Origin of the sequence: Streptacidiphilus sp. EB103A, from assembly GCF_041261405.1 — a bacterium.
Classification (GTDB): domain Bacteria; phylum Actinomycetota; class Actinomycetes; order Streptomycetales; family Streptomycetaceae; genus Streptacidiphilus.
Window position 1 is genome coordinate 346028 of the sequence record NZ_JBGCAQ010000002.1, and the last position, 55705, is coordinate 401732.

Annotated in this window: 52 protein-coding genes and 1 pseudogene (2 of these 53 cut by a window edge); 32 read left to right on the forward strand and 21 right to left on the reverse strand. The window is 70.6% G+C overall.

Annotated features, from left to right (window positions below; translation table 11 throughout):
* Positions 1–473 carry the 3' portion of a ricin-type beta-trefoil lectin domain protein gene (locus ABH941_RS04475; RefSeq protein ID WP_370127233.1) on the forward strand. It extends 1288 nt beyond the left edge of the window, so 473 of the gene's 1761 nt are visible here — the last part of the coding sequence; its start codon lies off the left edge, out of view; the stop codon is at positions 471–473.
* A 78-nt stretch (positions 474–551) separates the two neighbouring features.
* Here the strand turns inward: ABH941_RS04475 and ABH941_RS04480 are convergent, their stop codons facing one another.
* Positions 552–1517, reverse strand: coding sequence for an alpha/beta hydrolase (locus ABH941_RS04480; RefSeq protein WP_370127234.1), 966 nt, complete (start codon positions 1515–1517; stop codon positions 552–554).
* A gap of 123 nt (positions 1518–1640) precedes the next feature.
* Between ABH941_RS04480 and ABH941_RS04485 the strand changes: the two genes are divergently transcribed.
* The 4 genes from ABH941_RS04485 to ABH941_RS04500 all read left to right on the forward strand — a co-directional run bounded on the left by ABH941_RS04485 (position 1641) and on the right by ABH941_RS04500 (position 5136).
* A complete protein-coding gene (locus ABH941_RS04485) occupies positions 1641–2495 on the forward strand; it encodes a helix-turn-helix transcriptional regulator (protein ID WP_370127235.1) in 855 nt (284 codons plus the stop codon).
* 331 nt (positions 2496–2826) lie between these two features.
* Positions 2827–3030, forward strand: coding sequence for a hypothetical protein (locus ABH941_RS04490; RefSeq protein WP_370127236.1), 204 nt, complete (start codon positions 2827–2829; stop codon positions 3028–3030).
* Between the two features lie 272 nt (positions 3031–3302).
* On the forward strand, positions 3303–4823 hold the full coding sequence (locus tag ABH941_RS04495; RefSeq protein WP_370127237.1) for an MFS transporter: 1521 nt from the start codon (positions 3303–3305) through the stop codon (positions 4821–4823).
* Positions 4780–5136, forward strand: coding sequence for a sugar nucleotide-binding protein (locus ABH941_RS04500; protein WP_370127238.1), 357 nt, complete (start codon positions 4780–4782; stop codon positions 5134–5136). Before ABH941_RS04495 ends, ABH941_RS04500 begins: the two co-directional genes overlap by 44 nt.
* Here ABH941_RS04500 and ABH941_RS04505 read toward each other — a convergent pair.
* Together ABH941_RS04505 and ABH941_RS04510 are read right to left on the reverse strand one after the other, a co-directional pair.
* Positions 5117–5806: a response regulator gene (locus ABH941_RS04505; RefSeq protein ID WP_370127239.1), complete on the reverse strand. Its 690-nt coding sequence runs from the start codon at positions 5804–5806 to the stop codon at positions 5117–5119. The genes ABH941_RS04500 and ABH941_RS04505 overlap by 20 nt on opposite strands.
* Complete coding sequence (locus tag ABH941_RS04510) at positions 5803–7059, reverse strand: sensor histidine kinase (protein WP_370127240.1); 1257 nt, start codon at positions 7057–7059, stop codon at positions 5803–5805. The genes ABH941_RS04505 and ABH941_RS04510 overlap by 4 nt, the downstream gene beginning before the upstream one ends.
* Before the next feature lie 209 nt (positions 7060–7268).
* Between ABH941_RS04510 and ABH941_RS04515 the strand changes: the two genes are divergently transcribed.
* From ABH941_RS04515 to ABH941_RS04525, 3 genes are read left to right on the forward strand one after another with little or no spacing between them, the layout of a single operon-like run.
* Complete coding sequence (locus ABH941_RS04515; RefSeq protein WP_370127241.1) at positions 7269–8012, forward strand: ABC transporter ATP-binding protein; 744 nt, start codon at positions 7269–7271, stop codon at positions 8010–8012.
* Entirely contained in the window at positions 8009–9568 is a 1560-nt protein-coding gene (locus ABH941_RS04520; RefSeq protein WP_370127242.1) for a hypothetical protein, read from the forward strand. Before ABH941_RS04515 ends, ABH941_RS04520 begins: the two co-directional genes overlap by 4 nt.
* Positions 9565–10173 carry a hypothetical protein gene (locus ABH941_RS04525; RefSeq protein ID WP_370127243.1) on the forward strand — a complete coding sequence of 203 codons (609 nt, stop codon included), beginning with the start codon at positions 9565–9567 and terminating at the stop codon, positions 10171–10173. Before ABH941_RS04520 ends, ABH941_RS04525 begins: the two co-directional genes overlap by 4 nt.
* Before the next feature lie 136 nt (positions 10174–10309).
* On the opposite strand, the gene ABH941_RS04530 is transcribed toward ABH941_RS04525, so the two are convergent.
* Positions 10310–10597, reverse strand: a complete 288-nt coding sequence (locus ABH941_RS04530) for a DUF3303 family protein (protein ID WP_370127244.1) — start codon at positions 10595–10597, stop codon at positions 10310–10312.
* Between the two features lie 215 nt (positions 10598–10812).
* Here ABH941_RS04530 and ABH941_RS04535 point away from each other — a divergent pair, with 215 nt between their 5' ends.
* From ABH941_RS04535 to ABH941_RS04550, 4 genes are all read left to right on the forward strand, one after another.
* Positions 10813–11208, forward strand: coding sequence for a nuclear transport factor 2 family protein (locus tag ABH941_RS04535; RefSeq protein WP_370127245.1), 396 nt, complete (start codon positions 10813–10815; stop codon positions 11206–11208).
* A 125-nt stretch (positions 11209–11333) separates the two neighbouring features.
* Complete coding sequence (locus ABH941_RS04540) at positions 11334–12338, forward strand: GNAT family N-acetyltransferase (RefSeq protein WP_370127246.1); 1005 nt, start codon at positions 11334–11336, stop codon at positions 12336–12338.
* Between the two features lie 68 nt (positions 12339–12406).
* On the forward strand, positions 12407–12571 hold the full coding sequence (locus tag ABH941_RS04545; RefSeq protein ID WP_370127247.1) for a hypothetical protein: 165 nt from the start codon (positions 12407–12409) through the stop codon (positions 12569–12571).
* A 340-nt stretch (positions 12572–12911) separates the two neighbouring features.
* Positions 12912–13487 carry a hypothetical protein gene (locus tag ABH941_RS04550; protein ID WP_370127248.1) on the forward strand — a complete coding sequence of 192 codons (576 nt, stop codon included), beginning with the start codon at positions 12912–12914 and terminating at the stop codon, positions 13485–13487.
* Here ABH941_RS04550 and ABH941_RS04555 read toward each other — a convergent pair.
* A complete protein-coding gene (locus tag ABH941_RS04555) occupies positions 13457–14674 on the reverse strand; it encodes a PQQ-binding-like beta-propeller repeat protein (RefSeq protein WP_370127249.1) in 1218 nt (405 codons plus the stop codon). The genes ABH941_RS04550 and ABH941_RS04555 overlap by 31 nt on opposite strands.
* 113 nt (positions 14675–14787) lie before the next feature.
* On the reverse strand, positions 14788–15762 hold the full coding sequence (locus tag ABH941_RS04560; RefSeq protein WP_370127250.1) for a helix-turn-helix domain-containing protein: 975 nt from the start codon (positions 15760–15762) through the stop codon (positions 14788–14790).
* Positions 15763–15908: 146 nt separating this feature from the next.
* Here ABH941_RS04560 and ABH941_RS04565 point away from each other — a divergent pair, with 146 nt between their 5' ends.
* On the forward strand, positions 15909–19889 hold the full coding sequence (locus tag ABH941_RS04565; protein WP_370127251.1) for a S8 family serine peptidase: 3981 nt from the start codon (positions 15909–15911) through the stop codon (positions 19887–19889).
* 61 nt (positions 19890–19950) lie between these two features.
* Here the strand turns inward: ABH941_RS04565 and ABH941_RS04570 are convergent, their stop codons facing one another.
* From ABH941_RS04570 to ABH941_RS04580, 3 genes are read right to left on the reverse strand one after another with little or no spacing between them, the layout of a single operon-like run.
* The gene (locus ABH941_RS04570; protein WP_370127252.1) at positions 19951–20316 is read right to left on the reverse strand and encodes a hypothetical protein; all 366 of its coding nucleotides are present in this window, start codon (positions 20314–20316) and stop codon (positions 19951–19953) included.
* Entirely contained in the window at positions 20313–20567 is a 255-nt protein-coding gene (locus ABH941_RS04575; protein WP_208329474.1) for a hypothetical protein, read from the reverse strand. The genes ABH941_RS04570 and ABH941_RS04575 overlap by 4 nt, the downstream gene beginning before the upstream one ends.
* Positions 20568–20626: 59 nt before the next feature.
* Positions 20627–21415 (reverse strand): helix-turn-helix domain-containing protein, encoded by a 789-nt coding sequence (locus ABH941_RS04580; protein WP_370127253.1) that lies wholly within the window; start codon positions 21413–21415, stop codon positions 20627–20629.
* Positions 21416–21511: 96 nt separating this feature from the next.
* Here ABH941_RS04580 and ABH941_RS04585 point away from each other — a divergent pair, with 96 nt between their 5' ends.
* The gene (locus ABH941_RS04585) at positions 21512–22363 is read left to right on the forward strand and encodes an SDR family oxidoreductase (RefSeq protein ID WP_370127255.1); all 852 of its coding nucleotides are present in this window, start codon (positions 21512–21514) and stop codon (positions 22361–22363) included.
* Between the two features lie 20 nt (positions 22364–22383).
* On the opposite strand, the gene ABH941_RS04590 is transcribed toward ABH941_RS04585, so the two are convergent.
* Together ABH941_RS04590 and ABH941_RS04595 are read right to left on the reverse strand one after the other, a co-directional pair.
* Positions 22384–23613 carry an RNA polymerase sigma factor gene (locus ABH941_RS04590; RefSeq protein ID WP_370127256.1) on the reverse strand — a complete coding sequence of 410 codons (1230 nt, stop codon included), beginning with the start codon at positions 23611–23613 and terminating at the stop codon, positions 22384–22386.
* Entirely contained in the window at positions 23614–23970 is a 357-nt protein-coding gene (locus tag ABH941_RS04595; protein WP_370127257.1) for a YciI family protein, read from the reverse strand.
* Between the two features lie 147 nt (positions 23971–24117).
* Between ABH941_RS04595 and ABH941_RS04600 the strand changes: the two genes are divergently transcribed.
* The 5 genes from ABH941_RS04600 (at position 24118) to ABH941_RS04620 (ending at position 27693) form a co-directional block, all read left to right on the forward strand.
* A complete protein-coding gene (locus ABH941_RS04600; protein ID WP_370127383.1) occupies positions 24118–24714 on the forward strand; it encodes a TetR family transcriptional regulator in 597 nt (198 codons plus the stop codon).
* A gap of 49 nt (positions 24715–24763) precedes the next feature.
* Entirely contained in the window at positions 24764–25516 is a 753-nt protein-coding gene (locus ABH941_RS04605) for an ABC transporter ATP-binding protein (protein WP_370127258.1), read from the forward strand.
* On the forward strand, positions 25513–26250 hold the full coding sequence (locus tag ABH941_RS04610) for an ABC transporter permease (RefSeq protein WP_370127259.1): 738 nt from the start codon (positions 25513–25515) through the stop codon (positions 26248–26250). Before ABH941_RS04605 ends, ABH941_RS04610 begins: the two co-directional genes overlap by 4 nt.
* Before the next feature lie 192 nt (positions 26251–26442).
* The gene (locus tag ABH941_RS04615; protein WP_370127260.1) at positions 26443–27201 is read left to right on the forward strand and encodes an RICIN domain-containing protein; all 759 of its coding nucleotides are present in this window, start codon (positions 26443–26445) and stop codon (positions 27199–27201) included.
* 63 nt (positions 27202–27264) lie between these two features.
* Positions 27265–27693 carry an ester cyclase gene (locus ABH941_RS04620; protein ID WP_370127261.1) on the forward strand — a complete coding sequence of 143 codons (429 nt, stop codon included), beginning with the start codon at positions 27265–27267 and terminating at the stop codon, positions 27691–27693.
* A 235-nt stretch (positions 27694–27928) separates the two neighbouring features.
* On the opposite strand, the gene ABH941_RS04625 is transcribed toward ABH941_RS04620, so the two are convergent.
* A complete protein-coding gene (locus ABH941_RS04625; protein ID WP_370127262.1) occupies positions 27929–28840 on the reverse strand; it encodes a TIGR01777 family oxidoreductase in 912 nt (303 codons plus the stop codon).
* Positions 28841–28946: 106 nt separating this feature from the next.
* Entirely contained in the window at positions 28947–30635 is a 1689-nt protein-coding gene (locus ABH941_RS04630; protein ID WP_370127263.1) for a xylosidase, read from the reverse strand.
* 338 nt (positions 30636–30973) lie between these two features.
* On the opposite strand from ABH941_RS04630, the gene ABH941_RS04635 reads away from it, so the two are divergent.
* Positions 30974–31792: a hypothetical protein gene (locus ABH941_RS04635; RefSeq protein WP_370127264.1), complete on the forward strand. Its 819-nt coding sequence runs from the start codon at positions 30974–30976 to the stop codon at positions 31790–31792.
* Positions 31793–31922: 130 nt separating this feature from the next.
* A complete protein-coding gene (locus ABH941_RS04640) occupies positions 31923–33926 on the forward strand; it encodes a sigma-70 family RNA polymerase sigma factor (RefSeq protein WP_370127265.1) in 2004 nt (667 codons plus the stop codon).
* On the opposite strand, the gene ABH941_RS04645 is transcribed toward ABH941_RS04640, so the two are convergent.
* Entirely contained in the window at positions 33907–34956 is a 1050-nt protein-coding gene (locus tag ABH941_RS04645) for a methyltransferase (RefSeq protein WP_370127266.1), read from the reverse strand. The two genes, ABH941_RS04640 and ABH941_RS04645, sit on opposite strands and share 20 nt — an antisense overlap.
* Positions 34957–35157: 201 nt before the next feature.
* Here ABH941_RS04645 and pip point away from each other — a divergent pair, with 201 nt between their 5' ends.
* Complete coding sequence (gene pip / locus ABH941_RS04650; protein ID WP_370127267.1) at positions 35158–36117, forward strand: prolyl aminopeptidase; 960 nt, start codon at positions 35158–35160, stop codon at positions 36115–36117.
* Between the two features lie 24 nt (positions 36118–36141).
* Here the strand turns inward: pip and ABH941_RS04655 are convergent, their stop codons facing one another.
* On the reverse strand, positions 36142–38529 hold the full coding sequence (locus tag ABH941_RS04655) for a DEAD/DEAH box helicase (RefSeq protein ID WP_370127268.1): 2388 nt from the start codon (positions 38527–38529) through the stop codon (positions 36142–36144).
* Between the two features lie 257 nt (positions 38530–38786).
* On the opposite strand from ABH941_RS04655, the gene ABH941_RS04660 reads away from it, so the two are divergent.
* Positions 38787–40313, forward strand: a complete 1527-nt coding sequence (locus ABH941_RS04660) for an NCS1 family nucleobase:cation symporter-1 (protein WP_370127269.1) — start codon at positions 38787–38789, stop codon at positions 40311–40313.
* Positions 40314–40385: 72 nt separating this feature from the next.
* On the opposite strand, the gene ABH941_RS04665 is transcribed toward ABH941_RS04660, so the two are convergent.
* On the reverse strand, positions 40386–41042 hold the full coding sequence (locus tag ABH941_RS04665; RefSeq protein WP_370127270.1) for a Tat pathway signal sequence domain protein: 657 nt from the start codon (positions 41040–41042) through the stop codon (positions 40386–40388).
* 618 nt (positions 41043–41660) lie between these two features.
* Between ABH941_RS04665 and ABH941_RS04670 the strand changes: the two genes are divergently transcribed.
* From ABH941_RS04670 to ABH941_RS04680, 3 genes are all read left to right on the forward strand, one after another.
* On the forward strand, positions 41661–42407 hold the full coding sequence (locus tag ABH941_RS04670; protein ID WP_370127271.1) for a TetR/AcrR family transcriptional regulator: 747 nt from the start codon (positions 41661–41663) through the stop codon (positions 42405–42407).
* Positions 42408–42655: 248 nt separating this feature from the next.
* Complete coding sequence (locus ABH941_RS04675) at positions 42656–43309, forward strand: DUF6230 family protein (protein WP_370127272.1); 654 nt, start codon at positions 42656–42658, stop codon at positions 43307–43309.
* A complete protein-coding gene (locus tag ABH941_RS04680; RefSeq protein WP_370127273.1) occupies positions 43309–43731 on the forward strand; it encodes a DUF6114 domain-containing protein in 423 nt (140 codons plus the stop codon). Before ABH941_RS04675 ends, ABH941_RS04680 begins: the two co-directional genes overlap by 1 nt.
* Before the next feature lie 252 nt (positions 43732–43983).
* On the opposite strand, the gene ABH941_RS04685 is transcribed toward ABH941_RS04680, so the two are convergent.
* Positions 43984–44865 (reverse strand): SDR family oxidoreductase, encoded by an 882-nt coding sequence (locus ABH941_RS04685; RefSeq protein ID WP_370127274.1) that lies wholly within the window; start codon positions 44863–44865, stop codon positions 43984–43986.
* 173 nt (positions 44866–45038) lie between these two features.
* On the opposite strand from ABH941_RS04685, the pseudogene ABH941_RS04690 reads away from it, so the two are divergent.
* A pseudogene (locus ABH941_RS04690) lies at positions 45039–45176 on the forward strand (MerR family transcriptional regulator); the annotation flags it as partial.
* 17 nt (positions 45177–45193) lie between these two features.
* Here ABH941_RS04690 and ABH941_RS04695 read toward each other — a convergent pair.
* Both ABH941_RS04695 and ABH941_RS04700 read right to left on the reverse strand, forming a co-directional pair.
* Positions 45194–45880, reverse strand: coding sequence for a transposase (locus ABH941_RS04695; RefSeq protein WP_370127275.1), 687 nt, complete (start codon positions 45878–45880; stop codon positions 45194–45196).
* A gap of 111 nt (positions 45881–45991) precedes the next feature.
* On the reverse strand, positions 45992–46528 hold the full coding sequence (locus tag ABH941_RS04700; RefSeq protein ID WP_370127276.1) for a TetR/AcrR family transcriptional regulator: 537 nt from the start codon (positions 46526–46528) through the stop codon (positions 45992–45994).
* Positions 46529–46603: 75 nt separating this feature from the next.
* Here ABH941_RS04700 and ABH941_RS04705 point away from each other — a divergent pair, with 75 nt between their 5' ends.
* Genes ABH941_RS04705 through ABH941_RS04715 form a run of 3 tightly spaced genes read left to right on the forward strand, consistent with a single transcriptional unit; the run spans position 46604 to position 49429 of the window.
* Complete coding sequence (locus ABH941_RS04705) at positions 46604–47653, forward strand: aldo/keto reductase (protein ID WP_370127278.1); 1050 nt, start codon at positions 46604–46606, stop codon at positions 47651–47653.
* Positions 47650–48369, forward strand: coding sequence for a DUF998 domain-containing protein (locus ABH941_RS04710; RefSeq protein WP_370127279.1), 720 nt, complete (start codon positions 47650–47652; stop codon positions 48367–48369). Before ABH941_RS04705 ends, ABH941_RS04710 begins: the two co-directional genes overlap by 4 nt.
* Positions 48370–48379: 10 nt before the next feature.
* A complete protein-coding gene (locus ABH941_RS04715; protein ID WP_370127280.1) occupies positions 48380–49429 on the forward strand; it encodes an SDR family oxidoreductase in 1050 nt (349 codons plus the stop codon).
* A gap of 399 nt (positions 49430–49828) precedes the next feature.
* Here ABH941_RS04715 and ABH941_RS04720 read toward each other — a convergent pair whose 3' ends face one another.
* Positions 49829–50485: a GntR family transcriptional regulator gene (locus tag ABH941_RS04720; protein WP_370127281.1), complete on the reverse strand. Its 657-nt coding sequence runs from the start codon at positions 50483–50485 to the stop codon at positions 49829–49831.
* Positions 50486–50635: 150 nt separating this feature from the next.
* On the opposite strand from ABH941_RS04720, the gene ABH941_RS04725 reads away from it, so the two are divergent.
* Both ABH941_RS04725 and ABH941_RS04730 read left to right on the forward strand, forming a co-directional pair.
* Entirely contained in the window at positions 50636–51724 is a 1089-nt protein-coding gene (locus tag ABH941_RS04725; protein ID WP_370127282.1) for a mandelate racemase/muconate lactonizing enzyme family protein, read from the forward strand.
* A gap of 64 nt (positions 51725–51788) precedes the next feature.
* On the forward strand, positions 51789–55058 hold the full coding sequence (locus ABH941_RS04730; protein ID WP_370127283.1) for a discoidin domain-containing protein: 3270 nt from the start codon (positions 51789–51791) through the stop codon (positions 55056–55058).
* Here the strand turns inward: ABH941_RS04730 and ABH941_RS04735 are convergent.
* A protein-coding gene (locus tag ABH941_RS04735; RefSeq protein WP_370127284.1) for a CocE/NonD family hydrolase crosses the window boundary here: on the reverse strand, positions 55027–55705 show its 3' portion. 965 nt of this gene lie beyond the right edge of the window; the window shows 679 of its 1644 coding nt (coding positions 966–1644); the start codon falls outside the window, past its right edge; its stop codon occupies positions 55027–55029. The two genes, ABH941_RS04730 and ABH941_RS04735, sit on opposite strands and share 32 nt — an antisense overlap.

Consider the following 55705-nt stretch of genomic DNA (forward strand, 5'->3'; position numbering starts at 1 on the left):
GCTCCTCGATCGGCACGATCAGCGGCACCTACAGCGTGAACCTCGGCCCCGGAGCGGTTCAGCTGCTGCGCACCCCGCCCGGCACCAGCACCGCCACCGAGTACGTGAGCACCGCCTCCGGGCGCTGCCTGGACGACCCCAACTCCAACACCACCCCGGGCACCCTCCAGGAGATCTGGGACTGCCACCACGGCCCCAACCAGGAGTGGACCTACTCCGGCGGGACCCTGCGCACGCTCGGCCTGTGCCTGGACGCCTACAACCAGGGCACCACCTCCGGGACCAACGTCGACCTGTACACCTGCAACGGCCAGACCAACCAGCAGTGGAACGTCAACGCCGACGGCACCATCACCGGCGTCCAGTCCGGCCTGTGCCTGGACGTCAAGGGCGGCGGCGCCAGCGCCAACGGCACCGGGGTCGAGCTCTGGACCTGCAACGGCGGCAGCAACCAGAAGTGGACGAAGGCCTGACGTCGACCGGTCGTGGGCGAGCGGACGAGCGTTTGGTCCGCTCGCCCGCCCGGCCGACCGCGCCGACGGGGCCGCCGCTCAGAAGCCAAGTCCTCGGCCCTGGCCGGAAATCACGGGAGCGGACGCGAGCGCGCGCCGCAGGAAGTCGCCCGCGGCGTCCATCGCGGCGTCCGCCTGGTCCAGTCGGCCGGTGCCGGCGAAGCGCTGGAAGACGTGCGGGAGCCCGGGGCCGATCTGGAGGTCGACCGGGACGTCGAAGGCGGCGGCGCGGGCGGCCAGTGCAATCGCGTCGTCGAGGAGTATCTCGTGCGAGCCGACCTGGATGAGCAGCGGGGGCAGGCCGCTGAGGTCGGCCGTGAGGCCGGGGCTGGCCAGGGCGGACCGGGGGTCGGCGGAGCCGAGGTAGTCGGCGGCGGCGTGGACGAGGATGTCCGCGGTGAGGACGAGGTCGTCGTCGGCCCTGCCGGTGACGGAGGCTCCGGCGAGGGTGAGGTCGGTCCAGGGGGAGAAGGCCACCGCAGCCGACGGCAGTGGCAGCCCGGCGTCCCGCGCGGCGATCAGTGCCGCCACCGCGAGCCCGCCGCCCGCCGAGTCGCCCGCGAAGGCGATCCGCGACGGCGACACTCCGTCGTCGAGCAGCGCACGGTAGGCGGCCAGCGCGTCCTCCACCGCCGCAGGGAAGGGGTGCTCGGGCGCCAGCCGGTATCCGACCGAGATGCCGCGCCCTCCCACGCGGGCCGCCAGGCCCACGGCGAGTGCCACCCCGGTCGCGGCGGTGCCGAGCACATAGCCGCCCCCGTGGAAGTACAGGACGACCGGTACCGAGGAGCCGGAGGAATCGAAGGAGCCGGTGTTCGGCCCCTCGACGAGGACGACCGGCACGCCGCCGAGTTCGCCGTCCGTGGTCGTGGTGCCGTCCGGAAGCGGGGTGGACTCCCGCATCGCGTCGAACAGTCGCCGCTGCTCGGTGAGGTCGGTGGCGAGGTCGAGCACGGGCCGGTTGCGCAACATGTGCTGAACGGCTTCGAGCTGTGTCTGAGTCATGCCTTCACGGTGGCGTCACGGCGCCGCCGTGTGAATCGGACGCGGTCCCCTAGGACCAGCCGTCCTAGGCCGAGCCGCCCGGACGCCCCCGAAACGACCGCCTGACATCGCATGATGGGACGCATGGACATGGACCGCCGTCAGCTCGCCGACTTCCTGCGCAAGTCGCGCCACAGGCTGCAGCCCCGCGAGGCCGACCTGCCGCAGGGGCGGCACCGGCGGACGCCGGGGCTGCGCCGGGAGGAGGTCGCGCAGCTCGCCGGGATGTCGGCGGACTACGTGATGCGGCTCGAACAGGCCCGCAGCCCGCAGCCGTCGACGCAGATCCTGGCCGCCCTGGCCCGGGCGCTGCGGCTGACCGAGGACGAGCGGGACCACCTGTACCTGCTGGCGGGATACCCGCCGCCGGTGGGACGGTTGGCCGGGACGCATGTGCGGCCGAGCATGCTGTACCTGCTCGACCACCTGCGGGAGACCCCGGCCCAGCTCGTCGGGGACCTCGGCGACCTGCTGGCGATGAACGCGCTGGCGGAGGCGCTGTTCGGTTGCGTGTGCACGGTCGAGGGGCCGGACCGCAACGTCGTGTGGCGGTGGTTCACCGACCCTGCCGTGCGCGAGGCGTACCCGCCCGAGGAGCACGACCAGCACAGCCGCGAGGCCGTCGCCGATCTGCGCGCGGCCGTCGCCCGCCGGGGCACCGACGAGGTGTCGGCCGCCCTGCTCAGACGGTTGCGCGGAGCGAGCGAGGAGTTCAGCCGGCTCTGGGACGCGCACGAGGTCGGCGTGCGGCGCCGCGGCCGGATGCGGGTACTGCACCCGGAGATCGGGGCGATCGTCTTCGACTCCGAGGTCCTGCTGACCCCGGCCGAGGACCAGCGCCTGTTCGTCTTCACCCCGCCGCCCGGCTCGTCCGGCGTCGACGCGCTGGACCTGCTCGCCCTGCTAGGCCCGGCGACGGCGCACCGCAGCCACAGGTGAGACGGTGTCGGCGACGGCGCGAGCGTGACCAAGCATGGGGCCGGCGATCTGATCTGTGTGCGGAGTGAGGGCTCTCGCGCGGGAACCATAGGTGCCCCCAACAATGCATCAAATCGAACATTGTTGAATATTGACGGATATTAGGGAATTGTCGAACGGCTGCATGTAAACTCTTGCTGATTGTTTCTGGATCTTCTTGCCAAGTACGTACGCCGACTGATTGGCTCTGTTGCCAGCAACTCAAGGTGACGGTGTGTCCGATGAGCGGGGTAGTCGTGGATGCAGTTGCACTAGTTGGCAGCACGACATCAGTAGGGATGTCATCCCGGGCATGCTCGCCGCCGGTGAGCAGATCTGGGGATATCCGGTGCGCGGGCACTGGGAGGACGTCGGCAGGGTCTGGTCGAGCGCTGCGTGGTCTTCCCCGGCGTGCGGGGCGCGGATCAGCTCGGCGGTCGTCCTGGAGAACGGAATGGTCCAAGCAGTGCCGCCCACCCCTCCCGTCGCCGCAGAGGAGGCCGGTCTTGTCCGCTGACCCGCGGAACGATCAGGGGACAGGTCCGCAGCCCAGAACCAGGTGAATCCGCGAGCCGTACGCCGCGCGTTGGAGAAGAGCCGCTGGCACTCGTCCGGCCGGGAGCGGTACATCTCCATGGCTTCGAGCGGTAGTCCAACAGGTCGAACATCGGTCGCGACCAACCGAAACGTTCCAGGGTCCTCCACCGGCCCCGTGCCCTGCGCCACCGGCTGAGTTCCGCCGACTCCCGCCAGTCCCACCCACCCCGTCCCCTTGTTGGAGAGACCGCCATGGACAGCAACTCCGCTCAAGCAGGCACGCGAGGGCGCGGTCTCGTGCTCGCCCTGCTGGCGGCCAGCCACTTCATCCTGATCCTCGACTCGGCGATCGTCGGTGTGGCGCTGCCGTCGATCGGTCGGGACCTCGGCTTCGCCGCGCAGGACCTGTCCTGGATACCCAACGCCTACACGCTCCTCTACGGCGGGTTCCTCGTCCTGGGCGGCCGGTTGGGCGACTACCTGGGTCGGCGTCGGCTGTTCACCGGCGGGCTGGTGCTCTTCGCGGCTGCCTCGCTGACCGGGTCCCTGGCCCCGTCGCCAGGCTGGTTGATCGCGGCCCGTGCGCTGCAGGGATTCGCCGCTGCCGTGATCGCCCCAGCGGCGCTGTCCCTGGTGCTGACGGTGTTTCCGGACACCAGCGAGCACGGTGCCGCCGCCCGTAACCGCGCGCTGGCCGTGATGGGGACCATGGCGGCAGCCGGCGGCTCCGTCGGCCTGTTCGCCGGAGGCGTGCTCACCGACCTGCTGGGCTGGCAGTCCGTGTTCTACGTCAATCTTCCGGTCGCCCTCGCCGGCGCCCTGCTCGGCCTGCGCCTGTTGCCCGCCGACCCGCGCGCCGACAGAAGCGGCCGATTCGACCTGACCGGCGCGATCACCATCACCGCCGGCCTGACGCTGCTCGTCTTCGTCCTGGTCAACGCGGGCACCGCCGGATGGACGGCAGGCCGGACCGCCGCCTGGGGCACGCTCAGCGTTGCGCTGATCGCCGCCTTCCTGCTGGTCCAGGCCCGGAGCAGCAGTCCGCTGATCCCCCTGCGCGTGTTCCGCCGCCGCTCGTTGCGGGGGGCCAACGCCGTGGCGGCGCTGATCAACATGGCGGTCTCGCCCATCTACATCGTCCTGAGCCTGTACCTGCAGCAGGTTCTGCACTTCTCCGCGTTCCGCTCCGGGGTGGCAGTGGTGCCCCTGGCTGTGACCAGCACCCTCGTCTCGACCATGTCTGGGCGGCTGATCAACCGCTTCGGCGTGCGTACCTGCTGCACCACCGGCCTGGTGCTCTTCGGCATCGGCGTGGGCTGGATGTCCCGGATCTCCGGCGGCTCCTACCCCGACGAGATCCTGGGCCCGCTGCTGCTGCTCGGTGCCGGCGGCGTGGTCTTCGTCGCCTTCACCGTCGCCGCGACAGCGGGAGCCGACGAGGACGAGGCGGGGCTCGCTTCCGGCGTCCTGGGCACCTCCACCCAGATCGGCGCGGCCGTCGGCCTCGCGGTCCTCACCAACGTGGCCACCCGGGCAACCCGCTCAGCAGCCGCCCAGCACGCGATCACCACAGGGAACCTCACGACGGGCTACCGGGACGCCCTGCTGGCAGCCACCGGCTTCATGGTGCTGGCCGTCGCGGTCTCCCTCACCATGCTGCCCGGCCGGCGCAGCATCCCGGCCACCGCCGTGACCGAAGCCGACCCGGAAACAGCACGGGATCCTCATCGTGGGCAGCGGCTTCGTGGGTCGGGCCATCGCAGCAAGGGTTGAACAGCACGGAAGAACGGCCGTCCTCGCCCCCCGACGACAGCTCATCGCGGCTCCTGAGAACCCGCAGCGGGCCGGCGACCTGCACTCCGCCGTCGCCGCCAACCTCGCAGCCTGCGGCCGCCGACTGGTACTGATCTCCACCGACAACGTCTTCGACGGCTCGTCGGCGGACAACGACGAAGCGTCGCCCGGTGCCCCCACCAACGCCTACGGCCGGGCCAAGGTGGCGGCCGAGCGCACCATTCAGGCTTGCGCGGCCAGTACCGTGCTGCGGGTGCGCCTCGGAGTGCCGGCTATCGGGAGCCCGGTGTGACGAGCCCGGTTTCGTAGGCGGCCACGACGGCTTGGGCCCGGTCGCGCAGGTCGAGCTTGGCCAGGATCCGGCCGACGTAGGTCTTGGTGGTCTGCTCGGCGATGACCAGCGCGCTGCTGATCTCGGTGTTGGACAGGCCGCGGGCGATCAGTCGCAGCACCTCGGTCTCGCGCCGGGTGAGTACGCCGAGCTCGGGCGCGGGAGGCTGGTCCTGGCGTGGCAGCCGGGCGAAGTCGGCGATCAGACGCCGGGTCACCGACGGGGCGAGCAGCGCCTCACCGCCGGCTATCACCCGGACCGCGTGCACCAGTTCGGCGGCGGTGGCGTCCTTGAGCAGGAATCCGCTGGCCCCGGCCCGCAGCGCCTCGTACACGTAGTCGTCCAGGTCGAAGGTGGTGAGCATCAGCACCCGCGGCCGCTGCTGTTCCGCCGCGCCGTACAGGATCTCCCTGGTTGCCTGGAGTCCGTTCATGACCGGCATCCGCACGTCCATGAGCACGATGTCAGGCGACAGTTGACGCGTCCGGGCGACCGCCTCGGCGCCGTCGGCGGCCTGTCCCACGACCTGCAGGTCCGGTTGGGCGGCGAGGACCGCGGCGAAGCCCTCGCGCACCATGGCCTGATCGTCCGCGACCAGGCAGCGCGTAGCACCAGGACCGGCCGCGCTCATGGGGTCTCGCCGAGTGGGAGCAGCGCGGACACCACGAAGCCGCCGGCCGGTGTCGGCCCGACCGAGAGTGACCCGCCGAGCAGCGCGACCCGCTCGTGCATTCCGCTCAGTCCGTGGCCGCGTCCGCGCTCTCGTCCCGGTCGGGCGGCGGCACTGCCCGGGCCGTTGGCGACCCGAAGCCGGACGGCGCGTGCGTCCTGATCCACCGACACCGAGACCGCTGCGCCCGGGGCGTGCCGGCCCGCGTTGGACAGCGACTCCTGCACGATCCGGTACGCGCACACCCCGACGCCGGCGGGCACCCTGCCGAGCTCCGCGGGCACCGACAGTTCGACCTCCACGCCCGCCCGCCGGGCGGCGTCGATGAGCGTCGGCAGTTCGGTCAGCTGCGGCTGCGGCGCGAGCCCGGCCGGCTGGTCCTGGCGCAGCACGTCGAGCAGCCGGCGCATCTCCGTCAGCGCTTCCCGGGCCACCTCGCTCATCGAGCTGAACTCGGCGCGGGCCGGTTCCGTCAGCTCGCCGAGTCGGTAGGGCGCGGTCTCGGCCTGGACCGCGATCAGCGACAGGTGATGGGCCACCACATCGTGCAGTTCCCTGGCGATCCGGGTGCGCTCTTCGAGCACGGCGCGTCGGGCCTGCTCGGTGTCGGTACGGACGGTCTGCGCGGCCAGCGCGCGCTGGGTGCGCAGTCTGGAGCCGACGCTGTCCACCGCGATCGCCACGGCTGTGAAGACCACCGTGGCGGCGGCCGGGCCGTTCAGGTTCGGAATGTCCTTGGCCAGCCACCCGACCCAGGGGATGAGCGTGAGCGACCACATCCACCACACGGCCGCCCGCCGCTGCCGGACCGCCGCCAGGCAGAAGACCCCGAGCATCGCGAGCACCTGCGGCGGACCCCACGGCCAGCCGCCCCACCAGGCGGCGGGCAGCAGCGGCGACAGCAGCAGGACGAACCATCCGACCCGCCAGGCCGCCATCGGGTACGTCACCGCAAGCGGCAGCGGCAGCACCGCCGCGATAGCGAGCACCACCTGCCAGGCACCGGGCGGCGACTGGGCGCCGCCGGAGGCCGCCTGGTTCACGTGGGTCGCATTGACGAAGCACAGCGCCAGCGTCGCCACGCCCAGCGCGGCGTACTCCGCCCGGCGCTGCTGCTGCGAGGGCCGGCGCCATGCCGGGGCCGGATCGGGTCCGGTCAGCACCTGGATGAGGGCGTGCCGGGCCGCCGACGCGATTGCTGACAGCCGTTTCACGGTCACAGCGTAGGCGGCCGGGGCCGCCCGGCCATCACTCCTGAACGGTCATACCCAGGTATGACTTCGCCCGTGCCCGGGGCGGACCGCCCACCGTGGTAGCACCGCGTATCGCGCTCCCCGGTGTGACGACCCGGCGTGGCCCGGCGGGCAGCCTTGAGCCCATCACCGGTCTAGCAGGGAACCGGATCCGGTAGGGGAGGAGCGCGATGAACATCGAGATGACCGGCCTGACCCGGCGCTTCGGCGCGGTCGCGGCGGTGGCCGGGGTGGATCTGCAGGTGGGCCCGGGAGTGTTCGGGCTGTTGGGGCCGAACGGCGCGGGCAAGACCTCGCTGCTGCGGATGACGGCGACGGCGATGTCGCCGTCCTCGGGCGACCTGCGGCTGCTCGGCCGTGATCCGGGCCGTTACGGTCCGCGTCGCGAGATCAGGCGCAGACTCGGCTACCTGCCGCAGAACCCCGGCTACTACCCGGGGTTCACCGTGGCCGAGTACGTCGAGTACTTCGCGCTGCTCAAGGAGGTGCCGCCGGCCCGCATCCGTGTCGCCGTCGCGACCGCGATCGACAGGGTCGAACTCGGCGGCCGGAGGAAGGCCCGGCTGCGCACCCTGTCCGGCGGCATGCTGCGCCGGGTCGGTATCGCGCAGGCCATCGTCAACGAGCCGGAGCTACTGCTGTTCGACGAGCCGACCGCGGGCCTCGACCCGCAGCAGCGCGTGACGTTCCGTGCGCTGCTGCGGGAACTGGGGCAGCGCGCGACCGTGGTGGTGAGCACTCATCTGGTCGAGGACGTCGCGACCGCCTGCGCCCGGGTGGCGTTGATGGACGGGGGCAGGATCGTCTTCCACGGCACGCCGGACGGGCTCGCCGCCCGAGGCGAGGGACAGGACGCCGGGGACACGCCGATCGAGCGCGGGTACAGCGCCGTCCTCGCGCAGGCGCGGTCATGAGCGCGGCGACGACGGCCCCCGCAGCTGCCCGGCTTCGGCCCGCCGGGGCCCGGAGTCTGGTGGTGCTCCGGCTGCTGCGGCTGCTGCGGCTGGAACTGCGCCACAACGCGATGGCGTGGCTGCTGCCGGTGGCGATCGGGCTGTTCTGGCTCACCACGTACCGCAAGGACATGGCCATGCTGCCGCTGTGGAGCCTGCGCGCGGCCGGACTGCAGAGCGGCGCGGTGCTCGACTTCGCCGTCCCGGTGACCGGAGCCGCGGCCTGGATGGGGTCGCGAGAGGCCCGACGCCGGGTCACCGACCAGGTGACGACCACCGCCAGGCCGAGGTGGGCGCGGCTGCTCGCCCCCTGGGCCGCCACCACGATCTGGGCCATGGCGGCCTACCTGGGCTGCGTGGCCGTCCTGTACGGGGTGACGGAGCATCAGGCCCGATGGGGTGGCCCGCTGTGGTGGCCGGCCGCGGTCGGTGCCGCGAGCCTGCCCGCGTTCTCGGCCCTCGGCTTCGCCATCGGCACCTTCCTGCCCAGCCGCTTCACCGCGCCGCTGGCGGCCATCGCCTCGTTCTTCCTCCTCGCGCTGAGCACCCAGCCGATCCACGGCAGCCAGTCCGCCTGGCAGATCTCTCCCGTCGTCACGGGGCCCTGGGACCTGGGCCCGCAGGCGGGTGGTGCGACCTTCTACCCGTTCGTCCCCGACCTGCCCATCGCGCAGGTGATGTTCCTCGCCGGGGTCACCGCCGCGCTGCTCGGTGGACTCGCGCTGCCCGCAGGCTGGGCGCGCCGGTCGGTGCGGGTAGCCGCGGCCGGCCTCACCGGGGCCGGTCTGCTGGCGGCCGGGACAGCGGTGGTGCTGGCCGGGACCGGCACCATGGACGCGCAGGGCATGATCGACATCCCGGCGCTGCACAACGCCGCGGACGATCAGCCGCTCCGGTTCACGCCGGTGTGCAGCGCCACGACGATCCCGGTCTGCCTCAATCCCGCCTACGCCGGTGACCTGCCGGTCGTGACGAACGCCCTGGCGCCCCTGCTCGACCAACTCGCCGGCCTGCCGGGCGTGCCGTCCCGGATCCTCCAGGTGGCCGTGAGCTACCGGCATGACACCGTCAACGGCATCAGCATCCGGCCAGGCGCACCGCAAGTCAGCGGTATGTCGCACGTGTTCCCTCTGGTACTTCCCGATCAGCTGCCGGGGCCTTCCATGACGGTCGAACAGTTGGCAGACAAGATACAGAGCCAGGCGGCTCAGTCGGACGGCCCGAACCTGGTCGCCCGTCTCGTCGACTACCAGCCCGGCGAATCCCAGGCACAGGATGCGGTGGCCAAAGCGCTGCTGTTGGTGGCGGCACAGCAAGCGGTCCCCGCGACCCAGGCAGCATCCACAGGACCGGGCCAACCGGACGCGAACCCGTGGCCGGACGTGACGCCGGGGACTGCGGTCTACGCGGCGGCCGAACGTTTCGCCGCACTGTCGGCCCCCGCGCGGCACGCCTGGCTCGTGCAGCATCTGGCGGCGCTGCGCGCCGGCCGGATCACCCTGGCGCAGATCCCGTGACCGGCGTCCGGCTGGTGCGGCTGTACGCCGTGGGCCGCAGAGTCCCGCTCGCCGTGCTGTCGATCGCGGCCTGCGCCGTCGGACTTCGGCTCACGCTCCTCGGGCACTGGGACGCGTACGGCGCGCTGCAACTGCCGCTGATCTTCGAGGCCGCCGCCGCGGTGAGCATCGCGGCCACCGCGCCGAGCCCGTTCGGCGAGCCGGAACGTGTGGCCGGCCGGTGGCTCCCGTTCCTGCGGATGGCCGTCACGGTCGTGCTGACCGTGACGGCGATCGCCCTGCTGGCCGCTGCCGGGACCGGCGGGCACCTTGCCGGCGGCACGCTGGACGTGCTGCGCAACGTCGCCGGGATCACCGGCATCGGCCTGCTGTGCGCCACAGTTCTGGACGGCGGCGTGTCCTGGACCGGACCGACGGGATATCTGGTCGCGGCTGTGTACGCGCTCTACACCCAGTGGCACCCGCCCGCGCAGACCACCCCGTGGCTCTGGCCGGCCCGTCCGCCGCACGACCTGGGCGGCGCCCTGTGCGCCGGGCTGGTATTCGTCTGCGGGGTCGCGGCCGTCACGCTGCGCGGAGCCCGTGACCGCTGCGGCGATCCCTGACCGGCCTATGCCGACGCCGCATGCCCTTGAGCGTCGCGGTGAGTCGTCGCGGTCCAGGGAGGGGAGTCGCCGGGCACGGCTGTGGCCTCCTTCCACTCCGGAAGGAGGCCACAGCCGTGGGGCCCGGCGAGCCCGCTCAGGCTCGCTGGAGGCCCGCCTGGACGTCCTCGAAGGTCATCACGGGGGTGAAGGTCACCTTGGCTCCGAGCGCCTGGAAGAACGGCTCGGCCACGGAGGGGATGTCGGACGGGTCCTTCAGGTCGAAGACGATGTATCCGGTGCGCAGGCCGTCCTTCGCCCCGAAGTACGCGGCCTCCGGGTTGAGGCCCCCCAGTGCCGACTTCATGATCGTCGGCAGCGAATGGTCCTTGATCGCCTTGTTTGCCAGCTCGGTGTCCATCTGGACCGTCAAGAGCATCCTCATGGCTTCTTCCTCTCGCTCTCCATCTCCGGCCGGTGCGTGGCGCACCGCGCTCACCGTCGATCGTCGTCGCGGTCAGGGACTCCCGCACCCGGGGGCGGCCGGTCGGGGCGGTGGCCGTGGGCGTTCGAAGCGGCTGAGTGGCCCACCGGCTCGCGCAGTGACAGGCTGAGTACGTCAGCCACATACCTGTTCGATTTGGAAGGTGGCGAATTGCCATGGCTGAACATCCGCACGCGGCACTCGTGCGTAAGGGGTACGAAGCGTTCTCGCGGGGCGACATGGACACCCTCAGGACGATCATGACGGCCGACTGCACCCACCACGTCCCCGGGAACCACCGGCTGTCCGGTGACTTCAAGGGTCTGGACGCGGTCCTCGGCTACTACGGCCAGCTGTTCGCGGCGACGAACGGGACGCTCAGGGCCGAGCTGCGCAACCTCTTCGTCGACGGACGGGGCCATGTGATGGCCGTGCACCAGGTCACTGCCGAGCAGGCCGGCAAGAAGCTCGACATGGCGGGCGGCATCGTGTTCCGCATCGTCGGCGAGAAGGTCACCGACCTCGACGAATGCGTGGAGGACATCGCCGCCGCGGACGAGTTCTGGGCCTGAGGTCCTCGATACTGAACGCCCGCGAGGGCTGCGCGTCGGCGTCGCCGGAAATTCGCTGGACGTGTGGGTCCGGCATCGACATCCTGGCCGACGACCTTTGTCGTCCAGTGGTGAGGCCTGCCGACGTGGAGTTCGCCCCCTTTGATCCGAGCTCCGCGTCCGAGGCGGACTATGAAGCCATCACCGAGTTGCGGGCCCGCATGCACGCCGTCGACCGGCCTGGGACCCCGCCGTTGTCCCTGATGGCGACCGTCGAGTTGATGACCTCGGACGACGGAATGGGTCCGCGGACCTTCTGGACGGCTCGCGAGGCCGACTGCCTCCTCGGGTTCGCGACGGTGATGCTGCCGGACCGCGAGAACACGGACATGGCGATGGTCTTCATCGAGGTCGATCTCGACCGTCGTCGCCAGGGGATCGGCACCGCGTTCCTCCGGGCTCTGCTGCCGTCGTTGCAGGTGTCGGGAAGGCCGCGCGTTCTGGCGGTGAACATCACCGGCGGGTCCGACGGCGAGCAGTTCGCTGAGGCGATGGGGCTCGTCTGCACCTATCGGAACCTGTTGCAGACGTTGGAGGTCGAATCCGTTGATCCGGCGTTGTGGGACGTTTCCGTGCCGGACGGGTACCGCCTGTACGGCTGGACGCATGCCGTACCCGAGGAGTTCATCGTCTCGTACGCCGAGGCCCGCAAAGCCATCGCCGACGCCCCGTCCCAGGATCTGGCCTGGGAGGAGACTGACTGGACGCCGCAACGAGTCCGCGATGAAGAAGCCGTGTTCGCCGCGGCCGGGCAGGACTATCGGATCGTCGTCGCCGTCCACGAGCACAGCGGGGAGGTCGTCGGCATAACAGAACTCTTCATCCGGCCCGGCGACCCCGACCATGCTCGGCAGATGGACACCGCAGTGCGGAAGGAGCATCGCGGTCACGGCCTCGGGCGCGCGATCAAGGCGCAGATGATGCGTCGGCTGATGGCGGATCGGCCCGATCTGGCACGGGTGTCGACGACGACTGCGTCGGACAACGTCTACATGGTCGCCGTGAACCACTCGATCGGGTACGCCGATGTTCGGAGCTTGGCGTACTGGGAGACTGCGACCGACGATTTGGTGGCGCGGCTCGGGAGCTGAGCAGCGCCGCCCCAAACGTCGGCGCCGGGTACCAGGCGCGGCACCCCGGGCAGTCGGACCATGTGGGAGTGCTGGCGTTCACCCCCTGGCTGGGGCTGGTCGCTGCCGTGGTGGTGGTCATCGCCTGGGGCGCGTCCCTGCTCCAGCGGGGTCGGTCGCCGTGGCCCGCGTGTGTGACGGCGGCGGGGCTGTACCTCGTCCCGCTCATGGTGTCGTGCATGCTGCTCCCCTGAGTGCGGGGCGGGGGCGGGGCAACGTCCGTAACCTCGTCAGGAACACCTGGAACGCACTGTCACGCTACGACGTCGGCTCCCCGCGGAGCTGCCGGCAGGAGGACCGTTGTGCGCACGGAAACCGACGGCGCCGGGGCAGTCATGGCCCTGGGCGAGCTGTGGCTGGAGTTGCTTTTCGACGATCCGGTCCGTGGTGCCAGGGGTGACGTGATCTGCTCGCCTGCTGGTCTGTGGCTGGCGCTGGCGGCCCTGGAGGCCCGCGTCGAGGGGGCGACGCGCGAGGAGCTGCGGGGAGTCGTCGGCTGGGGCCGTGCGGCTTCCCTTCACCGATGCGGAGGGTGTGACCGATCACGTGCCCACCATGGTCGCGGAAATACCGGTCGAGGACGCCTGGACCCTCGCACTGCCGCACGGCCGGGTCACGGTGGTCGAACTGCGGGCAAGTGCAGGGGACGGGGGTGCAGCGCCCCCCGCACAGCCGGTCAGGGTCCGTTTCGCCCTTGGTGAGGACCGGCAGGTCCCGCCTGCAGAGGTGATATCGGCCTCCTGGGCCCCGGCCGCTCAAGGAAGGGCGATCCGCGGGAGTCGCGGCAGCAGACACCCCGAAGCAGTGCTGCTGGAGCTGCCGCGTCTCCGGCTCTCGGGCGACATCGAGGTGTCGCCCCAACTGGCAGCGCAGCGGGCTGTCCAGCGCTGCCTCGTACGGTTCGACGAGGAAGGCATGACCTCCGAGTTCTCGGCCGATACCGCAGAGGACCGGCGCTGGGCGGGCCGCGACTACCTTGACGGCCCGGGGCAGCTACTGCGGACGGCCCCGGTGCGCCTCGACCGGCCGTTCGCCGTCTCAGTGCTGGACGGCAGTGGCACGATCCCCCTGCTCGCGGGTTACCAGGCGGGCTGGCCGGGGGCGCGTTGATCCTCCAGGTCGACGGTCTGCCGGGGGCCGGGTTCCCCCTCTATCGCGTACAGGTATCCGTCCTTGCTGCCGACGTAGACCACGCCGTCGGCCACGACCGGGGACTCCACCGGGCCGCCCGTCCTCACCTTCCACCGCACACGGCCGTTCTCCGCGCTGACCGCCCACACGTGGCCGTCGTCGCTGCCAAAGTACACCGTGCCGTCGGCCACCACAGGGGAGGAACTGACAGGCCCATCGGTACTGACGTGCCATCTGGTCGCCCCGGTGGTGGCGTTCAGGGCGTACAGGCGGTGGTCCTCGCAGCCGACGTACAGGGTGTTGCCGTGGATCGCGGGCGTGGTGCGGACGCTGTGGAAGTTCGGCGAGCTGGGCCATGCATGCCAGCGGTGTTCGCCGGTGGCGGCGTCGAGGGCGTACACCTCTGGGCCCAGGCTCTCTGCCAGGTACAGGGTGCCGTCGTGGACCAGCGGGGTGACAGGCCACCGGGCGGAGGTGGACTGCTGCCAGCGGAGCTCACCCGTGGCCGGGTCGAAGGCCCGGACGATTCCGCGGTCGTCGACCGCGTACAGGGTGCCGTCGGCGAGCACAGGGGCCGAATCGTTCCAGTGCTTGCGCCGGTACTTCACCCGCCAGCGGCGGCGCCCGGTCGCTGAGTCCACGGTCCGCAGATACCGGCTGCCGTTGACATAGTGGACCAGCCCGTTCGCGACGACGGGTTGCGTGTGGGAGTTCCAGTTCATGAGCCTGCGCCAGCGGGGCCGGCCGTCGGCGGCGTCGAGGGCGAAGAACCTGCCGGAGCCCGCGACATAGACGGTGTCACCGACCACGGTGGGAGAACTCAGGTGTCCGGCGTCGGGGTTGGTCCAGCGGACGGTTCCGTCGGCCGTGTCCACGGCCCACAGGCCCTGGCCGGTGACGTAGACGGTCCCGTCGGCGACATACGGCGCCGAGTACACCGCGCCTCCGGCGTGTACCCGCCACCGCACGGTTCCGGTGCGTACAGTCTCAGTACGCCCGGTTGTGGCCGGTGGGCTCGGGGTGGGCTGCCGGTTCCCCCCGGATGGGCGGCGGCTTCTCCGTCGGCGCTGGTTTCGCTTGATCACAAGGCCCCCTGTGCAGCGTGCTTTCGGTTCGTCAGAGGTCTTCCGGTTCGCCGGAGTCGGACGTCGCAGGCATCCTGCCACCCAGCTGCGCCGCAGCTCTCATGGTGCGGCACCGGGGCACGCCACGGCAGCTGCTTTTCGAACACCGAACCAGTGGGAAACCCGTTGCGATGGCGAGACCGAGGCGGCCCCCGTCAGAGCCAGCCGCGCTGGGCGGCCAGCGTGGCGGCCTGGAAGCGGGTGGAGGCGCCGAGTTCGGTCATCAGCCGGTGGATCCGGCGTTGCGTGGTGCGCTGGCTCCAGCCCTGGGTGCGGGCGATCGCCGCGTCCGTGTTGCCCACGGTGAGCAGGACCAGCAGCGCACGGGTCTCGGCGTCGGGCTGTCCGGAGCGTTCGGCGAGGGGGCTGGTGTCCCGCAGCGGCACGGCGTGCTCCCACTCGGCCTCGAAGAGTGCCTCCAGGGCGGCGAGCATCGGTGAGTGGTGGATGAGGTAGGCCGCCGAGTGGCCGCCGGGGGCGAGGCTGAAAGGGATGATCGCCGCCTGGCTGTCCTGGATCACCAGCTTGAGCGGCAACTCGGTCCGCACCCGCGCCTGTTCGCCGGTTCGTATGCTCGGCAGGATGTCCGCGGTCAGCCGCCCGGGCCAGGCCACCGCGGCCCGGTCGTAGATCACCCGGTGGGTCACTCCGGTGCGCCGGCGCCGTACCTGGTCCTCCAGGTTGCTGCCCGGGCGGTCGATGTACGGGGGCCGGTCGAACGCGCGGACCTGCTGCTGGGAACCGGTGGTGAGCCGGTGCACTGCCGCGCTGATCTCCTTCCAGTCCGTCAGGAGTTCCACCGCGATGTCCGGCCTGCTGATCCGGTGGGCCTCGCGGTGCGTCTCGACGAGCTGCTGCACCAGTGAACGGGCCGCGTCGAGCCGGTGCTCGCGTTCCTGGATCAGGGCGGTGACGGCGATGTCCGGGGCGGCCGCGGTGAAGTGTGGAGGCCGCCCCGCCGACCTGGTCGCCAGGCCGTCCCTGACCAGGCCGGACAGCAGCCGTCCGGTGGTGCTCACCGACAGCGCGCAGGTCTCGGCGAGTGCCGAGGCGGTGCTGCGGGGCAGCCCGACCAGGGCCGTGTAGACGAGTTGTGTTTCCTTGCTGAGTCCCAGGACGTCAAGTTCCATTTTCACTCCGGTCGTTCCTGGCCACCTCCCGCCACTTGGCGCAAGTAGGCCACTGCCGCAACCTTGTGCCACTTGTGCCGCGGTTGAGATCTTCACGTGGAGACAAGGGAGTTGTCCTGTGTCTGCCCCTCCCCGGAAGGTATCCCATGCCGCGTGTCCACCCATCGGGCAGCAGTCTGGTCCGCGTCGCCGTCGTCCTCGCTCTGGCGGTGGCGTCCACCGCGGCCGCGGAGCCCGCGAGCGGTGCGTCCCCGTCGGCGCGTACGCCCCTGGACGCGACCGCTGCCGGGCAGACGGCGCCCGCGCCGGTGAAGGAACGTCAGGGCGTGGTCCCCGGCCAGGTCCTGGTCACTCTCGACCAGGGGACTTCGGTCACCGGCCAGCCGCTGCCGGGCACCCGGCTGGCGGCCCGCACCCCGCACACCAGCAGTCCCGCCCTGGACGCCAAGCTCCGTACGGTGGGCGCCACTTCACTGCATCCGCTGGTGCAGCAGTCGGTCCCCGGCCTGGAGCGCAGCTACGTCGTGCAGACCACCCAGCGGGACTCCGCGGCGGTGGCCCGGGCCCTGCAGGGCACGCCCGGCATCGCCTACGCCGAGCCCGACCGCTATGTGAACACGATGAACACCGGGGCGGTGCCGCTGCCGTCGACGGCGCAGAGCACGTACCCGAAGGCGACGCCCCGCACGCTCGCGACGGCGCCCGGCGCCGTTCCCGCCAATGACGCCCTCACCAATTCCTCGCAGTCCTTCCTCAACGCGGGCGGCGTGGACGCGGTCGGCGCCTTCTCGCTGCTGCAGGGCCGCTACGGTCAGCAGCCCGGCGCCGGCGAGACCATCACCAATGTGTCGATCGGCGACCTCACCGACCAGTCGATGGCCGACGCCGGCGACACCTATGTGCAGGGCAACGGCCCCACGACTGTGCTCCGGGGCGGACAGCGCTACCTCGACCTGCCGTCGATGCCGCTGATCCCGGCCTATGTGGCGAAGGACTCCGGCGGCCTGGACGGCGCCGCCTCCACCGAGGACCAGGACCCCTCCCTGGGCGAGGTCATGCTGGACTTCGGCGTGATGGCGCCGCTGACCCACGACCGGCAGCGCCCCGGTGCGACCGGCAGCGGCTACACGGACCTGCTCGGCATCGCCCCCGGCGCCGACTACCGCCTGGTCGTGCCGGAGCAGCCGACCACCGACCGGATCGCGGGCGCGCTGCTGGCCGCCGCCCGTCAGTCACCGCGGCCCGACGTGATCACCGCCAGCCTCGGCTTCGGCACCGACAGCGAGGGCTTCCCCGGCCGCTACCTGGAGGACGATCCGGTCATCCGCTCGGTCGTCACGTCCATCGTGCGCGCCGGCATCGTGGTGACGATCTCCTCCAACGACGGCACCCGCCTCTACACCCCGGCGTCGGTGGGCCCCGACGGCGGCAGCACCCCGACCGACCTGGCGTCCGACTCCCGCCGGGCCACCGTCATCGACGACGACGCGGAGTCCACCACGCCCTCCCTGGTACCCGACAGCGGCGCCATAGCCGCGGGCGGCAGCACCCTGGACGACACGCTGGCCGCCGGAACCGGCGGTGACGCCAGCACCGCCGAGACCCGGATCAGCGGATTCGGCAGCTTCTCCTCCGGCTTCGGCAGCCGGGTGGACCTCTCGGCGCCCAGCGACAACATCATCGCCTTCGCCCACACGGGCCAGGGCAGCCCGCAGGACGTGAACGTGTCCCTCAACGGAGGTACCTCCGCCGCCGCTCCCGAGATCGCCGCCGCCGCGGCCGTGGTGCTCCAGGCCGGACGGCTCGGCGGCCACCGGCTGACCCCCGGTCAGGTCCGGGACATCCTGGAGCAGACCGGCCGCAGCGTGTCCACCCCGGCGCAGATCGACCGGACCCTGCACGTCGGCCCGCAGATCGACGTCACGGCCGCCGTACAGAAGATGCTCGGCCGGAACACCGGCGCACCCGCGCTGGTCCGGCTGTCCGTGGCCCACCGCGTCACCATCGGCGACCTGGGCGGCGCGTTCCTGGAGACCACCGACCCGAACCGCATCGACCTCGGCGACCGCGCCTCGGGCGGCACCGGCGAGGGCCTGGTCGGTCCGGTCACCTTCGCCGGCGACGTCACCGGCGTGACCGGCCGCGCCCAGTACACCCTCACCGTCGGCTCCAGGGCGTTCCGATCCGGCACGCCCGCGATCCGGGTGACGCCGACCCAACTCCTCACCGCCGCCGGGCTCCCGGTCACCGCCACCGCGGACCGGAACCTCACCGTCAGCTACCGGGTCGTGGTCGACGGCCGCACCCGCGCCACCGCCACCCGTACCCTGGCGATCGGTCCCAGCGACGGCGGCTATGCCGAGGCCGCCGCGCCCAAGGCGCCGGCGACCGTCAGGGCCGGGCAGCCGGTCACCGTGGACTACGACCTGACCGGGGTGGCGAAGACCTCGTCGCCGCAGCTCGTCCTGTCCACCGTCGGTCACTGGAACCCGGTGCTCGCGCCCATCTTCACCGCGGCCTGGCACCAGCCGCTGACCTCCCTCAAGGGCACGGTCACCATTCCGGCCGATGCCTTCGACGGCGGCGGGATCTACGGAATCGGCATCGCCCAGGCCGGCTTCGGCGGCATCCCCACCCGGGTGGTGTACGGGGAGTTCGCGCCGGTCCGGGTGGCCGGCGGCTCCGCGGCGGACCGCCCGGCCGCACCGACCCTCACCGGGGCGAACGGCGTCGAGGGCCACACGGCCGAGGTCACCCGCGCCACCCCGCAGTTCGAACTGCACTACGACGTACGGTCCGTGGCCGGGGCACGCGCCGCCGAGGTGGAGCTCTCCGCGCCGGCCCCCACCCTCCACGGCTCGCTCAACACGTTCACCAACGCCAACGGCACCGCCCTGGACAACGACACGGTGAACAGCCCCTCGGTCGTCCACCGCGTGCTGACCGGACGATCGGGATCGGTCCGACTGGACCCGGTGGCGCTGGGCCTGACCGGTTCCGACAGCTATGGGGTGCGGGTGCTCGCCCTGGACCGCAACGGGCGCGTCGTGGGCCAGGCTTCACCGCTGTCCACACTGGTCTTCGACGACGGACCCGCCCCTGACGGCTCGACGGTGCTGAGCTTCGCCGCAGCCGGGGGCGACTCCGTGGCGGCCCTCACCACCGCCTCCGGCGGCACCGAGGTCCGGCACTACTCGACCGTCACCGGCCACTACGGAGCCGTCATCACCGCGGACCCGGCCGCCGGTTCCGGCTACACGGTGGTCGGCGTCGCGGCCGGCCGGGTCCTGCTGGTGCACCGCACCGTCCCCGGCACCGCGGTACGGGTGGAGACCTGGAACACCGCCACCGACACACTCCTCGGCGCCACCACGCTGCCCGCCGACAACACCTACCTCACCGGACGGGTGGACCCGGTCCACGAGCGGGGCGCGCTGCTGCTGCACGACGCCGCCAAGGCCGACCTCGTGCTGCCGGTCGATCTCGCCGACGCAAGCACCAGCGCCCCCATCCCCGCCGACTCGACCGGCGTACCGGCCGGGAGCTACGGCCTGCTGAGCGTCGACCCCTCCTCGGGCGACGTCCTGCTGGCCAAGGCCGCCGGACCCTTCAACTGCCTCGGCGGCGTCACCGTGGCCCGAGTCGACCTCGCTGCCCGGACGGTGACGGCAGCCGGCTTCACCTCGCAGTGCAGCCACGGCATCGCCTCGGACGGCGCGGGCAGCCTCTACAACCTCTCGGCCACGGAACCCAGCGTGAACATCGTCCCCACCGGTGTCATCAGCTCGATCGACGAGACCACCGGCGCAGCCGGCGCCGGAATCACGGTACGGCTCGGCAAGCCGGCCGGGTTCGCCGTGGACGGCACCCACAAGATCGCCGTGGTCTCCTACGCGACACCGGCGGGCACCGCGTACTTCGGTGCGGGGATGTGGGTCCCGGACAACAACTCCACCGGCCGACTGCTCGTCGTGGACCTGACGACGGGTACGGTGCTCCGTACCCTGACCGGTTTCACCATCGGTGGCCACGGCGGCGCCGACAACGCCATCCAGCTCGATCCGACGACCCGAACCGGCTGGACCTACGGCCCCGGCGACGCACAGATCCAGCAGTTCGGCTACTGATTGACTGACTGTCCGGCCACCGGCCTTCGAGCCGGTGGCCGGACAGCGGTCCTGGTACCGCTCAGCTCGTCCAGGTCTTCAGCTGCGCCGCGACCTCCCGCACCGGCAGCCCGTCCCGCGCGGCCCGGGCGAGCGGGAGGACGGTGTCCAGGCCGGGGCTGACCGGTAGGCTGCACGCGGTCAGGTACGCGGCGGTGACGGTCGCCGCGAACAGCAGGTTGCGGACCTCCAGGCTCGGATTCCGCGCCAGCTCGCACAGCAGCGCCGCCGCCTTGTGGTGCGGTTCGGGGTAGACCTCGTGGTCGAGGATCTCCGCCCGGTGCCGCGCCTCGGCCGCCACCGGCACCCCGTAGTCGACGACCTGCGGGTCGCCGGGGATCTGCTGGGCCACCGCCAGGATCCAGGCCAAGTCGATCTTCAGGTTCACGCGGCGTTCTCCGCAGCGGGACGCTCCGGCAGACCCGGGTACCGGTCCTCGCCGTACTCCGCCTCGAACTGGTCGGCGTAGGCGGCGATGAACGCCTGGGCGCCGGCCATGAACGCCGCGCGGGAGCCGTTCACGTCCTGCTCGATCAGGTCCGCCACGTAGCCCTGAAGACTCAGCCCCCGCCGGGACGCGCGCTCCTCGGCTGCTGCCTTCAGCTGGTCGTCCAGTCTGATGTTCGTCTGCTTCGCCATGCCGCCATCGTAGCTATACATTGATACCAGGCGCTAGCAAGCACCGAAAACTGACGGTGTCAGCACGGCTGGGCTGCGGGGAGTCGGCCCGCGTGGAACGCCTGGGGAGGTGCTCCCATGAAGCCGTGGAACTCGGCCGTCATGTGCGACTGGTCGTAGTAGCCCGTTTCGGCGGCCAGTTGCGCCAAGTTTCGCCGGCCGGGTCGCGCGAGCACACGTCGCACACGCTCAATCCGGGCGAGGTGTTTGGGGGAGAGTCCGACGCCGTCGGCGAAGAGATTGCGCAGGTGGCGTTCGCTGATGGAAAGTCGCTCGGCGAGGGCCCCTACCCGCTCGGGTCGGTGATGGGCGTGCGTCGTCAGGGCCTGGGTCGCTGCGTGGAGGAGGTCGGTTCGCGACAGGTCGCCGGGTGTCTGAGCGGTGAGACGGGCCAGCAGTTCTGCCTGGAGGTGCTTGAGGACGAGCTCGGGGTCGGAGCCGAGATCGGCGAGCTCACATGCCAGGCGGTCGCCGGATTCGCCCCACAGCTCGCCGAGCGGGACGACCCGGTCGGCAAGCTGGCTGACGGGCACCCCCAGGATCGGCCGGGCGCGGCCGGGTCGGATACGGACCCTGACGCAGAACGGCACGTCTTTGCCGGTGTGATACGAGGCGCGGGTGCGTGGTCCGACGGCCAGGAGATCGCTGCGTCGAGCGGTCGTCGTGCGGAACACCAGCACGGTGGCGCTGTCAGGCGCATGAGTGAGGGTCTGCTGATCGGCAGAAGCGATGGCCCGGACGCTGATATCGGCGATCCACGGTCGCAGGGATGCCGACGGAGTCCATGCGCTCTCGTTCCTGGCGTTCACGGCTCTACGATAGGCGGCCCCGGGGCGCGGCGCCCCGAGCACAGCGGTGCCGAAACTTCCTAGAGACTGCGGCCTCGCGTCGGCATCGTGGTCGACATGATCCTGGTTACGGGTGCCAGCGGCACCATCGGCGGAGAAGTAGTCCGGCTCCTGGCAGCGAAGGGCGAGCAGGTCCGTGCCATGATACGGAGCCCGAACCGGGCAGGAGTGCCTGCCGGCGTCGAGGTGGTCCGAGGCGACTTCGACGAACCGTCTTCCCTGGAACAGTCGGTGGGCGGAGCCACGGCGCTGTTCCTGCTGAGCGCGCCCGGGCCGTCGGTTTCGCTTCACGACCAGGCGATGCTCGGCCCGGCTCGAGATGCGGGCGTCAGCAGGGTGGTGAAGGTTTCGTCCATCGGGAGCGGTGAGACCGGCAGTGCCAGAGTCGGGGCCTGGCACCGTCCGGGGGAGCAGGCTGTGCAGGCGAGTGGCATGGCCTGGACGCTACTGCGACCAGCGGAGTTCGCTTCCAACACGCTGAGGTGGGCCGATCCGATTCGTGCGGGCGATCCAGTCCCGAACATGACGGGCGTCGGCACCCTGGGCGTCGTCGACCCGCGTGACGTGGCTGCGGTCGCGGTGGAGACCCTCATCTCGGACGGACACGAAGGCCAGGCCTACACCTTGACCGGCCCTGAGCTGCTGAGCGTCCCCGACCGGGCCGTACGGCTCGGCCAGGTGCTCGGACGCGCGGTCAGGACCGTCGAAGTGCCCCTCGACGTGGCCCGCGAGCAGATGCTTGCGTCCGGCATGAACGCCTCCTTCGTCGATGTCGTCATCGACGGCCTCGAGTTCATCCGGTCAGGACACAGCGCTGTCCTGACCGGTGATGTGGAACGCGTCCTGGGACGCCCGCCCCACGGCTTCGACATCTGGGTGCAAGACCACCGCGATGCCTTCGCCGTCTGACGCGCCGGCGGTGCCCGGAGTCAAGCTCCACGGCGGCGGCGTTCAAGGAATCTGCGCTCGGCCGTGTTCTCCGTGTGGGTGATCGCGGCCTCGTAGGCCAGCGCCGCCTCGGGGCTTCGGCCCAGGCGTCGCAGCAGGTCGGCGCGGATGGCATGGAACACGTGGTAGGCGTCGAGACCGGGGGCGAGGTCGTCGACGAGGGCGAGTGCCCGCTGCGGTCCGTCCACCTCCGCGACGGCGACCGCGCGGTTCAGGGCCACGATCGGGCTGGGGGCGACCACCAGCAATTGGTCGTACAGCCGCAGGATCTGGCCCCAGTCCGTGGCGGCCTCGGTGTGCGCGTCACTGTGCACGGCGTTGATCGCCGCCTGGATCTGATAGGGACCCGGCTGGTTGCGCCGCAGGCATTGCCGGACGATGGCCTGCCCCTCGGCGACGAGGTCGCGATCCCACCGGGTGCGGTCCTGGTCGGCGAGCACCACGAGCTCTCCGTCGGGAGTGGTACGGGCGGCCGTGCGTGACTGGGCGAGCAGCATCAGGGCGAGCAGTCCCAGGGCCTCCGGCTCGTCGGGCATCAGTTCGACGAGGAGTCGTCCCAGTCGGACGGCCTCCGTGACGAGGTCCTCGCGGAGCAGTTGTTCGCCGGATCCTGCCGCGTAGCCCTCGTTGAAGATCAGGTAGACGACGGCGAGTACGGCGCGCAGGCGCTCGGGCAGGTCCGCCTCGTAGGGAACCCGGTAGGGGATCCCGGCTTCGCGGATCTTGCCCTTGGCCCGGACCAGCCGCTGGGCCATCGTTGGTTCGGGCACCAGAAAGGCGCGGGCGATCTCCGCGGTGGTGAGGCCGCCCAGCAGCCGGAGCGTGAGCGCGACCTGGGCGCCGGCGGCGAGCGCCGGGTGGCAGCAGGTGAAGATCAGCCGAAGCCGTTCGTCGCGCACGGGGCCCTCCTCGGCCGGTTCGTCACGGGTGTACAGCAGAGCGGCCTGGTCGTGCCGAGCCTGACGGGAGCTCTCCCGGCGCAGGCGGTCGATCGCCCGGTTGCGCGCGGTGGTGATGATCCACCCTGCCGGGCTCGGGGGAACCCCGGCCTCCCCCCATCGGTCCAGGGCGATGGCGAAGGCGTCCTGGACCGCGTCCTCGGCGAGGTCGATGTCACCGAAGACACGGATCAGGACGGCGATGGACCGGCCGTACTCCTGGCGGAAGACGCGCTCGACGTCCGGGGCGGCCAGGCTCGGCACGCCGGTCATTCAGTTCTCCACTTCACCCTGGAACGGCCGCACCTCGATCGGCAGGGTGGTCGCCCGCGCGGCCTTGCGGCCCCACTCCAGGGCGGCGTCCAGATCGGGCGCGTTGACGATGCAGATCCCACCGAGGCATTCCTTGCCCTCGGCGAACGGGCCGTCGGTCATGAGCACGTCCCCGTCCTTCACCCTGACCACGGTAGCCGTGCTGGGGGAGTGCAGCCCGCCGGCGAACACCCACGCCCCGGCGGCCCGCAGCTCCTGATGGAAGACCTCCAGGTCCCGCATGATCTCCGCCAGGACCTCGGGCGCGGGCAGTTCGTCTCCGACCGGCTGCACGACGCTGAGCAGGTACTGCTTCATGGTGTCCTCCTTGGCTGTTCCGTCGGCGCCTGCCGACCTCTCACCCCCTATACGAACAGCCCGGCCCCGAATCGACACCGCAAGTCGACCTGGTGAGCGGATAATGCGACGGTGACCGCAGACGACCGTTCCCGAGTCAGTGACGCCATGGCGCCTTCCGCTCCGCGGAGGGTGGGGCGGCGGCCCGGCCAGGCGGACACCAAGGCGGTGGTGCTGGCCGCGGCGCGGTCGGAGTTCGCGGCGCACGGGTACGAGAAGGCGAGCATGCGCGGGATCGCGCGGGCGGCCGGGGTGGACCCTGCCCTGCTGCACCACTACTTCGGGACCAAGGACCGGCTGTTCCTCGCAGTGCTGGACTTCCCGGTGGACCCCGGGGCGGTGGTCGAGCAGATCGTCGCCGGGGAGCGCGCCCAGGTCGGGGAGCGGATCGCCCGCTTCGTGCTGACGCTCTGGGAGGACCCGGCGGTGCGCGACCGCCTGCTGGCGCTGCTGCGTAGTGCGGCCGGAAGCGAGGAGGTCGCCGCGATGCTCCGTGGATTCCTGGTCAGGGAGCTGGTGGGGAGGATCGCGGCGGAGCTGGACGTACCCGATCCTGAGCTGCGGGTGGAGCTGGCGGTCTCCCAGATCGTCGGGCTGGCGATGGCGCGCTATGTGATCGCCGCCGAACCGATCGCCTCGGTCCCGGCCGAGGCACTCGTGCCGATGCTGGCCCCCACCATCCAGCGGTACCTGGTCGGCGACTGACGTCCGCGCTGCCTTGACAGCGGCACAGCTGCGGACTGAAACTCAACGCATGATGAATTTGAAGGGCGGCGCCCCCGCGGAGGCCGTCGCCGTCGCCGTGAGCGGCCTGCGGGTGGTCCGCGGTGGCCGTACTGTGCTGCACGACCTGGACCTCCAGGTCCCGGCCGGGTCCGTCACCGGACTGCTCGGCCCCAGCGGCTGCGGCAAGACCACGCTGCTGCGCTCCGTCGTGGGCGTCCAGCGCACCACCGCCGGGTCGGTGACCGTGCTCGGGCAGCCGGCCGGCAGCGCCGCACTGCGCTCCCGGGTCGGCTACGTCACCCAGGCGCCCTCCGTCTACACCGACCTCACCGTCGGCGAGAACCTCCGCTACTTCGCCGACGTCCTCGGCGCGCCCAGGACCGATCCGGCCCGGGTCGCCGAACTGGTCGGCCTCGGCGAGCGCGTCCGCCAGGGCGTCGCCAGCCTCTCCGGCGGGGAGCGGGCCCGGGTCTCGCTTGCCGCCGCCCTGCTGGGCGCCCCCGAACTGCTGATCCTGGACGAGCCCACGGTCGGCCTCGATCCGGTGCTGCGGCAGGACCTCTGGGCCCTGTTCCACCGACTCGCCGCGGCCGGCGCCACCCTGCTGATCAGCAGTCATGTCATGGACGAGGCCAACCGCTGCACCCGGCTGCTGCTCATGCGCGAGGGCCGGCTGCTGGCCGACGAGTCTCCCGGGGCGCTGCTCACCGCCACCGGTACGACGGATGTGGAGTCCGCCTTCCTGCACCTGGTCGGCGCGACCGCGGAGGTGTCGCGATGAGCCTGCACCGCACCCTGGCCACCGCCCGCCGGGTCCTCACCCAGCTCCGCCACGACCCGCGCACGGTCGCGCTGCTCCTGGTGGTCCCCTGCGTCCTGATCGTCCTGCTGAAGTACGTCTTCGACGGCGAACCGCAGGTGTTCGACCGGATCGGCGCGCCGCTGCTCGGCGTCTTCCCGATGATCGTGATGTTCCTGGTCACCAGCGTCGCCACGCTGCGCGAACGCACCAGCGGCACCTTGGAGCGGCTGCTCACCATGCCGCTGGCCAAGGCCGACCTGCTGTTCGGCTACGCCCTCGCCTTCGGCCTGGTCGCCCTGGTCCAGGCCGCGGCTGCCTTCGGCCTCACCATCGGGCTGCTCGGCCTGCACATCGCCGGCCCCTCCTGGCTGCTGTTCACGGTGGCGCTCGCGGACGGCCTGCTCGGCACCGCCCTCGGCCTGCTGGTCTCGGCCTTCGCCGCCACCGAATTCCAGGCCGTGCAGTTCCTCCCCGCCTTCCTGCTGCCGCAACTCCTGCTCTGCGGGCTCTTCGCCGCACGCGACTCGATGAACGCGGTGCTCCACGCGATCTCCGACGCGCTGCCCATGTCCTACGCCGTGGACGCGATGACCAGGCTGACCACCGAGACCGGCGTCGGCGCGGCGGTGCTCGTGGACCTCGCCGTGGTCGCGGGCTGCGTCCTGCTGGCCCTCGCCCTCGGCGCGGCCACCCTGCGCCGGCGCACCGGCTGACCGCCGGCCAGTCCACGATGCCGGGTGCGCCGTGACATGACAGAAATTGGTCTAGACAGTCATCCGTCACATCACCGACGATGCATGGCAGGCACACAGCAACAGCGACAACGGAGGGCCATCAGGGCTGTACGGATCCAGGGCGTCATGGTCCCGCCCGCTCAGGCACGCTTTGTCCAGGAAGGGATGGCCATGCGTTTCGCCAAGAAGCTCGCCTCTGCCCTGGGACTCGTCCTCACTGCGGTCACGACCGTGGCGGGAACCTCCTCCCTCGGCTACGCAAGCGTGCCGACGGCATCAGCCACCAGCCACGCGGGCACGACAATTCAGGCCAGCGGGCTGCTGCGGCCGCAGACCCCGCCCGACTCGGCGTGCGGTGGAGCGGGCGACTACGGCTGGTTCGGAATCGCGCCCGGCAGCCCAGCCGACGGCGGGGTGGCCAACGACCTGTGGCTCGACTCCAAGAACGGGGTCCAGAACACGCCGGTGTGGCTGTGGACCGGGAACGGCGGCAATGCCCAGCAGTGGTGCATAGCGCCAGCCGTTGGTTCCTCGGCCTACGCACAGATGTTCTGGGTCTTCGCCCACTACGGCACAAGCCCGTCCTGCTTGGACGTCACCAACGGCGACAACACTCACTATGCGTCCGGTACCCGAGTGCAGGCCTACACCTGCTACGGATCTCCCGGCGGCGGCAGGGCCGCCAACCAGCTGTGGTACATCTGCGCACGCGACCAGACGCGTACGTTCAGTCTGGAACCGGCATTCGCACCTCTGTCATCGGAATGGCTGGATGTGTGGGGAGGCCCCGGCTCGAAGGCGTTCGTACAGGGCAACCCCCTCCAGATCTGGCCGGGCAATGGTGCTGACAACCAGAGGTTCACCGCGTTCACGTCGCCCGGCAGTCAGTCGAGCCCCGTGCCGTACTCCCAAGGGATTGCCGGATGCTGACCCCGGGCACTCAACGGGCGGGCCGCGTTGTGCTCGGCGGGGGAGTACTGGACACTCGGTAGGGTGGATTCGGAGCGCAACAAGGCGGTCGTTCGCGAGTTCGATGAGCTGGGCAATGGTGGCGGCGATTTGGGCCGACTGGATGCATTGTGTACGCCCGACATGGTCAATCATGCCTTGGCGCCCGGCATGCCGGCTGGGATTGAGGGCACGCGGCAGTTCCTGCTACGGGCCCGCCGTGACCGGCATCCGGCCCGTTGGGTGGAGTCGCACATCGTCGCGGAGGGCGACCTGGTCGTCCAGTTCGGCGTGCGAGAGCACGAGTGGCCCGGCGGAACGTTCCGAGGCTTCGACGTGCCGGGCGGAACCTACCGCAGAGACGTCGCCTTCGCCTACCGGCTGGTCGACGGACGGATTGCTGAACGCTGGGCGGTACGTGACGACTTGGCGATGCTGCTGGAGCTCGGTGCGCTGAAGCCTCCGTCGCACTGAGCGCCGGTCGGCGCCGCCTCCGGCCCCCGCCGCAGCAGAGCGCCATCTTGGCCATCTGGAGCGCAGGCGGGGCAGTCGGGTCAGCTGTCCGTGCACGAGGGCCAGCGGTCTGCCGCCCACTCCGGCCAGTCCTGCCAGCCGGCCGGCGGGGTGGGATTCTCGCCGCCGGCGAGTTTCAGCAGCACGTGCCTGCACCCTGGCCGAAGGCGATCCTGCGAGTCGAAGATGCCCGGGGTCAGCCGGCTCGCAGGACGGAGTGGAGGGCTTCGTCGATCGTGGGGTGGCTGAAGGTGAAGCCGGCCTTGAGCAGGGCGGACGGGACGACTCGGGCGCTGCAGGTGATGCCGGAGGCGAATTCGCCGAGTACCGCCCGGAGGGCGAAGGCGGGGACGGGGGCGATGGCCGGGCGGTGCAGGGCGCGGCCCATGGCGCTGGTGATCTCACGGTTCGTCAGCGGTTCGGGGGCGGTGAAGTTGACCGGGCCGGAGAGGTCCTGGTCGTCGATCGCGAAGCGCAGGGCTGCGATGTGGTCGGTGAGCGAGATGAACGGCCAGTACTGGTCGCCGGAGCCCAGCCGGCCGCCCAGGCCGAGGCGGAAGAGCGGGATGAGCTTTCCGAAGGCGCCGCCCTTGGCGGAGACCACCAGGCCGGTGCGCGGGTGCACCACCCGGATGCCGGCGTGCCGGGCGGGGTCGGCGGCGGCCTCCCAGTCGACGCAGACGCCGGCCAGGAAGTCCTGGCCGGCCGGCGTGCTCTCGTCGATGCGCTCGTCCCCGGTGTCGCCGTAGTAGCCGGTCGCGGAGGCGGATATCAGGGCGCGGGGCGGGGTGTCGGAGTCGGCGCAGGCCCGTGCGATGGTCTGCGTCCCGAAGACCCGGCTGCGGCGGATCTCCTGCTTGTAGGCCGTACTCCAGCGCTTGTCCCCGACGCCCACGCCGGCGAGGTGCACGACGGCGTCGACGCCGTCCAGGGCGCCGGGCCGGACGCGGCCCGCGGCCGGGTCCCACGGCGCCGACTCGCTGCCGTCCCCGCCGACCGGCGCCGACCCGTCGCGGACCAGGCGTACCACCTGGTGGCCGTCGGCGAGCAGCGAGCGGGTGAGGGCGGAGCCGATGAGTCCAGTGGAGCCGGTGATCGCGACGCGCATGACGTCCTCCAAGCAGGCATATTCAAATTTGAACCAGGGCGACTCTACCCTGCCTTGTTCCAATTTGAACCATGGGTTGCCGTGTGACCTGGGTCATCACCTGCGTTCACACCGTGGCCTGGTCGAACTGCTCCCACTGTCCGATGCTCGTGCGGTTGGCGATCAGCGGGTTGGCACCGGCGTTGTCGGCGGTGACGTACTTGCCGTTGATCTGGGCGAGCAGGCTGATCGTGCCGTTGGAGTTGGTGGTCAGTCTGAAGGTCTCCCAGGCGCCGATCGAGGTGCGGTTGGCGATCAGCGGGTTGGCGCCCGCGTTCTCCGCGGTGACGTACTTGCCGTTGATACGGGCGCGCAGCGCGATGTTGCCGTTGCCCGCGTCGACCACGTCGAACTGCTCCCAGGGGCCGACGGCGGTGCGGTTGGCGATGAGGGCGCTTGCGCCGGCGTTCTCCGCAGTCACGTAGTCGTTGTTGGCCCTGGCGCGCAGGGAGACCGTCCTGAGCGCGGGCGCGGTGGCGACGACCGGCTGGGTGGGGCGGGTGGCGGTGAGCGCGATCTGGCCCTTGAGCATCCGGCCGCCGTCGCCGGTCAGGCGCAGGTAGTAGTCGGAGGAGCACGCGGTGCCGTCCTCGTCGAGGGCGAGGAAGCCGGAGTTGGTCGGTGTCCAGGCCTGGGACTCGGCGGTCTTTGCGATCTGGTTGCCCTCGTTGTACTCGTCGAACATGGAGATGTAGATGCCCTGGGCGCCGACCCGGACCATGTTGTAGAACTGCCGCCACATGAAGTCGCCGTGGGCGCGCTGCTTGGCCGAGACGTCGCCCGGCAGCACGCAGGGCTGGTAGTCGACGCCGTTGGCGTTGCAGTCCGCCTGGTCGGGAACGTTGACGTTCTGGTAGACCGAGTCGGAGTCGGCGGCGTTGCTGATCGCGCCGACCATCCACGGGGAGAGCATGTTGAACGCGTGGTAGACCCCGGAGAAGCCGGCTCGCGAACCGTTCACGCCGGTACGCCACTCGCGCGGTACCCCGCCGATGACGTAACAGCCCTGGCCCTTGAACCAGTTGACGACGTCCAGGCAGGTGGCCGCGTCCCAGGGGTGGTTGGCGTCGTTGAAGCCGAAGCCCCAGATGCACACCACCGGCTTGCCGTTCTGCGTCGCGTAGGCGCTGGACGCGGTGTGGGCCTTCATCTTGTTGGTCCAGTCGGCCTTCATCTCCGACTGCATGTTCGTCCAGCCGGTGGCGTCGTACATGATGTAGAACTTGCGGCCGTGCGACTCCGCCGCGCTCCTGACCTTGGTGGCCATCGCGTCCCGGGTCGGACCCTCGCTGCCGTTGGGGTTGAACCGCTGCAGCGCCGCGGTGTCGATGCCGTTCTGCTGCATCCACAGGAAGTGGGTGTCCACGGTCTGCTGGTCGTAGGAGGAGAACAGGGTGGCAGGCTGGCCGTTGCCCAGTGCGGCGTAACCGGTCTGGTACGTCTTCGTGTACTCCCGGTTGTCCGGCCAGCACTTGATGCCGGTGTTCGACGGGGACGGCGCCTTGCTGGAGTCGGGGCTCCAGTGCCACCAGGCGTTGATGGGGGCGCCGTCACCGATGGCGGCGAACCAGCCCTGGTAGCCGACGGTGACCTTGCCGACGACGTCTCCGACGGCGCTGGCCGACGCACGGGTCGTGCCGGCCGAGGCGGCCTTGACGATTCCGAACGCGCCGGCCGCAGCGGCAGCGGTGCCGCCGAGCGCCGTGGTGAGGAGCTTGCGGCGCGACCAGATCTGCCTGCGGTGGTTCACTGACATGGGGTGGTTCTCCGTGGGGGAGGGAGGGCCGATGGGGGACTGCGCCGGATATCTCGAACGGGCGCTCGCTCGCAGTCGAGGGAATTCAACGGCTGCGGCTGACGGCGGGTCAAGGCGCATTGGGCGGATGTGGGATACAGCTCGACCGGCCTGATTTCTGTTATCAGCGACAGCGGAAATGACCCCGTGCGACGGCGACGGCGAGCGACGTGTTCGAGGCTCTGCGGCATGAGATCGCTTCTCAGGGACATTTCGGAATAGTCACAGGCCGCCTTCAGTATTCCCATGCAATCGGGAGGCAGGCTTTGTGCAGGTGCCTGAAATGAAGGAGCGCCACCATGAACGCATACGATCCAGCAAACCCCCACCAGGACGAGCCGACCCCGGCGGCCACCGCTGAGCCGGGGCGCGGGCCCAAGGGCGTGCGGCGCCTGCTGTCGAACAAGAAGAAGAGCGTCTGGGTCGCGGCTGCCGGGCTGACCTGCGCCGCGGTGATCGGCGCTTCGGTCGGTCTCTCCTCGTCGCCCTCCTCGTCTCCCTCGGCGACAGCCGGGTCGAGCGCGGCCGCAAGCAGCTCCGCCGGCGGCAAGGCGGCGGGCGGCGGGGGCTCCAACGCCCGGTCCGGACCCGCCGCAGGGGGATCGTCCGGCACCGTCGGCAGCGTGTCCACGTCGGGCTTCACCCTGACGACGGCAGCGGGTCAGAAGGTGACCGTCAACGAGGCGTCCACCACGACCTACCTCAACGGGACGAGTACGACCACGGCGAGTTCCGTGACGGCGGGCGAGAACGTCCTCGTCCTCGGGACGGCCAACGGGACCACCATCACCGCCACCCAGGTCACCCTGGAACCGGCCGGCAGCGGCGGATCCGCGGCGTCCTCGGCCGCCGGGGTGGTCCCCTTCCAGCGGGGTGCGCCGAGCACCGCGAAGAAGGTCGGCCAGATCCCGGCGAACTACACCGAGGGCTCGGGGACCATCGTCAGCGGGACAGTGGCGAACAAGGCGACGCAGGCCGCGCTGGCCGCCTACCCGGGCGGCGTCGTCGACCGGGTCGTGCAGCTGAGCAACGGCGAGTACGAGGTCCACTACATCGGCGTCAACTGGCCGCACCACATCTTCGTCGACCAGAGCTTCACCGTCGTCGGAGCCTTCTAGCCACCGTGGCGCGGAGGGCCCGCGCCTGCGGCGGCCGGAGCGGGCCCTGTCATGATGGCGGCGGGGGCCGGGCGAAGCTGATGCGCCGGTTTCTGTTATGCCGTCGCCGAGCGGGGACCCTCCTCAAACCATGACCGAGAATTCGCACAGTGGGTACGGCGGGCCGCAGGCGCCCCGGTCGCAGACCGCGATCGTGCGCGCCGCGCAGCAGGGCGACCAGCGGGCCCTGGACCTGCTCGTGGCCGACTACCTGCCCCTGATCTACAACATCGTGGGGCGTGCGCTGGGCGTCCCCGCCGACACCGACGACGTCGTGCAGGAGATCATGCTGCAGATGATCCGCGACGTGCGGAAGCTGCGTGATCCCGAGGCGTTCCGGTCCTGGCTGGTCGCCATCGCGATGCGGGAGGTGCGCCGGCACTGGCGGCTGCGGCGAAGCGCGCCGCCGACCGACGGGATCGGCGGCCTCGACGAGGCGGCGCAGCTCGCTGATCCGGGAGCCGACTTCGTCGACCTGACCATCACCGTGCTGGGCCTGTCCGGCCAGCGCAGGGAGGCGGCCGAGGCCACGCGGTGGCTGGACGCCGACGACCGGCAGCTGCTGTCGCTGTGGTGGATGGAGGTCGCCGGCCGGCTCACCCGCAGTGAGCTGGCCGCCGCGATGAAGCTGCCGATGCCGCAGGCCGCGGTCCGGGTGCAGCGGATGAAAGCCCAGCTGGATGTCGCGCGGGCGGTCGTGCGCGCGCTGAAGGCGGTGCCCCGGTGCCCGGAGGCGGACCGCGTGCTCCGTGGTTGGGACGGGCGGCCCACTGGCCTGTGGCGCAAGCGGATGGCCAGGCACGTGCGCACCTGCGACATGTGCGGCGGCGTGCCCGTCGACCTGGTGCCGGCGGAGCGGCTGCTGGCCGATGTGGCGCTGGTGTCCGTTCCACCGGTCCTGTTGGGGCTGGCCGGGTGGGGTGCGGCCGGCGGCGCCGCGGGCGGGAGCGGAGCCGGTTCGGCTGCCGCGGCCGGCCGTGCAGCGGTCAGGGCGGTCAGGGCGGGGAGAGTGGTGACCCGCGCCGCGCGGACGTCGGGGAGCGTCTCGTTCGGGAAGGCCGCGGTGATTTCCTCGGTCGCCCTGTTCACCGCCACCGGCACCGCCGCCTACTTCGGCCTGTCCGGGCAGGCCGTCCCGTCCCGGGCCGCAACTGCCGCGCCGGCAGCGGTGCGTAGCATCGCCCAGCCCTCCGCCACCCGCTCCGCGCCGGCGGCCTCCCCCTCACCCACCCCGAAGCCGAGCCCCACGCCGTCGCCCAAGGCCGCGGCACCGAAGCCGGCGGCCGTCACCAACACCCGGCTCCCGGTGCGGGCCGCCTTCTACTACCCCTGGTACCCCGAGAACTTCAGCGGCGCGGGCAGCCACTACACGCCCTCGGCCGGCCAGTACTCCGTGGACGTCCCGGCCACGGTCGACCGCCAGATCAAGGACATGCAGTACGGCGGTCTCCAGGCCGGCATCTCCTCCTGGTGGGGCCCGGGCAAGCGCGAGGACAAGCGGCTGCCGCTGCTGCTGTCCGAGGGCGCCAAACTCGGCTTCTCCTGGACGGTGTACTACGAGGAGGAGGCCTACGGCGACCCCTCGTCCACGGTGATCAGAAGCGACCTGGAGTACCTGCGCAAGTACTCCGACCAGAAGACCTGGCTGCACATCGACGGCAAACCGGTGATCTTCGTGTACGGCTCGGGCGGGGACGGCTGCGCCATGGCCACCCGGTGGGCGCAGGCCAACCGGGGCGAGGGCTACTACGTCGTGCTGAAGGTGTTCGGCGGCTACCGCGACTGCGCCGACCAGCCGCAGGGCTGGCACCAGTACGCCTCCGGCCTGGACGTGCAGCAGGGCTACTCGGCGATCCTGTCGCCCGGGTTCTGGAAGAACGACGCGAAGACGCCGGCGGTCCCGCGCGACCTCGCCCGCTTCCGTCAGGACGCCACCACCGTAGCCACCTCGGGTGATCCGTTCCAGCTGGTGGTGACCTACAACGAATGGGGCGAGGGAACGGCGGTCGAGTCGTCCACCGACTGGCCCAGCGCCAGCGGCCACGGCGCCTACATGGACATCCTGCACGAGGTTTTCACCGCGCATCCGCGGTGAGTGCCGGAACCTTTCGGGCGTGCAGCACAGAGGCGTCCAGGGGCAGCGGCGAGACGTCCACGAGTGCCAGACCCGCCTCGGCCAGGAGCCGGGCGTAGTGGTCGGCGCGGCGCTCGCGGCCGCCGACGTTGCACATCATGTGCAGATCCCACGCGGCGGCCAGGGAGGCCGAGCCGTCGCCCGGCAGTACGCGCTCGACGATGAGCAGGTCGGCCGAGGCGGCCATGGCCTGGGCGATGCCGCGCAGGATCTCCCGGCAGCGGTCGTCGTCCCAGTCGTGCAGCACCCGCGAGAGGAGGTAGACGTCGCCGCCGGGCGGCACGTCCGCGAAGTCGCCCGGCAGACAGTCGTACCGCCCGCCCAGACCGGCCGCCTCCAGCGACCGGCGGGCGGCCTCGACGACGTGCGGGCGTTCGAGCAGCGCGCCGCGCAGCCGTGGGTGTGCAGCCAGGAGGCGGCCGAGCAACTCCCCGTTCCCGCCCGCGATGTCGACCACGGTGGCGGGTGCCGGGGCCCGGCCGGCGGCGGTGATGACCGGATGCGCGGCCAGCGGTTCGAACATGCGCGAGCTCGCGGCCATGGACTGGTCGAACAGCTCTCCGAGTGCGGGACGGCGCGCGAAGTGGTCGAAGTGGTTCTCGCCGAAGCGGTGGTCGAAGGCGGTCTCGCCGGTGCGTACGGTGCGGCCCAGGTCAGCGAAGGACTGGTAGAAGACACCGCCGTACATCAGGGCGAGCGGTCGCAGCGACCCAGGGCGGCCCGCGCGCAGCAGGGCGCCGAGTTCGGTGAGCCGGAAGCCGTCCGGGTGCTCGGTGACCACGTTCAGCGTCATGAGGTAGCGCAGCAGCCGGGCCAGGCTGTCCGGGTGCGCGCCGAGGGCCCGGGCGAGCGCGTCGGCTGCGATGCCGGTGGCGGTGTCCATGGCGTCGGGTGCCCGCAGTTCCGCGAACGCCGCGAGGGCCTGGGTGGTCCACGCCCCGGTGAGCAGGCGCAGGAGCGTTTCCGAGCACCAGCCCGGCGGGTCCGGCACCGAGGATGATGACGGTGGCTGTCTCACCGCGTGCCGGGATCGGCTGACTCTCTGTCACGAATGTGGATCATAGGCACCTGAATGCCCACTGATCGTCAGAATTCCCCCGTATGCAGGCAGAACACCACGTAATTTGTCAGCGGGGAGGGTATCCGGTCCATTGTTCGCGTGCGTCGCGATCAGAACCCTAGGATCGCCTCCATGGTTGACTTCTACCCTCCCCTCAGCCCCTACGACCACGGGTTCCTCGACACCGGGGACGGCAACCGCGTCTACTACGAACAACTCGGCAATCCTGACGGCAAGCCCGCCCTGAACGTCCACGGCGGCCCGGGCTCGGGCGCGTCGCGGCAGCCGACCAGGGCCTGGGACCCCGAGCGCTACCGCGTCATCCGCTTCGACCAGCGCAACTGCGGTCGCAGCACCCCGCACGCCGCCGACCCGGCGGCGGACATGAGCCTGAACACCACGCAGCACCTGATCGACGACATGGAGCGGCTGCGCGAGCACCTCGGCATCGAGAAGTGGCTGCTGAACGGCGCCTCCTGGGGCTCGACGCTCATCCTGGCCTACGCCCAGCAGCACCCCGAGCGGGTCAGCGAGATGGTCATCCCGGCGGTGACGACCACGCGCCGCTCCGAGATCGACTGGCTCTACCGGGGCGCCGGACGGTTCTACCCCGAGGCCTGGGACCGGTTCCGCGACGGCGTCCCCGAGCAGGAGCGGACCGGCGACCTGCTGGCGGCCTACGCACGGCTGATGGAGAACCCCGACCGGGCCGTCCGGGAGAAGGCCGCCGCCGACTGGCTCGCCTGGGAGGACGCGGTCATCTCCAACGAGCCCAACGGTGTGCCCGGTATGTACAGCGACCGCGAGATCGACGCGCAGATCGCGTTCGTCCGGATCTGCGCCCAGTTCTTCAGCAACGGCGCATGGCTGGAGGAGGACCAACTGCTGCGCGACGCCCACAAGCTGGCCGGGATCCCGGCGGTGCTGGTCCACGGCCGGCACGACATGGGCAGCCCGGTCCAGACGGCGTGGAAGCTGGCGAAGGCCTGGCCGGGCGCGCGACTGCACATCATCGAGGACTCGGGCCACGCCGGCAGCGACACGATGGGGCAGACGGTCCGAGCGGCCATCGAGGAGTTCAAGAACCGGTAGTTCTCGGGTTCCTGTCGGGTCAGGTCAGGGTTGCACGTCAAGGTGGAAAAGGTAGCCGACGACGTCGTGTTCGACGCGATCCGACATCTGTGCGAAGAGCCGGTCGGCCTCACGCCGGTAGTGGTCGAACGGGTCGCCGCCAGTAAGCGACTGCAGGGCGCTGTTGTTCATCAGATCGTCGAGCGCTTCCAGGTGTTGCCGCCAGGACCGGTCGAGCACCGACAGGCAGACCCGGCGCTCCAGATCCTCCATGACGGCGGTGGACAGGGATGTCTCGCGCCGCTGGTAGGCGGCGTGCACGTCGGCGCGCACCGCTGCCGCCAGCGCTTCCCGGGGTGGCACGGCGGCACGTCCGGCCGGGGCCTGGGTCAGCGAGGCGACGGGCAGGCCGACCGGGTAGAGCTCGGCCAGGGCCTGGTGCAGCCGCTCGGCGCCTTCCCGCCCCGGGACCGCTGTTTCGACGAGGTGTCCTACGCTGGAGTCGACGGCGGCCGCGACCCAGGCGCGGACACCCTGGTTCTCCAACAGCTCCCGGCGCCGACGGTAGATCAGGTCGCACTGCTCGCCGGCTACCTCGTCGTAGCGCACCTTCCGGCACAGGTTCTCCACCTGCTGCTCGGTCCTGCGGTCCAGTCCCCGCTCCAGTGCCCGTGTCGTTGCGGCACCGGCAATGGGCTCCGTACCACCGCTGAGCATCAGCGACCGGTGCAGCATGCCCAGTATTCGGGCCGATATCAGCGGTGCCAGCGACGTGTCGTCCAGGGCGACGAACACCTCGGATGCCCCGGGGTCGCCCCTGCGTCCCGCCCGGCCGCGCATGTGCAGTTCCAGCCGCCGGGACTCGAACAGGTCCAGGGCGAGGACGTAGAGGCCACCGCTGCGGACCACTGCGTCACGGTCGGCGGCGTGCTCGCCTCCGAGCCGGATGTCCACCCCGCGCCCGCCCATCCGGGTCACCACGGTGACCGCTCCGACTCGCCCGGCACGCGCGATGATCTCCGCTTCGGCGGCGTGGTTCTTCGCGGTCAGCATCTCGTGCGGAATCCCCTGCTCCGCCAGGGCTGCGGACACCTGCTCGGCCTGGGCGATGGACGTGGTCCCGAGCAGCACCGGCTGGCCCGTCGCCCGGCGCTTCGCGGTCGTGCGCAGGGCGGCCGCAAGTCTGAGGTCCCCGTCAGCGAAGTAGGAGACGGGATGGTCCACCCGCAGTACCGGCCGGGCGGTGGGTACTCGCACTGTTTCCAGGCCGTAGATCCGCGAGTAGGCCCTGGGCTCGGTGGCCACACCGGTGATCGCGGCCAGCCGCTGGTACCCGCGCAGGAACATGTCCACCGAGACCGAAGCCAGGATCTGGCTCTGCTCCGGGATCTCCAGCCCTTCCTTCACCGCGAGCGCCTGCATCACTTCGCTCCCCAGGGAGGTCGCGGTGCTCAACCTCCCAGTGGTCAGGTCGACGATGCGGATCTCGCCGTCCTCGACCAGGTAGTCACGGTCGCGCCGGTAGACCTCCCTGGCCTTGAGCACCCCGTCCAGGGCGCGCAACAGGTCGGGACCGGCGGAGTTGTAGAGGTCGGTCACACCGAGCTGGTCCTCCACCCTCTCCAGACCCGTGTCGGTCAAGGCGACCTGCTGGCGGTGCGGGTCGACGGTGTAGTGCATTCCGGCCCGCAGCCTGGCGACCACTGCGGTCATGGTGCGGTAGTCGGGGCCGGTGTGCTTCACGGTTTTGGACAGGTTCGGCCGCTGACGCGCTTCGTCGACCATGACGAAGTCGGCCTCGTCCACGATCGCCAGGTACCGGCCGCGCTGGACCGTCTCGTCCTCGGTCCAGGCAATGTTGTCCCGCAGGTAGTCATAGACGAAGGCCTGCACGGTTCCGTAGGTGACGTCGGCCGCGTACGCCGCGCGGGCCCGCAGCCGCTTCTCCTGCGGCGGACCGGCCGCCTCCCGGACCATCCCGCAGGTCATCCCCAGATTCTCGTAGACCGGGCGCAGTGCGGTCGTGTCCCGTTCCACCAGATAGTCGTTGGCCGTCATGACATGGACCCCGGAGCCGCCCAATGCGCCCAGGAACGCGGGCAGTACGATCGCCAGGGTCTTGCCCTCGCCAGTCTTCATCTCCACCATCGAGCCGTGGTGCAGGGCGATCCCGCCGATGAGCTGCACATCGTCCAGGCGCAGCCGCATCACCCGGCGCACGCTCTCCCGTACCACGGCTGCGGCCTGCGTCAGCAGCGCATCTGACGGTCCACTCGCGTGTTGCTGCCGCAACTCCTCGACCAGGACCACCAGTTCTGCATCCGACCGTGAACGCACGGACGACTCCAGTGCGTTGGCCGCAGCCACGATCCTCCGGCACCGGGCCGACATCCGGTCCCCGGGCCCGAACCTGCCCGGCCACACTCGTCCCATCCCTGTCTCCCCCCGAAGCGGGTACCGCACAGTGACGGTAGTGGACCTGCCGGTCCGACGACAGGTCCACCGTCGCGCTTTGATGCCGCGACCTCAATTCCACCATGCGAAATCGTGCTTCCGATGTTGATGCGGCGCTTACACCGCCGGAATCGGCACGAAACGCGCTGGCCCTTCTCTGTATTTCATCTGGCACCTGATCTGCGGCAACGGCGCCGCAAGAGTGCTTCTGCAGGTCGGCCCAGCAAGGAGAGAGCATGACGGCGACAGAGAGCACGGCCCCCACGCCCGTCCCGGAGGACCCAGGCGCGACCCCGGTCCCGTCGGATTACTCACCGCGGCTCTACAACGACGATCTGGCCCCCGCCACCGAGCGGAAGTGGGGGGCGTTCAGCATCTTCAACGTCTGGACCTCGGACGTGCACAGTCTCTACGGCTACTTCCTGGCCGCAAGCCTGTTCCTCGTCGCCGGCAACACCTTCAAGTTCGTCATCGGGATCGGCGTGGGCTCCCTGGTGATCTACTGGCTGATGACGCTGATCGGCAAGGCCGGGGTGAAGACCGGCGTGCCCTATCCGGTGCTCGCCCGGGCCTCGTTCGGCACCTTCGGCGCGAACGTCCCGGCGCTGGTGCGGGCCGTGGTCGCCACCTTCTGGTACGGGGCGCAGACCAGCGCCGCGGCCGGCGCGATCGTCGCGTTCCTCACCAGGTACAGCGGCCCCAGGCACTTCGACGCGACCACCCACCTGCTCGGGCACAGCGGCCTGGAGGTGGTGTGCTTCCTGGGCGTGTGGGCCGCCCAGTTGCTGATCATCAGCAAGGGAATGGAGACGGTGCGCCGCTTCCAGGACTTCGCCGGGCCGGTCGTCTGGCTGATGATGCTGGTCCTCGCCGTCGTCCTGTCGGTCAAGGCCGGCGCGCTGTCCTTCTCCGTCGACATGCCGGCCAAGGATCTCGCCGCGCTGGCCAAGAGCTCGACGGGCCTGAGCGTGACCCCCGGCTCGCTGGCCGCGATCGCGGCGATAGCGGCGACCTGGATCACCTACTTCGCGGCTCTGGTCCTCAACTTCGGCGACTTCGCGCGATTCGTGCCCGACGAGAAGACGCTGCGCAAGGGGAACATCTGGGGGCTGCCGGTCAACCTCATCCTCTTCTCCTTCGTCGCCGCCCTGACAACCGCGGCGGCCAGCAAGGTCTACGGTCAGGTGATCCTGGAACCCGCCAAGATCTCGGCCAGGTTCGGCAGCGTCTATCTCGTCCTGCTCGCCGCCCTGACCTTCGCGGTCGCCACGCTGGGCATCAACGTGGTCGCGAACTTCGTCAGCCCGGCGTTCGACTTCGCCAACGTCGCCCCGAAGTACATCGACTTCCGGCGCGGAGGCATGATCGCCGCCGTCATCGCGCTCCTGCTCTACCCGATGCACCCGTGGGACAACGCGCCGAGCTTCGTCAACGCCATCGGCTCGACCATGGGCCCGATCTTCGGCGTGATCGTCGTGGACTACTACCTGATCCGCAAGGCGCAGCTCGACGTCCCGGCGCTCTACCGGGAGAACGGCGAGTTCCGCTTCCAGGGCGGCTGGAACATCCGGGCCTTCGCCGCCGGGGCCGTTGGCGCGGTCTTCTCCAGCCTTCTCCCGATCTACGGGCCGGCCGGCTACAGCGCGGCGCTCGGGCCGTACAGCTGGTTCATCGGCGTCATCGTCTCCGGCTCGCTGTACTTCGCGGTGAGCGGCGGAAGGAGCCGGATCGTCGCGGCGCTCCCGGCGGACGCCACGGCCTGATGGAGGCCCCTGTCGGCGCGGCCCCGCGGTGCTCGGACAGCACCGCGGGGCCGCGCCGAGGTCTGGCCCGCCTCAGTTGACGTAGACCGAGGGGCTGCCGCTGACGCTGCTGTCGGCGATCGGCGCGTACGTGGCGGTGAAGTAGCCGCTGCTGAAGCAGAGCGAGGAGCCGGAGGACTTGGTGAACGCCTGGTTGCTGAAGGTGATGCTGTTGTCGGTGTTGGACGTGGTTCCGCTCAGGCTCGGCGCCTGGTAGACGCAGGTGATGCTGCCGAGCAGGGTGCTCAGAACCACCGTGGTCTGGATCGCGGTGCCGCTCGGGGCCACCGTGAGGGTGCCGTTCGAGTTGACGGACGTGGTGTAGGGCAGGGCGTTCACCGTGATGCTCTTGACCGCCAGGACGCCGAAGACGTTGCTGGTACAGCTGCTGAACGTCTGGGCGGTCGCGGACTCGGTGGCGGTGCCCGAGGTGGCCGGGTTGCTGGTCACCGTGGCGGTGAGCTGCGAGGAGGTGCAGGTGATCCCGCTGGTGCCGGTGCTGCTGGAGTAGAGGGTCGCATTGGTGCCACTGGCGAGCGGGGCGGTCAGTACGTCGCCGACCGCGACGGCGGTGCCGCCGGCGCTGCCGTAGGTCAGCACGGCGTCGTCCGCGGATGCGGAGGTGATCGGGGTCAGGGCCAGTGCCGAGGCGGCGACGACGGCGAGGGCGAAGGCGGGGCGCTTGCGCATGGGGGAGTCCTCTTTCGGGTGGGGGAGAGCAAAGGGGTGGGGTCGTCAGGGGAACGGTGACGGAAGGTGCGCGCGGCAGGCGGCAGTTGGGTGCCGCTGCCGGTCGGAGGCGACTTCTCCCTGCGCCTCGGACCGGCAGCGGCGGTCTTTGGGCCGACCGCTCGACACATGGCGTATCGCGCGCGGGGGTCCGGCACGCATGCGGTGTCGGGTCCGTGTCGCTGACGTGGATTCGATCGCGGCGGTCGCGCCGGCGGCGTACTTGTTGACGCTGCCCCGGTCCGCGAAACTTGCGGCGGGGCTGCTGGTCCGGCAGGCCCGGAGCGCGGGGGGACCGGGGGGTCAGCGGAGCTGTGGTGGTGCCGATGTGCGCCGGACGTGGTCGACGGGGGATGCCGTCCGGGCAGGCTGCCTCGATGTGGAACGCGCCAACGGGGCGGAGACGGTCATGAGCACGGGCTCCTTGCTACGGGATCGTGCCGGGAGGACTGGTGCCGCGGTTTCCCTCGGAGGGTGGCTCGCAAGGGCCCGGCGCCACGGGCCTGCAGGAGAGGAAAACCTGCGAGAGTTGTAAACCTGATGGGTATTCATAGTCAAGCACTTGGAAGGAAGTTCGAGATGAGAGCCAGTTCCTCGCCGCCCTTTCCCCTGGTGCTCCCCGGCACGCGGGCAGGCCGTGACCCGGAACGATCGATACCGCGCGGGCCGCGGCGTACCCCGCCCGAGGTGGTCGCCGCCACCCAGCGCGACCGGCTGCTCGACGGAATCGTCCGCACGGTCGCGCAGGTCGGCTACGCCCGTGCCCGGATCAGCGACATCTGCCAGGCCGCGGGGGTCACCAGGCCGGTCTTCTACGAGCTGTTCAAGGGCAAGGAGGATGCCTTCATCGCCGCCCACCGGTACGGGACGGCACTGGTCATCCGGGCCATGGAGGACGCGTACGAGCAGGCGCCGGACTGGCCGACCGGTGTCCGGGCCGGCCTCGGCGCGCTGCTCGGCATCCTCGCCGAGGCGCCCGCCTTCGCGAGCCTGGCCATCGTCGAGATCGACGCGGTCGGGCCCGCCGGACGCGAGGAGCGCGAGGCCCTGCTCGCACGGTTCCGCGGGTTCTTCGCCGACGTCCCCGGAGCCGAACTGCCGATCCCCGAAGCCGAGTTGGTGGACACCGTGATCGGCGGGGTCTACGCCGCGATCTACCGCCGCGTCGCCGCGGGGCGAGCCGACGACCTCCCGGCCCTGCTGCCGGGCCTGACCTTCTTCGTCCTGGCTCCCTTCCTGGGCCCGGAGCAGGCCGGACCCTGCCTCGCCGACCCCGGCCCGGCCGCGGCGCTCTCGCCCTCGTCGGCGCCCTGCCTGGCGCCCTGACGGCCCGGGGGCATTCGGCGCACGGCCGACGCGCCGTCAACACGCTTTGTTCACACATCCCTTGACGTGTTCACTACCAAGCGGTAGCTTCCAGTCGCCACCACCTGTGAGTCGCGCCACCCCACCGCTCGACCGGGAAGCCGGGAGTGACACCTCGCAGCCATCGTCCGCGCCAGGACATCGTGCCCAGCAAGCTCGTGCATGCCCACTCTCGTGGGCCTCTGTCAGGCCCGATTCCAGGAGCAACCATGGCCCTGCCCACCGACGTCCCCTCTCACGACTCCGAGCCGCCCGCGGCGGAGACCCCGACCAGACCCGGGCGTACCCGGCTGCGCCGGGCCGCGGTGATGGCGGTTCCGGCCGTCGCCGTGACCGCGACGATGATGGTCCTCACCGCCCAGGGCGCGCTGGCCGCCCAGTTCTCCATCTCCGGAATGCCCTTCACCGTCACCGCGGACAAGCTGCAGGGCACCGGTTTTGAGCAGTTCGGCGGCCTGGACAACATGGCCGACAACAGCCCGAACGCGGGCAGCTCCGGCGGCCAGGAGCTGGTCGTGGTCTCCGCGATCAAGTCGGCGACGCTGACCAACCTGTGCCAGAGCGTCGACCTCGGCGGCATCAACCTGCGCATCACCGCGGGCACCGGCAGCAGCCCGGTCAGCGCCAGCCACCTCACCACCGACTCCACGCTGGTGTCCGGTGACGCCTCGTTCAACAACATCGAGATCGGCGGTGACGCCAGCACCTTCACCGAGGCCGGCGTCGCGGGCCCGCTGGGCGTCTTCGGCCAGCAGGCCGACACGGTCACCATCAACAACCTGCGGCAGACCAACTACGCCACCACCGCGGCGGTGTTCACGCTGCCGGGTCTGAACCTGAGCTTCTCCGACAAGGCCTGCTGATGGGAGCGTTCAAGGCGTGGCGCGGCGGCCGCCCCTTCTGGGGCGGTCTGCTGCTCACCCTCTCCGGCGCCGAGATTCTGGTGACGGAGAAGGCCGCGCTCCCGGTCGTGATGCACGTCGGCATGGAGGGAATCGCGGCCTACCTGGTCCCGAGCCTGATGGTGGTCTGCGGCCTGCTGGTCCTCTTCAACCCGGCTCAGCGGCTGTTCTACTCCGTGGTGGGCGTGCTGCTGACCCTGGGCAGCTGGATCACCTCCAACCTGGGCGGCTTCATCGTCGGGCTGCTGCTCGGCCTGGCCGGCAGCTGCCTCACCTTCGGCTGGCTCCCCGACCAGAACCCCAGGCGCCGCCTGTTCCGCCGACCCGGACCCCTGACCGACCCCACGCCGTCCCCGGACGGCCCGGCCGGTGCGGGGGTGTGAACCGCCCCTGCTGTGGAGCTCCACAGCAGCGAAAGCCCGATCGCTGCTGTGGGCCACGACCTTGCCCACGCCGCCCTGGACGGCGGCACCGCCGATGAAGGCGGCGGCGATGGCATCGAGTTCGAAGGAGTTGCCCGCCGTCGGTCCGGCCTGGACCTGCACGGTTTCGCTGGCTGCCCGGCGGGCGCGGGATTCCCCGGGCATCGGCGACGCTGAGGCGACGATCGGCGCGCTGTACCGCATCTGCAGGATTTACGCGCTGGTCGGACTCACTGACCCATGGGCGAGCGCGGCGCGCACGGCATCGCGGTGGGTGGTGGCCGCGCGACCGATCAGACGTGGCAGGTCGTCACTGTCGGTGTACAGCTCGCCTCGTGCCAGGCCGGCGTCGGCATCGGCCAGCACCGTCGCCATTTCGGCCGGAAGCCCGGCGCCGGTCAACGCCTCGGCGTAGGCAGCGACCGGCAGATCCCGGTAGGTGATGTGTGTGCCGAGCTCCTCGCCGATCGTGGCGGCCAGGTCGGACAGCGTGAATGGTTCGCCGCCCAGTTCGTAAGTGGCTCCCTCGTGGCCCGTTTGGGTCAGCGCGACCGCTGCTGCGTCGGCGTAGTCACGGCGGCTCGCAGCGCTGACGGCGCCGTCGCGCGCGCTGCCCAGCAGCACGCCGTGCTGGCGGATCAGCGGGAGCTGGCCGGTGTAGTTCTCCAAATACCATCCATTGCGCAGGATGACGAACGGAATCCCGCTCTCGCGCAAGTACTCCTCGGTTCGACGGTGCTCCTCGGCCAGCCGCATGCGCGCCGTGGCTGCGTTCAGCGAGCTGGTGTAGACGAGTTGCTTGACGCCGCCGGCGCGCGCCGCATCGATGGCACGGCGGTGGTTGGCGAACCGCTCGCCCACGGTGGTCGTGGACACCAGCAGGAGGCTCTCGGCTCCCGCGAACGCCGCCTCCAACGGCGCCAGGTCGGCGAAGTCCACGCGGCGCGTGGTGACGCCGCGTGAGCCGACCTGCTCCAGCTTGGCGGCATCCCGACCCGTCGCGACGATGTCGTCGGCGGGTGTGCCGGCTTCGAGCAAGCTTTCCACGACGAGACGTCCGAGGTGTCCGGTCGCTCCGGTGATCACAACCGACATGGCGCTGGTCCCTTTCTCGATGGCTTGGCCGCTTCAGATGGCTCGGCTGTCGCCCTGTGTTTCCCGCGTCCCGGGCTCGCGAGCTACGCTAGAACCTGACATTGATGTCAGAGGCAAGTCATGTGGCGCAGGTCACGTGGGCAGGACATCGGTCGCAGCGAGGAGTGGCGGGCATGCGCATCGGGGAGCTCGCGCGACGCAGTGGCGTCAGTGTCAGGTCTCTGCGCTACTACGAGGAGCAGGGCCTGATCACGAGCGAGCGCAGCGCGCGTGGGCAACGCCGCTTCCGGGACGAGGACGTCGAGCGGGTCCTGTTCCTGCAGCGCCTCTATACCGCGGGACTCTCCAGCCGCACCATCCTGGAGCTGCTGCCCTGCGTGGACTCGCCGAGCTTCGACAACTCCCGGTCCGCGCTCGAGCGGATGGCCCAGGAACGCGAGAAGCTCTCGTCCCACATCACAGACCTCATCAACACCCGCGACGCGCTGGACGCAACGATGGCTCGGGCCCGCCGGGCCCAGCAGGCACAGGAACGAGAAAAGGCCCATCGGTAGGGCTTGGCGTCGTCCTGGCTGGCGACATCGGCTACGTCCAGGGGGCGGTTCTGCCATTCGACCATGCCCGCCGACACGCTGCCGGTGATCGTGGAGATCGTCTGCTTGGAGACCTCGGTTCCGTAGATCTCCCGCGGGTGGGCGGAGATCTCCCGTGCGTCGGGTCCCACCTCGGTGGTCACCGTCTTGGACCGGTGCCCGTTGCGATGGTTCGGCACCTGGTCGCCGGTGGTGACCTCATGCCGACCACGGCCCAGGTGGTCGGCCAGCTCACCTTCGAGCGCCGACTCCAGCACCCGCCAGGTGAGCTCGGCCAGCAGGCTGCCCTCACCGCTCAGTTTCATCCCGCCGGCCCGGGCCTGGGCCACCAGCTGCCCGACCAGGTCCCGGTCCAGCACCTCCAGCCCAGCGTCCCCAGCTCCAGGCACGGCCCCCTCGGCGATCTCGGTCCCATTCGTCACGCTAGTCATCAACTAGCGCTTGCTGTCCGGGACTTCCCACCCCTCACCGTACAGACCCTGGCCTCACGGGAGCTGGGGGTGGGAGTTCGGACCCTGTCTCGTGCTCGGCATCTACGGGTGCGTGCGAAGTCCGTCGAGGATGAGCGCGAGCATGCGGGGGGCCGGGTCTTCGGGGGTGGACGTGGCGCGCCAGAGTGCGCCGGTGAGCTGGAGGAAGTCGCCGGGACAGGCGTCCTCGCGGATGGTGCCGTCTGTCTTGCCGGCGTCAAGGAGTTGTGTGAGGGCGGCGATGACGGGGCCGTAGCTCTGCTCGGTGATTGCCTGGTGCGCGCCCGGGCCGAGGGCGTCGCCGAGGCCGTGCTTTCTGCGCATGGCCTCGACGAGGTCGGTCGTCCAGTGGCGCAGTGCCTCCAGCGGCGGCATCCGGGCCAGCAGGTCGGGCACGGTGCTGGTGATGCGTGCCACCTCGTCCTGGTAGACGGCCAGGACCAGCGACTCGCGTGTGGGGAAGTTGCGGTACAGGGTGCCCGGGCCGACTCCGGCGCGCTGGGCGATCTGGTTCGTCGACGTGCTGCCGTCCGCCGCGAGTGCTTCGCGTGCGGCGGCGAGGATGCGCGCCCTGTTCTCGCGGGCGTCTGAACGGACCACTGGACCTCACCTTGATAAGTGGAGAGTTCTCCACTACGTTTAATGGAGAGCTCTCCACATACTCTAAGGAGCGTCATGCATTACATCAAGCTCGGCACGACCGGCCTCGACGTCTCCCCGATCGCGATCGGCGCGATGACCTACGGCGAACCCGACCGCGGCCACCCGGTCTGGTCGAAGGGCGATCAGGACGCGCGACCGCTCATCAAGCACGCGGTGGAGGCGGGGATCAACTTCTTCGACACCGCGAACATGTACTCCAACGGCTCCAGCGAGGAGATCCTCGGCCGCGCGCTCAAGGACTTCGCCGACCGCGACGCCGTGGTGATCGCCACCAAGCTGCGCCATCCGATGCGGCTGGGACCCAACGGCCGGGGCCTGTCACGCAAGGCGATCATGACCGAGGTCGACCACTCGCTGCGCCGCCTCGGCACGGACTACATCGACCTCTACCAGATCCACCGCAACGACCACTCCACCCCCTGGGAGGAGACCCTCGAAGCGCTCAGCGACCTCGTGAAGGCCGGCAAGGTCCGCTACCTCGGCGCCTCGTCCATGCACGCGTGGGAGTTCGCCAAGGCGCTGCACCTGCAGGAGCAGAACGGCTGGGCGCGGTTCGTGTCGATGCAGGACCACTACAACCTGCTCGCCCGTGAGGAGGAGCGCGAGATGATCCCGCTGTGCCTGGACCAGGGCGTCGGCACGGTCATCTGGTCGCCGTTGGCCCGCGGCCGCCTCGCCCGCGCCTGGGACGACGCCCGCTCGACGGCGCGCTCCGAGACGGACGGCGCCTACGCGGACCTGCTCTACTCGCCCACAGAGGAGGCGGCCAACCACGCGATCATCGACGCGGTCGGACAGGTCGCGGGCGCCCACGGCGTCAGCCGCGCCCAGGTCGCGCTCGCCTGGCTGCGACGCCAGCCGGTCGTCACCGCACCGCTGGTCGGCGCCGGCTCGATCGGGCAGATCGACGAGGCGGTGGCCTCCCTCGATGTCGAGCTCACCGACGATCAGGTGCGCGCCCTGGAGGCCCCCTACACCCCCCGCCACGACTGGCAGGGCGTCTCCGACGAAGCCGAGATGGAGGCCATCCGCAAGCGCGTCCCCGGAATGGCTCTCGCGTGAACCCCATCGTCCGCTCCGGCGCCGCTGCCCGCGCCGGAGCCCTCCTCGTCCTCCTGGGCCCACTCGTGTCCTGGGTCGCCGAGCTCATCACCGCAGCCGCCTGGCAGGACCCGCCGTACTCGCCCCTGCACAACTGGGTCAGCCACCTCGGCCTGACCGGCCCGCCGCAGACCGCGTTCGGACAGGTCGCCAACTCCCCCCTGGGTGCCGTCATGGACGCAGGCTGGGTTGCCTACGGCACCCTCCTGATCGTCGGCGCGTTCCTCGTATTCGACCCGCGCAAGGGCACCCGCCCGATCATCATCCTGATCCTCGCCGTCCTCGCCGGCGCCGGGGTCTCGCTCGTCGGCATCTTCCAGGGCTCCAACGCCGACGTCAGCAACGGCCTGATCGCATTCCACACCTTCGGCGCGCAGGGCGTCATGCTCGCCGGCAACTTCATGGCGATCGCCGTCGGAGCCGGCGGTGCCCGCATCGGCCTCACCAGGGGCCGCTCCATCGCGAGCATCGCGCTGGGCACCGTCGGACTGATCGCATTCCCGGTCTTCATGGCCGACGTGTTCACCGGCTGGATGTGGAACATCGGCCTGTTCGAGCGCGCCGTGATCTACCCGATCATGATCGGCCACGTCCTCCTGGGAAGCAGCCTGGCCGCCGCCCAGCGGCACCACGCGCCGCACCCACTGGCACCCCTTAGCGCACGAGTCGAGAGTTGAGGAGAGACAGATGACACAGGTACTGGTCACCGGAGGCACCGGTTTCATCGGGAGCTGGTGCGTGACGGCTCTGCTCGACGCCGGGCACACCGTCCGCACCACCGTCCGCGACCTTCGGCGCGAGCCGGCACTGCGCTCCTGGCTCCACGCCGCCACACCCTTCGACGACGACCGTCTCACGGTCGTACGCGCCGACCTCGAACACCCCGACGGCTGGAAAGCTGCCGTCGCCGACTGCGACTTCGTCCTCCACGTCGCCTCGCCGACCCTGCGCCATACACCGGCCAACGACGACGAGCTGGTGGTCCCGGCACGCGAGGGCGTCTTGCGCGTGCTGCGCGCCGCCCGCGACGCCGGCGTCCGCCGCGCTGTCCTCACCAGCGCCTTCGGTGCCATCGGGATCGGGCACCCCCCGCGCTCGACCCCGTTCACCGAGGAGGACTGGACCAACGTCGACAGCGATATCCCGCCCTACCAGCGGTCCAAGACGCTCGCCGAACGCGCCGCCTGGCAGTTCGTGCAAGACGAAGGCGGTGGTCTGGAACTGGCAGCCGTTCATCCCGTGGGGGTCCTCGGCCCACTGCTCTGCCCGGACGACCCGCCATCGCTGCGCCTGGTGCGCAGAATGCTCGAGGGACAGGTTCCTGCGTGCCCTCCCTTCGGGATGGGCTTCGTGGACGTGCGCGACGTCGCGGACCTGCACCTGCGCGCGATGACCGATCCGGCAGCCGCCGGCGAACGTTTCCTGGCCATCGCCGGACGCAGCCTGCGCGTCGTCGACATCGCACGCATTCTGCATGACCGCCTCGGTGAGCGCGCCGCGAAAGCCCCGACCCGTGAACTGCCCGTGTGGCTCGCGCGCGCACTGGGCATCGTGAACCCGGAACTGCGACTGCTCAGGCACCAGCTCGGCCGGGATCTGGACGCCACAAGCGCCAAGGCGGAGCAACTTCTCGGGTGGCGAGCACGTCCCATCCAAGACACCATCGCGGACACCGCCGAGAGCCTCCTCGCCCACGGCATCGGAACTGGGTGCGACTCCTCTGGAGTGAAGGGCTGAGTTGCGGGAGCGGCGCTTGGGGCTGTGCTCGGGGCGGCTCGTCTCTACCGTGAAGGTGGAGGAGGACGCCTCGGCCGTGAAGATCGAGGGCACCCGGTCGAAGCTGAAGCGGCTGGTGGAGCGGGGCCGGCAGGACGAGGACGCCCCCGGGCTGTTCGCACCGGCCCGCCGCCGGACCGGGCCTTTGCCCAACTTGCGCCATCCTGCGGCCCCGGCTGGGCAACCAGCCGAGCCCGGGGCGGGTGCCGTACCTCCTCAGCCCCGTTCTCTTCCGTCAGAGCGCCTGCTCCGGAGCACCGGCCCCCATCTGACGCGGCACCAGGCCGATACGCGCAGGCCGCGGACCCTCCATCGCCCTGGCCGGATGATCGACCTCCCAAGGACCTTGAACGCCGACCGCTACGGCAGCGTACTGAGCAGGCGCTTGTGTGCGCGGCTCAGGTGGGTGCGCATGGTGGCTGCCGCGGCGTCGGGGTCGTGTTCGCGCAGGGTGTCGAGGATGCGCTCGTGCTCCCGGCAGGTGTCCTCGGCGATGCCCTCGCGGAAGTAGAGCCGGTAGAGGTGGGTGTGCGCGTGCAGCCGCTCCAGCGTGGCGCGCATCAGCGCGCTGCCCCCGGCGGCGGCGATGCGGTCGTGGAAGAGCGCGTCATGGCGTACGAACGACTGCAGCGCCTCGTGCGGCTCCGCGGCCTGCGCCCTGCGCATCTCGGTGAGGTATCCGGCCAGCACGTCCAGGTCCGCCGCGTCGGCGTGCTCGGCCGCGCGGGCCGCCGCGGCGGGTTCCACCAGCATCCGCAGCTCGAAGAGTTCGTCGAACTCCCTGGTGCTGAGCAGCGGGGCCGCCGTGTAGCCGGCCAGCGTCCGCTTCAGCGCCAGGCCCTCGGCCTCCAGACGGGCCAGGGCCTCCCGTACCGGGGTCGGCGAGACGTCCAGGGCCACGGCCAGGGCGTTGATGTTCAGTTTTGAACCGGGTTCGATCGCGTGCTCCAGCAGCTGCTGCCGGATCGTGTCGTAGACCGTGTCCGCCAGCACCTGCTTGCGTGGCGTCGGAGCCATCGGCCCTGCCCCTCTCTTCCCTCGTGCAGTTTCCCAGATCCTACACGATCGCCCTGCATTTCGATCAGGTAACGCATCTTGACTGGGATCGAAGTGGGTCTAGCCTCATGGAAACTATACGATCCACGCTGGAAGTCGGGGCGAGCAGACATGACCACGATCGTCGGCGCACACGCCTACCTGGTCGATGTGGAGGTCGAGAAGGAGCGGACCGACGCTGTGCAGGCGTTTCTGAAGCAGGAGACCGTCTTCGTCGAGATCCGCACCGACGACGGCCGGACCGGCGTCGGCTACTCCTACACGATCGGCACCGGCGGGCGGTCCGTGCTGGCGATGCTGCAGCAGCACCTGCTGCCCCGGCTCCCCGGCCAGGACGCGGCAGCCGTGGAGCGGGTCTGGTTCGACCTGTTCGCCTCCACCCGGGCCACCACCGTCGGCGCGATCACCTCGCTGGCCCTGGCAGCGGTGGACACCGCCCTGTGGGACCTGCGCTGCCTGCGGGCGGACGAGCCGCTGTGGAAGCTCGCGGGCGGATTCCGCCGCGAGGTCCCGCTCTACGACACCGAGGGCGGCTGGCTGCACCTGTCGACCGAGGAACTGGTCTCCGGTGCGCTGGCCTCGCAGGCGGCAGGCTGGCACGGCGTCAAACTGAAGGTCGGCAAGCCGAGCGTGGGCCAGGACCTGGCACGCCTGCGGGCGGTACGGGACGCCGTCGGCCCCGGGCTGGACGTCATGGTCGACGCCAACCAGTCGATGACCCACGCCGAGGCCCGCCGCCGGGCCGCCGCCTTCGAACCCCTGGACCTGGCCTGGTTCGAGGAGCCGCTGCCGGCCGACGACGTCGCCGGGCACGTCCTGCTGTCGCGCTCGACCTCGATCCCGGTGGCGGTCGGCGAATCCCTCTACTCCGTCGCCCAGTTCCGCGAGTACCTGGCCCGGGGAGCGGCTTCGATCGTCCAGGTGGACGCGGCGCGGGTCGGCGGGATCACGCCCTGGCTGAAGGTGGCCCACCTCGCGGAGGCCTTCAACGTCCAGGTGTGTCCGCACTTCCTGATGGAGTTGCACGTCAGCCTGGCCGCGGCGGTCCCCAACGGCCGCTGCGTGGAGCACATTCCGCAGCTGCGTGCCATCACCGACGGCCAGTTGGAGATCACCGACGGCCACGCCGTGGCACCGGACCGTCCCGGCCTGGGCATCGCCTGGGACCGGGACGCGATCGACGCCCGCCGCGTCGCCTGAAAAGCACGACCCCGACACTCGAAGGAGAGATCAGATGGGGCAGGAAAGTCGAGACTACACGCGGGTGACCAGGCGTTCGCTGCTCGCGACCGCCGTGGCGGTCGCGAGCACGACGGTGATGTCGCCGACCCGGGCCCTGGCCCTGCCGGCCAAGGGGGCCGCAGCGCTGCCGCTCGACGGGGCCGGGCAGTGGGCCTCGCTGCGGACCAAGCTGGCCGGCATCACCGGCCAGTGGACCGACCAGAACTACACCGGCGCCGTCTCCAGCACCATGCCCGACACCGCGCTGCTGGGGAACGGCGACGTGGGAGTGGTCTCCGGCGGCAGCGTCGGCGTCAAGACCTTCACCATCTCCAAAGGCGATTTCTGGAACGCCAACCCGAGCCCGGTTCCGGCGCCGATCGGAGGCGTGACGCTGCGGGCCACCGCCAGGCCCCCGGGTTCCAACCTGGCGCTGGGCGCGATCGCCACGGCCAGCAGCGTCAACGGCTCACTGACGCCCGACCGCGCGGTCAACGGCCAGTGGACCACCGGCTACGAGGGCTGGGTCTCCGATGTCGGCAAACCCCAGTGGATAGCCCTGGATCTCGGCACCGCGCAGACGGTCGCCCGCTACATCCTGCGCAACGACGACGCCGCCCGTCCCGGCAACGACGACCACACCACCAAGGACCTCACCCTCCAGACCAGCACCGACGGTAGTACCTGGACCGACGTCGACACGGTCACCGGCAACACCGCGGCGACCCTCAACCGCACCTTCACGCCGGTGACCACCCGCTATCTGCGGCTCCTGCTCACCGAGCCGACGCAGGCGGACACCGACGACTCCATCGCCAACCCCCGCGCCCGGGTCGGGCAGATCGAACTGTTCGGCCCGCAAAGCGATCCCGACCTGGCGCTGGGCGCGACCGCCACGGCCAGCAGCGCGCACGGCTCGCTGACGCCTGACCGCGCGGTCAACGGCCAGTGGACCTCCGGCTACGAGGGCTGGGTCTCGGAGATCGGCAAACCCCAGTGGATCGTCCTGGACCTGGGTTCCGCGCAGACGGTCGCCCGCTACGTCCTGCGCAACGACGACGCCGCCCGCCCGGGCAACGACGACCACACCGCCAAGGACTACACCCTCCAGACCAGCCAGGACGGCGCCGGCTGGACGGACGTCGACACGGTCAGCGGCAACACGGCCGCCGTCGTCGACCGGGATCTCGCTCCGGGCCCGGTGACCACCCGCTATCTGCGGTTCCTGCTCACCGAGCCGACCCAGGCGGACACCGACGACTCCATCGCCAACCCCCGCGCCCGCATCGGGCAGATCCAGCTCTTCCCACTGACGAAGAGCCAGGAGGATCCTGACGCCCCGTCGACGGATCCCTTCCACGAGGTCCAGCGGATCCTCGACGCTCGGATCACCACCTCCGTCGTCATGGACCACACCACCCTGTCCCTGGACACCTGGCTGTCCGCGCAGCACAACGTGCTGGTGACCTCGGTGACCTCGCACGGCTCCGCGCCGGTCGAGCTGGAGGCGTCCACCTGGGCCGGCGCCGTCGTCGCCAACTCCCGCTACAGCAACTCGGCCGGCGCCGGCGGCGGCGTCGCCTGGGCGCGGCGTTCCACTGCTCCGGGCAGCAGTTGGGTTTCCACGGCGGCACTGGCCACCCGCGTGCTCGGAGCGGACTCGGTCCAGTCGCCGACCGTGTCGGGAGCCACCGCGAGGATCGTGTTCACCCTCAGGCCGGGCCGGACGGCCCTGATCGTGACCGCTGTGACCGGCGGCGGGCAGAACCCGGCCGACCCGCAGCCGGCGGCGGTCAGCCAGGTGTCCGCGCAGAACGCCGGGTCGCTCGCCCGCATGGAGGCCGAGCACGTGCAGTGGTGGAAGACGTACTGGACGCAGTCCAGCATCGACATCGGCAACGCGGTACTGGAGAAGTACTACTACGCCGCCCAGTACTTCATCGGCTCGGCCAGCCGCGCGGGCAAGGTCGCCCCCGCGCTCTACGGGATCTGGGTCACCACGGACTCGCCGCAGTTCAGCGGCGACTACCACATGAACTACAACGCGATGGGGCCGTTCTACGGCGTCTACTCCAGCAACCGGCCCGAACTCGCCCTGCCCTTCTACGAGGTGATCCTGGACTACGTGCCCGAGGCGCAGCGGCGGGCGAGGCAGGACCTGAACCGGGTCAAGCCGGACTACATCGGCAGTCGCTTCCCGAGCGGCGGCGTCCCGGACGGCGTGCTGTTCCCGGTCGGCATCGGCCCCTTCGGGTCGACCACCGACGACGAGTACCTCCAGCAGGTCGCCAACTCGCTGTTCGCCGCCTCCCAGTTCGCCGCGTACTACGAGTACACCCAGGACCGCGTGTTCCTGCGGGACACGGCATATCCGTTCCTGGCGCTGGTGGCCACGTTCTTCCAGTACTACCTGGAGTGGGACCAGGGCGCGCAGCAGTACGTGCTGTGGAGCGGGCCGCAGGAGAACGCCTGGGGCCAGGACTCCTCCTCGGACCTGGGCATGCTCAAGCAGGTGCTGCGCACGCTGATCGACGGCAGCAGCGACCTCGGCATCGACTCGGGCCGGCGCAGCGGCTGGCAGCACGTGCTGGACCACCTCCCTCCGCAGCCGACCGCGGTGTACCAGGGCACGACTGTCTTCTCCCTGGTCAAGGCCGGGACGATGCAGGGCTCCGACACCAGGGACATCCATCCGGGTGACAACACGGTGAACCTGGAGTTCATCCACCCGGCCGGCGTCCTCGGCATTGACTCCGACCCGGCTCTGCTGAAGACCGCCAGGGACACGCTGGACGTGATGGACTCCTGGAACCAGGTGAACAGCTTCCCCAAGGTCTTCACCCAGGCGGCCCGAGTCGGCTACCCGGCCCAGCAGTTGATCGACCGGTTCACGCAGACCATCACCCAGAACATGGCCGCCAACCTGCGCATCGCCGACCCCTACCACGGCATCGAGAAGTCCGGCGCGGTGGAGGCGATCAACGACATGTTGGTCCAGAGCGACCAGGGCGTGATCGTCCTCTTCCCGGTCTGGCCGTCCGACCAGGACGCACGCTTCCACCGACTGCTGCAGAAGGGGGCGTTCGTCGTCTCCAGCGAGCTGAGGAACGGCACGGTCGGGTACGCGGACGTCATCAGCAACGCCGGGAACACCCTGCGGATCAGGAACCCCTGGCCCGGCTACTCCGTCGCGGTCACCGACCACCGCGGCCGGGCCGTGAACACGAGCGCGAACGACGGTGTGATCACTGTCCGCACCGACCCCGGCGCCGGCTACCGCCTCACCCGTTCACGTCCGGCACGGGGCCGCTGAGCACAGGAAGGACGAGTCGCGAGGGCCTGGCCGCGTCGTGGTACAGGCTTCGGTGAGCCAGGGGCAGAGCGCCGGTGGCGCTGTCGTCGAGGTCGCGGTCCCAACGGGGGAAACAGCTGGAGGCTATCTGGAGACGGATGCGGTGTCCGGGCAGGAAGACGTGCGCTGTCGACCACAGGTCGACCGTGAGCTCCTGGGGCCGCTGCTGTGTCTGCTGGGTCCGCAGGATGCCGTCGGTGATGATCCGTGACACCCCGTCGGGGTCGACATCGCACAGTCGGGCAACCCAGTCAGCCGCAGGGGTGGAGGCGTCGGCGACCAGGTGGACGCTGATGCGGCCGACGACCTCCAGCGGCGCTTCGAGGGGTTCGCTGGTGGAGACGAGTACGTCGTCGCGCTTCTCGATCCGCCGCTGGTCCAGCGGACCGGCGGGGAACCCGGGCGCCATGAGGAGGGCGCCTCCGCGGGTGGGGACGGGATCGTTCGGGTCGTGGTGCCATGTGTCCGGCGACGAGTGCGGTTCGGGCGGTTCGGGTGACAGTCGGCCGCCGGCGTGCAGATACCAGGGAGAATCGCTGGAATCCGGGGGCCAGTCCCCGAAGTGGCGCCACTGGTTGGTGCCCATGACGAAGAGCAGCACCGGCGCG

What these genes read in the sequence shown, in the direction of transcription:
- ABH941_RS04630 (WP_370127263.1), bottom strand. Translation starts at nt 30,635, where the DNA reads ATGTCAGTGAACCACCGCAGGCAGATCTGGTCGCGCCGCAAGCTCCTC.
- ABH941_RS04595 (WP_370127257.1), bottom strand. Translation starts at nt 23,970, where the DNA reads ATGAAGCAGTACCTGCTCAGCGTCGTGCAGCCGGTCGGAGACGAACTG.
- ABH941_RS04495 (WP_370127237.1), top strand. Translation starts at nt 3,303, where the DNA reads ATGGACAGCAACTCCGCTCAAGCAGGCACGCGAGGGCGCGGTCTCGTG.
- ABH941_RS04535 (WP_370127245.1), top strand. Translation starts at nt 10,813, where the DNA reads ATGGCTGAACATCCGCACGCGGCACTCGTGCGTAAGGGGTACGAAGCG.
- ABH941_RS04565 (WP_370127251.1), top strand. Translation starts at nt 15,909, where the DNA reads ATGCCGCGTGTCCACCCATCGGGCAGCAGTCTGGTCCGCGTCGCCGTC.
- ABH941_RS04665 (WP_370127270.1), bottom strand. Translation starts at nt 41,042, where the DNA reads ATGCGCAAGCGCCCCGCCTTCGCCCTCGCCGTCGTCGCCGCCTCGGCA.
- ABH941_RS04685 (WP_370127274.1), bottom strand. Translation starts at nt 44,865, where the DNA reads ATGTCGGTTGTGATCACCGGAGCGACCGGACACCTCGGACGTCTCGTC.
- ABH941_RS04635 (WP_370127264.1), top strand. Translation starts at nt 30,974, where the DNA reads ATGAACGCATACGATCCAGCAAACCCCCACCAGGACGAGCCGACCCCG.
- ABH941_RS04585 (WP_370127255.1), top strand. Translation starts at nt 21,512, where the DNA reads ATGATCCTGGTTACGGGTGCCAGCGGCACCATCGGCGGAGAAGTAGTC.
- ABH941_RS04615 (WP_370127260.1), top strand. Translation starts at nt 26,443, where the DNA reads ATGCGTTTCGCCAAGAAGCTCGCCTCTGCCCTGGGACTCGTCCTCACT.
- ABH941_RS04485 (WP_370127235.1), top strand. Translation starts at nt 1,641, where the DNA reads ATGGACATGGACCGCCGTCAGCTCGCCGACTTCCTGCGCAAGTCGCGC.
- ABH941_RS04625 (WP_370127262.1), bottom strand. Translation starts at nt 28,840, where the DNA reads ATGCGCGTCGCGATCACCGGCTCCACTGGACTCATCGGCTCCGCCCTC.
- ABH941_RS04640 (WP_370127265.1), top strand. Translation starts at nt 31,923, where the DNA reads ATGACCGAGAATTCGCACAGTGGGTACGGCGGGCCGCAGGCGCCCCGG.
- ABH941_RS04600 (WP_370127383.1), top strand. Translation starts at nt 24,118, where the DNA reads ATGGCGCCTTCCGCTCCGCGGAGGGTGGGGCGGCGGCCCGGCCAGGCG.
- ABH941_RS04605 (WP_370127258.1), top strand. Translation starts at nt 24,764, where the DNA reads ATGATGAATTTGAAGGGCGGCGCCCCCGCGGAGGCCGTCGCCGTCGCC.
- ABH941_RS04680 (WP_370127273.1), top strand. Translation starts at nt 43,309, where the DNA reads ATGGGAGCGTTCAAGGCGTGGCGCGGCGGCCGCCCCTTCTGGGGCGGT.
- ABH941_RS04505 (WP_370127239.1), bottom strand. Translation starts at nt 5,806, where the DNA reads ATGAGCGCGGCCGGTCCTGGTGCTACGCGCTGCCTGGTCGCGGACGAT.
- ABH941_RS04725 (WP_370127282.1), top strand. Translation starts at nt 50,636, where the DNA reads ATGACCACGATCGTCGGCGCACACGCCTACCTGGTCGATGTGGAGGTC.
- ABH941_RS04720 (WP_370127281.1), bottom strand. Translation starts at nt 50,485, where the DNA reads ATGGCTCCGACGCCACGCAAGCAGGTGCTGGCGGACACGGTCTACGAC.
- ABH941_RS04655 (WP_370127268.1), bottom strand. Translation starts at nt 38,529, where the DNA reads ATGGGACGAGTGTGGCCGGGCAGGTTCGGGCCCGGGGACCGGATGTCG.
- ABH941_RS04660 (WP_370127269.1), top strand. Translation starts at nt 38,787, where the DNA reads ATGACGGCGACAGAGAGCACGGCCCCCACGCCCGTCCCGGAGGACCCA.
- ABH941_RS04670 (WP_370127271.1), top strand. Translation starts at nt 41,661, where the DNA reads ATGAGAGCCAGTTCCTCGCCGCCCTTTCCCCTGGTGCTCCCCGGCACG.
- ABH941_RS04590 (WP_370127256.1), bottom strand. Translation starts at nt 23,613, where the DNA reads ATGACCGGCGTGCCGAGCCTGGCCGCCCCGGACGTCGAGCGCGTCTTC.
- pip (WP_370127267.1), top strand. Translation starts at nt 35,158, where the DNA reads ATGGTTGACTTCTACCCTCCCCTCAGCCCCTACGACCACGGGTTCCTC.
- ABH941_RS04480 (WP_370127234.1), bottom strand. Translation starts at nt 1,517, where the DNA reads ATGACTCAGACACAGCTCGAAGCCGTTCAGCACATGTTGCGCAACCGG.
- ABH941_RS04560 (WP_370127250.1), bottom strand. Translation starts at nt 15,762, where the DNA reads ATGGAACTTGACGTCCTGGGACTCAGCAAGGAAACACAACTCGTCTAC.
- ABH941_RS04610 (WP_370127259.1), top strand. Translation starts at nt 25,513, where the DNA reads ATGAGCCTGCACCGCACCCTGGCCACCGCCCGCCGGGTCCTCACCCAG.
- ABH941_RS04675 (WP_370127272.1), top strand. Translation starts at nt 42,656, where the DNA reads ATGGCCCTGCCCACCGACGTCCCCTCTCACGACTCCGAGCCGCCCGCG.
- ABH941_RS04705 (WP_370127278.1), top strand. Translation starts at nt 46,604, where the DNA reads ATGCATTACATCAAGCTCGGCACGACCGGCCTCGACGTCTCCCCGATC.
- ABH941_RS04530 (WP_370127244.1), bottom strand. Translation starts at nt 10,597, where the DNA reads ATGAGGATGCTCTTGACGGTCCAGATGGACACCGAGCTGGCAAACAAG.
- ABH941_RS04490 (WP_370127236.1), top strand. Translation starts at nt 2,827, where the DNA reads ATGCTCGCCGCCGGTGAGCAGATCTGGGGATATCCGGTGCGCGGGCAC.
- ABH941_RS04715 (WP_370127280.1), top strand. Translation starts at nt 48,380, where the DNA reads ATGACACAGGTACTGGTCACCGGAGGCACCGGTTTCATCGGGAGCTGG.
- ABH941_RS04575 (WP_208329474.1), bottom strand. Translation starts at nt 20,567, where the DNA reads ATGGCGAAGCAGACGAACATCAGACTGGACGACCAGCTGAAGGCAGCA.
- ABH941_RS04515 (WP_370127241.1), top strand. Translation starts at nt 7,269, where the DNA reads ATGAACATCGAGATGACCGGCCTGACCCGGCGCTTCGGCGCGGTCGCG.
- ABH941_RS04520 (WP_370127242.1), top strand. Translation starts at nt 8,009, where the DNA reads ATGAGCGCGGCGACGACGGCCCCCGCAGCTGCCCGGCTTCGGCCCGCC.